At 66.8% G+C, this 57,671-nt stretch carries 51 protein-coding genes (2 of these 51 running past the window's edge); 32 read left to right on the top strand and 19 right to left on the bottom strand.

What is annotated here, in order from left to right; all coding sequences use genetic code 11:
- On the bottom strand, positions 1 to 168 hold the 5' portion of the coding sequence (locus EV650_RS04480; RefSeq protein ID WP_166678019.1) for an FHA domain-containing protein. It extends 609 nt beyond the left edge of the window; only the first 168 of its 777 coding nucleotides appear in the window; the start codon lies at positions 166 to 168; its stop codon lies off the left edge, out of view.
- A gap of 102 nt (positions 169 to 270) precedes the next feature.
- Here EV650_RS04480 and EV650_RS40265 point away from each other — a divergent pair, with 102 nt between their 5' ends.
- The 20 genes from EV650_RS40265 (at position 271) to EV650_RS04575 (ending at position 25,615) form a co-directional block, all read left to right on the top strand.
- A complete protein-coding gene (locus EV650_RS40265) occupies positions 271 to 1,251 on the top strand; it encodes an eCIS core domain-containing protein (RefSeq protein WP_166678020.1) in 981 nt (326 codons plus the stop codon).
- Between the two features lie 145 nt (positions 1,252 to 1,396).
- On the top strand, positions 1,397 to 2,101 hold the full coding sequence (locus EV650_RS04490; RefSeq protein ID WP_166678021.1) for an AfsR/SARP family transcriptional regulator: 705 nt from the start codon (positions 1,397 to 1,399) through the stop codon (positions 2,099 to 2,101).
- 105 nt (positions 2,102 to 2,206) lie between these two features.
- The gene (locus EV650_RS41305; protein ID WP_255511943.1) at positions 2,207 to 2,332 is read left to right on the top strand and encodes a hypothetical protein; all 126 of its coding nucleotides are present in this window, start codon (positions 2,207 to 2,209) and stop codon (positions 2,330 to 2,332) included.
- Positions 2,333 to 2,386: 54 nt separating this feature from the next.
- On the top strand, positions 2,387 to 3,952 hold the full coding sequence (locus EV650_RS04495; protein WP_134115613.1) for a phage tail sheath family protein: 1,566 nt from the start codon (positions 2,387 to 2,389) through the stop codon (positions 3,950 to 3,952).
- Between the two features lie 11 nt (positions 3,953 to 3,963).
- On the top strand, positions 3,964 to 4,479 hold the full coding sequence (locus EV650_RS04500) for a phage tail protein (protein WP_134115615.1): 516 nt from the start codon (positions 3,964 to 3,966) through the stop codon (positions 4,477 to 4,479).
- Complete coding sequence (locus EV650_RS04505) at positions 4,476 to 5,195, top strand: hypothetical protein (protein ID WP_134115617.1); 720 nt, start codon at positions 4,476 to 4,478, stop codon at positions 5,193 to 5,195. The genes EV650_RS04500 and EV650_RS04505 overlap by 4 nt, the downstream gene beginning before the upstream one ends.
- A gap of 856 nt (positions 5,196 to 6,051) precedes the next feature.
- On the top strand, positions 6,052 to 7,257 hold the full coding sequence (locus tag EV650_RS04510; RefSeq protein ID WP_134115619.1) for a Pvc16 family protein: 1,206 nt from the start codon (positions 6,052 to 6,054) through the stop codon (positions 7,255 to 7,257).
- A complete protein-coding gene (locus EV650_RS04515; RefSeq protein ID WP_134115621.1) occupies positions 7,257 to 9,137 on the top strand; it encodes an ATP-binding protein in 1,881 nt (626 codons plus the stop codon). Before EV650_RS04510 ends, EV650_RS04515 begins: the two co-directional genes overlap by 1 nt.
- Positions 9,134 to 9,319, top strand: a complete 186-nt coding sequence (locus EV650_RS04520; RefSeq protein WP_134115623.1) for a hypothetical protein — start codon at positions 9,134 to 9,136, stop codon at positions 9,317 to 9,319. The genes EV650_RS04515 and EV650_RS04520 overlap by 4 nt, the downstream gene beginning before the upstream one ends.
- Entirely contained in the window at positions 9,316 to 11,271 is a 1,956-nt protein-coding gene (locus EV650_RS04525) for an eCIS core domain-containing protein (RefSeq protein WP_134115625.1), read from the top strand. The genes EV650_RS04520 and EV650_RS04525 overlap by 4 nt, the downstream gene beginning before the upstream one ends.
- Before the next feature lie 45 nt (positions 11,272 to 11,316).
- Positions 11,317 to 11,973, top strand: a complete 657-nt coding sequence (locus tag EV650_RS04530) for a hypothetical protein (RefSeq protein ID WP_134115627.1) — start codon at positions 11,317 to 11,319, stop codon at positions 11,971 to 11,973.
- Position 11,974: 1 nt separating this feature from the next.
- Entirely contained in the window at positions 11,975 to 12,277 is a 303-nt protein-coding gene (locus EV650_RS04535) for a LysM peptidoglycan-binding domain-containing protein (protein WP_134115629.1), read from the top strand.
- Positions 12,278 to 12,282: 5 nt separating this feature from the next.
- Positions 12,283 to 13,392, top strand: coding sequence for a hypothetical protein (locus EV650_RS04540; RefSeq protein ID WP_134115631.1), 1,110 nt, complete (start codon positions 12,283 to 12,285; stop codon positions 13,390 to 13,392).
- Positions 13,389 to 13,892, top strand: coding sequence for a phage baseplate assembly protein V (locus EV650_RS04545; protein WP_202874397.1), 504 nt, complete (start codon positions 13,389 to 13,391; stop codon positions 13,890 to 13,892). Before EV650_RS04540 ends, EV650_RS04545 begins: the two co-directional genes overlap by 4 nt.
- Complete coding sequence (locus EV650_RS04550) at positions 13,892 to 14,209, top strand: hypothetical protein (protein WP_134115633.1); 318 nt, start codon at positions 13,892 to 13,894, stop codon at positions 14,207 to 14,209. The genes EV650_RS04545 and EV650_RS04550 overlap by 1 nt, the downstream gene beginning before the upstream one ends.
- A complete protein-coding gene (locus EV650_RS04555) occupies positions 14,206 to 14,565 on the top strand; it encodes a GPW/gp25 family protein (protein ID WP_134115635.1) in 360 nt (119 codons plus the stop codon). The genes EV650_RS04550 and EV650_RS04555 overlap by 4 nt, the downstream gene beginning before the upstream one ends.
- On the top strand, positions 14,562 to 16,877 hold the full coding sequence (locus EV650_RS04560; RefSeq protein ID WP_202874398.1) for a putative baseplate assembly protein: 2,316 nt from the start codon (positions 14,562 to 14,564) through the stop codon (positions 16,875 to 16,877). The genes EV650_RS04555 and EV650_RS04560 overlap by 4 nt, the downstream gene beginning before the upstream one ends.
- On the top strand, positions 16,874 to 19,489 hold the full coding sequence (locus EV650_RS04565) for a baseplate J/gp47 family protein (protein WP_134115637.1): 2,616 nt from the start codon (positions 16,874 to 16,876) through the stop codon (positions 19,487 to 19,489). The genes EV650_RS04560 and EV650_RS04565 overlap by 4 nt, the downstream gene beginning before the upstream one ends.
- Positions 19,489 to 21,585: a hypothetical protein gene (locus tag EV650_RS04570; protein WP_134115639.1), complete on the top strand. Its 2,097-nt coding sequence runs from the start codon at positions 19,489 to 19,491 to the stop codon at positions 21,583 to 21,585. The genes EV650_RS04565 and EV650_RS04570 overlap by 1 nt, the downstream gene beginning before the upstream one ends.
- A gap of 22 nt (positions 21,586 to 21,607) precedes the next feature.
- Positions 21,608 to 25,615, top strand: coding sequence for a DUF6519 domain-containing protein (locus tag EV650_RS04575; protein WP_134115641.1), 4,008 nt, complete (start codon positions 21,608 to 21,610; stop codon positions 25,613 to 25,615).
- 12 nt (positions 25,616 to 25,627) lie between these two features.
- Here the strand turns inward: EV650_RS04575 and EV650_RS04580 are convergent, their stop codons facing one another.
- Both EV650_RS04580 and EV650_RS04585 read right to left on the bottom strand, forming a co-directional pair.
- The gene (locus EV650_RS04580; RefSeq protein ID WP_134115643.1) at positions 25,628 to 26,800 is read right to left on the bottom strand and encodes an acyl-CoA dehydrogenase family protein; all 1,173 of its coding nucleotides are present in this window, start codon (positions 26,798 to 26,800) and stop codon (positions 25,628 to 25,630) included.
- Positions 26,801 to 26,838: 38 nt separating this feature from the next.
- Positions 26,839 to 27,774: an alpha/beta fold hydrolase gene (locus EV650_RS04585; RefSeq protein WP_134115645.1), complete on the bottom strand. Its 936-nt coding sequence runs from the start codon at positions 27,772 to 27,774 to the stop codon at positions 26,839 to 26,841.
- 364 nt (positions 27,775 to 28,138) lie between these two features.
- On the opposite strand from EV650_RS04585, the gene fusA reads away from it, so the two are divergent.
- The 4 genes from fusA to EV650_RS04605 all read left to right on the top strand — a co-directional run bounded on the left by fusA (position 28,139) and on the right by EV650_RS04605 (position 33,530).
- Positions 28,139 to 30,166 carry an elongation factor G gene (fusA, locus tag EV650_RS04590; protein ID WP_134115647.1) on the top strand — a complete coding sequence of 676 codons (2,028 nt, stop codon included), beginning with the start codon at positions 28,139 to 28,141 and terminating at the stop codon, positions 30,164 to 30,166.
- Positions 30,167 to 30,433: 267 nt separating this feature from the next.
- Positions 30,434 to 31,408, top strand: coding sequence for a glycoside hydrolase family 16 protein (locus EV650_RS04595; RefSeq protein WP_134115649.1), 975 nt, complete (start codon positions 30,434 to 30,436; stop codon positions 31,406 to 31,408).
- Positions 31,409 to 31,452: 44 nt separating this feature from the next.
- A complete protein-coding gene (locus tag EV650_RS04600) occupies positions 31,453 to 32,175 on the top strand; it encodes a GntR family transcriptional regulator (protein ID WP_134115651.1) in 723 nt (240 codons plus the stop codon).
- Between the two features lie 113 nt (positions 32,176 to 32,288).
- Positions 32,289 to 33,530: a serine/threonine-protein kinase gene (locus tag EV650_RS04605; protein ID WP_134115653.1), complete on the top strand. Its 1,242-nt coding sequence runs from the start codon at positions 32,289 to 32,291 to the stop codon at positions 33,528 to 33,530.
- Here EV650_RS04605 and EV650_RS04610 read toward each other — a convergent pair.
- The gene (locus tag EV650_RS04610; RefSeq protein WP_134115655.1) at positions 33,517 to 35,475 is read right to left on the bottom strand and encodes a VWA domain-containing protein; all 1,959 of its coding nucleotides are present in this window, start codon (positions 35,473 to 35,475) and stop codon (positions 33,517 to 33,519) included. The two genes, EV650_RS04605 and EV650_RS04610, sit on opposite strands and share 14 nt — an antisense overlap.
- A gap of 86 nt (positions 35,476 to 35,561) precedes the next feature.
- Here EV650_RS04610 and EV650_RS04615 point away from each other — a divergent pair, with 86 nt between their 5' ends.
- The gene (locus EV650_RS04615) at positions 35,562 to 36,101 is read left to right on the top strand and encodes a helix-turn-helix domain-containing protein (protein WP_134115657.1); all 540 of its coding nucleotides are present in this window, start codon (positions 35,562 to 35,564) and stop codon (positions 36,099 to 36,101) included.
- A 58-nt stretch (positions 36,102 to 36,159) separates the two neighbouring features.
- Here the strand turns inward: EV650_RS04615 and EV650_RS04620 are convergent, their stop codons facing one another.
- The 3 genes from EV650_RS04620 to EV650_RS40270 all read right to left on the bottom strand — a co-directional run bounded on the left by EV650_RS04620 (position 36,160) and on the right by EV650_RS40270 (position 38,138).
- Positions 36,160 to 36,759, bottom strand: coding sequence for a hypothetical protein (locus EV650_RS04620; RefSeq protein ID WP_134115659.1), 600 nt, complete (start codon positions 36,757 to 36,759; stop codon positions 36,160 to 36,162).
- Between the two features lie 59 nt (positions 36,760 to 36,818).
- A complete protein-coding gene (locus EV650_RS04625; protein ID WP_238174014.1) occupies positions 36,819 to 37,880 on the bottom strand; it encodes a YihY/virulence factor BrkB family protein in 1,062 nt (353 codons plus the stop codon).
- Between the two features lie 90 nt (positions 37,881 to 37,970).
- The gene (locus EV650_RS40270; RefSeq protein ID WP_166678023.1) at positions 37,971 to 38,138 is read right to left on the bottom strand and encodes a hypothetical protein; all 168 of its coding nucleotides are present in this window, start codon (positions 38,136 to 38,138) and stop codon (positions 37,971 to 37,973) included.
- Between the two features lie 471 nt (positions 38,139 to 38,609).
- Between EV650_RS40270 and EV650_RS40275 the strand changes: the two genes are divergently transcribed.
- Positions 38,610 to 38,786 carry a hypothetical protein gene (locus EV650_RS40275; RefSeq protein ID WP_166678024.1) on the top strand — a complete coding sequence of 59 codons (177 nt, stop codon included), beginning with the start codon at positions 38,610 to 38,612 and terminating at the stop codon, positions 38,784 to 38,786.
- Positions 38,787 to 39,039: 253 nt separating this feature from the next.
- Here the strand turns inward: EV650_RS40275 and EV650_RS04630 are convergent, their stop codons facing one another.
- On the bottom strand, positions 39,040 to 40,113 hold the full coding sequence (locus EV650_RS04630) for a DUF1444 domain-containing protein (RefSeq protein ID WP_166678025.1): 1,074 nt from the start codon (positions 40,111 to 40,113) through the stop codon (positions 39,040 to 39,042).
- 459 nt (positions 40,114 to 40,572) lie between these two features.
- On the opposite strand from EV650_RS04630, the gene EV650_RS04635 reads away from it, so the two are divergent.
- Positions 40,573 to 41,103, top strand: coding sequence for a hypothetical protein (locus EV650_RS04635; RefSeq protein ID WP_134115663.1), 531 nt, complete (start codon positions 40,573 to 40,575; stop codon positions 41,101 to 41,103).
- Positions 41,104 to 41,269: 166 nt separating this feature from the next.
- Here the strand turns inward: EV650_RS04635 and EV650_RS04640 are convergent, their stop codons facing one another.
- The 5 genes from EV650_RS04640 to EV650_RS40280 form a co-directional block, all read right to left on the bottom strand.
- Entirely contained in the window at positions 41,270 to 42,550 is a 1,281-nt protein-coding gene (locus tag EV650_RS04640) for an RNA-binding domain-containing protein (protein WP_166678026.1), read from the bottom strand.
- Positions 42,551 to 42,882: 332 nt separating this feature from the next.
- On the bottom strand, positions 42,883 to 43,989 hold the full coding sequence (locus EV650_RS04645) for a hypothetical protein (RefSeq protein WP_134115667.1): 1,107 nt from the start codon (positions 43,987 to 43,989) through the stop codon (positions 42,883 to 42,885).
- A 125-nt stretch (positions 43,990 to 44,114) separates the two neighbouring features.
- Positions 44,115 to 45,275, bottom strand: coding sequence for a hypothetical protein (locus EV650_RS04650; RefSeq protein WP_134115669.1), 1,161 nt, complete (start codon positions 45,273 to 45,275; stop codon positions 44,115 to 44,117).
- Positions 45,276 to 45,673: 398 nt separating this feature from the next.
- Positions 45,674 to 46,564 carry an abortive infection family protein gene (locus tag EV650_RS04655; RefSeq protein WP_500778883.1) on the bottom strand — a complete coding sequence of 297 codons (891 nt, stop codon included), beginning with the start codon at positions 46,562 to 46,564 and terminating at the stop codon, positions 45,674 to 45,676.
- A gap of 8 nt (positions 46,565 to 46,572) precedes the next feature.
- Positions 46,573 to 47,262, bottom strand: a complete 690-nt coding sequence (locus EV650_RS40280) for a hypothetical protein (protein WP_166678028.1) — start codon at positions 47,260 to 47,262, stop codon at positions 46,573 to 46,575.
- A gap of 476 nt (positions 47,263 to 47,738) precedes the next feature.
- Between EV650_RS40280 and EV650_RS04660 the strand changes: the two genes are divergently transcribed.
- The 3 genes from EV650_RS04660 to EV650_RS04670 are packed head-to-tail and all read left to right on the top strand — an operon-like array spanning position 47,739 to position 51,450.
- Positions 47,739 to 48,971 carry a dsDNA nuclease domain-containing protein gene (locus tag EV650_RS04660; RefSeq protein WP_166678029.1) on the top strand — a complete coding sequence of 411 codons (1,233 nt, stop codon included), beginning with the start codon at positions 47,739 to 47,741 and terminating at the stop codon, positions 48,969 to 48,971.
- A gap of 2 nt (positions 48,972 to 48,973) precedes the next feature.
- Complete coding sequence (locus EV650_RS04665) at positions 48,974 to 49,534, top strand: hypothetical protein (RefSeq protein ID WP_166678030.1); 561 nt, start codon at positions 48,974 to 48,976, stop codon at positions 49,532 to 49,534.
- Positions 49,535 to 49,587: 53 nt separating this feature from the next.
- Complete coding sequence (locus EV650_RS04670) at positions 49,588 to 51,450, top strand: coiled-coil domain-containing protein (protein WP_202874399.1); 1,863 nt, start codon at positions 49,588 to 49,590, stop codon at positions 51,448 to 51,450.
- 822 nt (positions 51,451 to 52,272) lie between these two features.
- On the opposite strand, the gene EV650_RS04675 is transcribed toward EV650_RS04670, so the two are convergent.
- From EV650_RS04675 to EV650_RS04700, 6 genes are read right to left on the bottom strand one after another with little or no spacing between them, the layout of a single operon-like run.
- Positions 52,273 to 53,409 carry a methyltransferase domain-containing protein gene (locus EV650_RS04675; RefSeq protein WP_166678031.1) on the bottom strand — a complete coding sequence of 379 codons (1,137 nt, stop codon included), beginning with the start codon at positions 53,407 to 53,409 and terminating at the stop codon, positions 52,273 to 52,275.
- Positions 53,410 to 53,413: 4 nt separating this feature from the next.
- Positions 53,414 to 54,361, bottom strand: a complete 948-nt coding sequence (gene tgmB, locus EV650_RS04680; protein ID WP_134115682.1) for an ATP-grasp ribosomal peptide maturase — start codon at positions 54,359 to 54,361, stop codon at positions 53,414 to 53,416.
- A 2-nt stretch (positions 54,362 to 54,363) separates the two neighbouring features.
- Positions 54,364 to 54,594, bottom strand: a complete 231-nt coding sequence (gene tgmA, locus EV650_RS04685; protein ID WP_134115684.1) for a putative ATP-grasp-modified RiPP — start codon at positions 54,592 to 54,594, stop codon at positions 54,364 to 54,366.
- A gap of 54 nt (positions 54,595 to 54,648) precedes the next feature.
- Positions 54,649 to 54,849, bottom strand: coding sequence for a hypothetical protein (locus tag EV650_RS04690; RefSeq protein ID WP_134115687.1), 201 nt, complete (start codon positions 54,847 to 54,849; stop codon positions 54,649 to 54,651).
- Between the two features lie 16 nt (positions 54,850 to 54,865).
- Positions 54,866 to 55,138, bottom strand: coding sequence for a hypothetical protein (locus tag EV650_RS04695; protein ID WP_202874400.1), 273 nt, complete (start codon positions 55,136 to 55,138; stop codon positions 54,866 to 54,868).
- Between the two features lie 44 nt (positions 55,139 to 55,182).
- A complete protein-coding gene (locus EV650_RS04700) occupies positions 55,183 to 55,542 on the bottom strand; it encodes a hypothetical protein (protein WP_134115689.1) in 360 nt (119 codons plus the stop codon).
- Between the two features lie 159 nt (positions 55,543 to 55,701).
- Between EV650_RS04700 and EV650_RS40910 the strand changes: the two genes are divergently transcribed.
- Positions 55,702 to 57,501 (top strand): YdcF family protein, encoded by a 1,800-nt coding sequence (locus tag EV650_RS40910; protein ID WP_238174015.1) that lies wholly within the window; start codon positions 55,702 to 55,704, stop codon positions 57,499 to 57,501.
- Between the two features lie 9 nt (positions 57,502 to 57,510).
- Positions 57,511 to 57,671, top strand: partial view of a WbqC family protein gene (locus EV650_RS04715; protein ID WP_134115691.1) — the 5' end (the start) only. It continues 544 nt past the right edge of the window; only the first 161 of its 705 coding nucleotides appear in the window; its start codon is at positions 57,511 to 57,513; its stop codon lies beyond the right edge, outside the window.

Raw genomic sequence — 57,671 nt, forward strand, 5'->3', positions numbered from 1 at the left:
GCGGCGCCAGACGGTCGCATGCGTGCGGCTGACCTGCAGATCGTCGAACCGCACGTCGCACGTAGGCAAGCGGCCGATGGTCAACCGGTTCCCGACCAGGTCGATCCGCCGCCCGTGATCCTGCCCTGCGCTCTCCACGACCAGATACGTCGCCGATGGCTGCGCCATAACGGACACCCCCCACCAGCAAAGCACCATCGGCGGTGGCAGTCGAGGGTTGTCGGTGGTTGGGCTGGGGCGGATGATCGGGGGATGGTGAGGGTGCATTCGATGGCGCGGGGGGAAGCTGGGGAGCGGGAGGCGGATGCCTTGGCGGGTGCTGCCTTGATGGGGCGCCCGGTGCGGGCCGGCTCGCGGGAGCTCGGTGAGTCGGAGGGGGTGCGGGCTCCGGCCAGTGTGAAGCGAGCGTTGGGCAGGCGCGGGGCAGAGCTTCCGAGTTCGGTGCGGGCGGGGATGGAGCAGCGGTTCGGGCATGATTTCGCGAACGTCCGGATCCACCAGGATGATGCGGCTGCCCGGGATGTCGAAGCGCCGGCCTTCACAGTAGGGAGCGACATCGTCTTCGGCCGCGGGGCTTATCCGCCGACGAGCCCGGCCGGGCGGCACATGCTCGCCCACGAACTGGCGCACGTGGTGCAGGGGACACCGGGAGTGGTACGGCGGTACCGCAGCCCGAAGGCGTTCAACTTCGGGGTCGAGGACGACGCCGTACTGAAGGAAGGCTCGTTCGACCCGAACGCCGACAAGGCGACCAAGCCGTGGATCGAGTCGGTCAAGGTCGCGTTCGCCTCGAAGGCCGTCGACGGCGACGGGTTCGAGTACTGGCGGGGCAGTGCGAGCGCGACGTACTTCAACAGCCCGGCGAAGGGCGCCGACTTCACCTTCCCGGTGGCCGGCGGCGTCATCGGGCGGACGACCGATCGCGGCAACTTCACGGTGTTCCGGATCGAAGGCGCGGGCTACAACAGCGGCGCGTACTCCGGGACACCTGGGGTCGACTTCGATCCGGCCCAGCGCGAGGGCCCGAACAACCGGTACACGAAGGTCGACGCGCGCGGCGATCGGCTCAGCAACATGAGCTTCGCGGTCTTCTACAACCAGGGCGAGTCTCTGCACGCCGGTCCGGTCGACGCCGGTTCGCACGGCTGCGTGCACGTCGACTGGAACAACCTGAACACGATCAAGCGCCTGAACTACCACAGCGTCATCGGCCTGACGAAAGTCGCCGTCACCTACCCCAAGGCTCCGTAAAGCATCGGCAAATCATTGGTACGGCCAATGCCGACGCCTTGGCGGGTGCGGTTTCGCCGTGTCACAGTGGATCCGGGCCTGGCTCGCCGCTCGTCGCGAATCCCGGTTGGTCCGGCCCGCCATGGCTGAGCCAGGGGGGTGCGCTATGGATGAACTGCGGCTGCGTCTGCTCGGATGTTTCGCGTGTGAACGCTCCGGGGTGCCGATCGACTTGCCGCTCGGTCTGCAACGACTGGCGGCCTTCCTCGCGCTTCGCGGGATCTCGCACCGATGCCTGGTGGCCGGTGCGTTGTGGCCGGAAGTGCCGGAGACGCAGGCGTTGGCCAGTTTGCGGACGAGTGTGTGGCGGATGAACCGGCTGGCGTCGGGCCTGCTGGAGATCGTCGGCGACGCCTTGCGGCTGGCACCCGGCACACATGCGGACACCGACGCCCAGGAGCGCGTCGTCGACGACGTCCTGAGCCGCCGGTACGTCGACGACTCGACACTGGCCGCGCTCTGCCGGCCCGAGTTGCTGGCGGGGTGGTACGACGACTGGGTGGTGTTCGAGCGCGAACGGCTCAGCCAGCTCCGTCTGCATGCCCTCGAGATCGCGGCCCGGCTGTTCGTCGATCGGGGACGCCTGGACGTCGCTCTTCGCCTGGCGCTCGAGGCCGTGCGGGCCGAGCCGTTGCGGGAGACCGCGAACGAGGTGCTGATCGCGGTCTACATCGCGGAGGGGAACACGTCGGACGCGATCCAGCGCTTCCACCTGTACCGCGACCTGCTCTGGCGTGAACTGGAACTCGAGCCGTCGCCCCGGTTGGGTGGGCTGCTGCCACGCAGGGGCGGTGTGTTGACACCGATGTGACGGTCGGTGGCGGATGAATGGCGTATGAGTGCCGATGACCTCCGCGCAGATGGATTGATCGTCATCCGGCTGTGGAGAGAAACCGGGGGTGAGGTCCGCATTCGCATGACGAGCTCCACCGACCTCCGGCCGGAGTCGGTGCGGACGCGCGTCGTGACGAGCCGGGACGAGGTGCTGCGGCTGGTCGAGGGTTGGCTCGACGAGGTGCTCGGACCGGTGACGCGGTCGTGACGGGGCCCGCGGTTGGCTGGAGACACTGGCCGACCGGCGGATGGGGAAGAGATCATGCCCTCGACACTGAGCGCACCCGGAATCTACATCGAGGAGTTGCGCGGAGGGCCCGGCCCGATTGTCGGGGTGAGTACGTCGTTCACGGCGTTCGTGGACTGGTACGCACGCGGACCGGTCGGCGTGGCCACGCGGGTGGACAGCTTCGAGGAATTCACCCGCCTCTTCGGCGGCCTGCATTCCCAGAGCTGCGCGTCGTACGGCGTGATGCAGTACTTCCTGAACGGTGGCGCGACCGCATGGATCGTGCGCATCGGGCTGGCCGATGACAAGAGCGCGACCGCCAAGCTGAAGGACGAGGACGACGCAGACACGCTGACCGTCAGCGCGGCCGCACCTGGTGGCTGGGGCAACGGCCTGCGGGTCGCTGTGACGAGCGGCGCCGCCGACGCGGTGAACCTGGTCGTCGGCGAGGTCGCGGCGGACGGCACCATCGCCGTACGCGAGATCCACCGCAACCTGCCGGCGGCTGCCGCGGACCTGATCGCGGCCGTCAACGACGCATCGGATCTGGTTCTCCTGACCGACATCGCCGCGACCCCCAAAGGTCCCGAGCCGGTCGCCGCCTCGGCCACGGGCGAGCCGTCGGATCCCACGACGTACGTCGGGCTGACCGGCGGCGTCGACGCGCCGGTGTTGAAGGCGGACGGTACGGCGAACGACGCGACGAAGCTGGCCGCGGCGCTCGAGGCAGGACTTGCGCCGCTGACCAGGATCGAACCGGCCGTGTTCAACCTGCTCTGCATCCCCGCCGCGGCGACCCTCGGCGACGGTTTGGACGAGCTCGTCGACAAGGCGTCGAAGTTCTGCGAGGACAACTTCGCGTTCCTGGTCGTCGATCCGCCGCCCGGCGCCGCGACCGACACCGGCGCCGAGATGGCCACCTGGGCCGCCGGCACCGATGCTCCGACCGGATCGAAGAACGCGGGTATCTACTGGCCACGGTTGCGGATGCCGGACCCGCTGGCGAACGGGGTCCCTCGCGACACCGGTCCGAGCGGCGCGGTCGCCGGCATCTTCGCCCGGACGGATGCGACCCGCGGCGTCTGGAAGGCTCCGGCCGGTATCGAGGCGACGTTGCGGGGCGCGGACCTGAGCTCGGTGGTCAACGACGCGGACAGCGCCCGGCTGAACCCGATCGGCGTCAACGTACTGCGAACCTTCCCGGTGGTCGGCAACGTGGTCTGGGGCGCCCGGACCTTGGTGGGCGCGGACCTGCTGGCGAGCGAGTGGAAGTACGTCCCGGTCCGGCGTACCGCGCTGTACATCGAGCAGAGTCTGCGGGCCGGGCTCAAGTGGGTCGTCTTCGAGCCGAACGACGAACCGCTGTGGTCGCAGATCCGGCTGAACGTCGGCGCGTTCCTGCAGGACCTGTTCCGCAAACAGGCCTTCCAGGGCGCGACCCCGCGCGACGCGTACTTCGTCCGGTGCGACCGGAACACCACCACGCAGGGCGACATCGACCGCGGCGTGGTGAATGTCCTGGTCGGGTTCGCTCCGCTCAAGCCCGCCGAGTTCGTCGTCATCCAGATCCAGCAGATGGCCGGCCAGGCCGCCGGTTGAGAGGTAGCACGATGGTTCAGTTCGCCGTGAACACACAGCGCTTCGATCCGTACAAGAACTTCAAGTTCCGGGTGAAGTGGGACGGGCGGTACGTCGCCGGGATCAGCAAGGTCGGTGCGCTGAAACGCACCACCGAAGTGGTCAAGCACCGCGAGGGCGGCGATCCGAGCACCACCCGGAAGTCTGCCGGCCGGAGCGAGTTCGAGGCGATCAGCCTGGAACGCGGGGTCACCCACGACGTCGAGTTCGAGAACTGGGCGGCGAAGGTGTGGAACTTCGGCGCCGGCCTCGGCGCGGAGTCGTCGCTGCGCGACTTCCGCAAGGACGTGATCATCGAGGTCTACAACGAGGCGGGTCAGAAAGTCCTTGCCTACAAGGTGTTCCGCTGCTGGGTGTCGGAGTACCAGGCGCTGCCCGACCTCGACGCCAACGCGAACGCGGTCGCGATCCAGACCATCAAGCTCGAGAACGAGGGCTGGGAGCGCGACCTCGAGGTGACCGAGCCGGAGGAGCCGGCACTGACATGACCGCACGTCAGGTAGGCCTGCTCGCACCCGCCGCGCTCGACGTCTGGGAGGCCGGCCTGTCGATGACGCCGGCTGCCCGGGCGTTGCTGCTGCTCGGCGCGGCCGGCCACCGTGACGCCGCCGACTGGGCTGTCGGCGAGCGCGACCGGGCCTTGATCCGGGACTGCGTTCCACTCGGTCGATCGCTGGACGCGGTCACCGACTGTCCGGTCTGCGGCGCACAGCTGGACGTCGAGCTGGATCCGGCGGCGTTGGTGACACCAACGACCGGCGACTCGCAGGTCTCGGTGGAGTACGACGGGTACCGGGTCGTCGCCCGGCTGCCCACGGGTGCCGATCTCGCGCAGTTGCCGGGGTCGTTGGCGGACGAAGAACTCCGCCGTACGCTGCTTGAACGATGCATCCTGTCCGCCGACCTTGCCGGGAACGCGGTTGCAGAGCTACCCGAGGCGGTCGAACTGGCCGTCGAATCCGCGCTGGAAGAGGCGGATCCTGGCGCCGATATCCGGCTGGCGTTGTCCTGCGCCGAGTGCGGTGCGGAGTGGTCGGAGTCACTCGATCCGGTCCGGTTCGCGTGGACGTCGGTCGAGACGGCGGCGCGTCGACTCGCGGTCGACGTACACGTGCTTGCTCAGGCTTATGGATGGAGTGAGGCCGAGATCCTTGGGTTGAGTCCGTTCCGGCGCCGGTTGTACCTGTCGGCGGTGCAGCCGTGACCGGCTATCTGAGCCGGCTGGTGCTGCGCTCGACCCGGTCCGACGCCGGACTGCGTCCGCGACCGTCGGCGATGTACGAGGCGCCCACCGCCGACCCCGCCGTACGCCGAACACCGGTCGAGCCGCCCGCGCTGGATACCCGCGCGGAGCAGGCGCTTTCCGAGGAGGTCGCCACCGAGCCCGCTGACGAGGTCTCGCGAGAGCCCCGGACACGACCCGGTCAGCCGGCTGCGACGGTTGGCGAACCAACGGAGACGAACGAGAGCGCAGCCGCGACGCAGCAGCCCACAGCCTCTTCGGCAGCTGGCCCGGCACCTCCCTTGGCAGCTCTGCGGCCAGCCGTGGAGAGCGGGATCCGTGGGCCCGTTGAGCGGGCCGACTCTGGAGTTGACGCAGCGGGCAGCACGGCTTCCAGGCGAACCGAGCCCGACACAACAAGCAGGACGGCAGCATTCGGGCAGCAGGCTTTCCCAGCCGCACAACACGTAGTGGCCGGCACGGCACAAGAGCTGCCGACGAATGAGTTGCGCCGCAGGGCGGGTCAGCTTGCCTTCGCGTCGGACACGGCGGCGACCACGGAGCACGGGGTCCGAGCGGGGGAGACCGCGAGATCGGCGAGTCAGGAGCGCGCACAGGCGAGTGTGGTGCCGACCGGTCCGGCTTGGGGGGAGCCCGTGGTGGTTGTGCCTCGGTTGGAGGTTCCGGTGGAGGTGGGGGAGCCGGAGGTGAACGTGACGATCGGACGGATCGAGATCGTGCGGCCGGCGGTCGCTGAGCCCGCCCCGAGGCCCGCGCCTCGGCGACGGACGACGTCCGCCCCTGATCTGGCGCAGTACTTGAAGTCGCGGAGCGGGCGGTGAGCAACTCGCTGGCCGTCGCCACCGTGACGGCCGCGCTGCAGGTCCTTCTGACCGACACGGTCGAGCACGCGGTCAGCGGCGCGACGGTCTGGACCGATCGTTCCGACGTACCTCGGCAGACAGCCGGCGTGAACATCTACCTGTACCGCACGTCGGACGATCCGGCCCGGCGCAACGACGATCTCCCGGCCCGCGGCGCCGACGGTGCGATCCGGACCCGGCCGTGCCTGGCCGGCCGACTGCACTATTTGCTGACCTTCCACGGCAAGGACGACGAGCTCGAACCGCAACGGTTGCTCGGGGCAACACTCGCCCGGTTGCACTCCCGTCCACTCGTCACCCGGGCGTTGATCGACCAGGTCGTCGCCGAGGCGACCGATCCGACGCCTCGCAACGAGTTCCTCGGGAAGACCGACCTGGCTGCCGCCGACGAGCTCGTCCGGCTGACGCCCGAGCCGCTGGACCTGGACGAGTTGTCGAAGCTGTGGTCCGTCTTCTTCCAGACGGCGTACCAGTTGTCGGCGACGTACGTCGCATCGCCGGTCCTGCTGGAGGAGCGGGACGACGTCGCGGTGCCGGCGCCGCCGGTCCTCGCGGAGCAGCTGACCGTTCGTGGAGTACTTCGGCCGACGATCACCGGGATCCGCAACTCTGCGGGTGCACGCGATCCGATCGTCGCCGACAGCGAGCTCGTCGTCGAGGGCAGCGGTCTGCGCGGCGAGCAGACCGCGATCCGGGTCGGCGCAGCCGAACTCACCCCGACCGCGGTCAGTCCCACCCAGCTGACGCTCGACCTGGGTGCCGACGCAGGCCTCCGCGCCGGGCTGCAACCGGTCCTGGTCGCCCATCGCTGGTTGGTGGGAGATCTGGCCGAACCACGCGGGGGCGAGACGAGCAATGTCGCCGGCGTGCTGCTGCAACCCCGGATCACAGCTTCGTTCGGCGGTGGGCAGCTGACGGTGACCAGCGACCTCGTCATCGGCGCCCATCAGACCGTGACTGTCCGACTGCTTTCGCCGAGCACGGGGCAGACCGTCCTGACCGTCGACGTACCCGACAGGTCCATCGACTCGGCGACCATCAGTGCTCCACTGACCCTGCCCAGCGGCCAGTACGCCGTCGTACTGCAGGTCGACGGCGCCGGGAGTCCCGTGTCGCCGGCGACCGGTCTCCCGATCACCGCGCCGGTGGTGACGATCTGATGGCCGCGTCGGTGAGCACCGAGGAACCAGCAGTCGACGAGCAGAGCTGGGTCGAGGCGAACCAGGCGTACCTGGTCGCGTCGCTGGCCGACCTTTCGGCAACCATGCGCTCCGAGCCTTCGGTCAGGCCGGCAGAGATGGAGCCACCGGCTGCTCTCGAGACACTCTGTGCGTCGTTCGGGTTGTCGGCGTTCGAACGTGCCGTGCTGCTGCTGTGCGCGGGCGTCGAGCTGGACGCCCGCTTCGCATCCTTGTGCGCGGAGGCCGCCGGTGACCCCAACCGGCGCTGGCCCACCTTCGGACTGGCGCTGGCTACGCTGCCCGGAGCACATTGGTCGGCGCTCACGCCGGACGGCGCGTTGCGGCGCTGGCGGCTGATCGAGGTCGCCGAGCACAGCCCGCTGACGACGGCGGAGTTGCGGATCGACGAGCGCGTCCTCCATCACCTGACCGGCCTCCGCGTGACTGACGCGAAGCTGACCGGAATTGTCAGCCCGGTCGAGACCGCTGCCCCGATCACTCCGGGCCAGCGACCGTCAGCCCACGAATTGGTGAACGCGTGGCGTTCGGCCGAGCAGCTCGTGGGGGTGCTGACCGGAGCAGACCGCAGTACCCGGATCGCCGTCGCGGCCCATGCGGCGCAGGACCTCGGACTGCGCCTGTCGTTGCTCGAAGCAACAACGATCCCCGCTGCGGTCGGTGCGCGGGACGAGCTGGCAAGGTTGCTGGAACGAGAGAGCGCTCTCGGTACGACGGCCTTCCTCGTCGAGGGGCACGACGACTGGTCCCTGGTGGACGCGCTGGTGGCGACCTCCGCGGCCCGCATCGCGGTCTCGGCCGATGAATCCGCCGTACTGCCACGCTGTCCGACGTTGTCGATCGAGGTACCCGCGCCGACCGCGACAGAGCAGCGTGAGCTGTGGCGTACGGCGGTCGGCCCGGATGCGCCGATCGAGGAACTGGTCGCGGCCTTCGACCTCAGTGCGACCGTGATCGGGACTGCAGCCACGGCTGCCGGCGGCGATAGCGATGCCCTGTGGTCGGCTTGCCGGGCGGTGGATCGCCCGCGACTCACTGCGCATGCCCGGCGCATCGAGTCGACCGCGCAGTGGGACGATCTGGTCCTCCCGGCACCACAACGTCGTACGCTCGAAATGCTTGTCGCGCACGCGCGCCATCGGGTCCAGGTCTACGACGACTGGGGACTTCGGATGGGCCGCAGCGCGGGCCTCGGCAGTACGGCGCTGTTCGGCGGACCGAGCGGCACGGGGAAGACGTTCGCCGCTGAGGTGATCGCGAACGAGATCGGTCTCGACCTGTACCGCGTCGACCTGAGCGCTGTGGTGAGCAAGTACATCGGGGAGACCGAGAAGAACCTGCGGCAGGTGTTCGACGCGGCCGACCACGGGGCGGCAGTGCTGCTGTTCGACGAGGCGGACGCGTTGTTCGGCAAGCGCACCGAAGTACGTGACAGCCACGACCGCTACGCCAACGTCGAGGTGTCCTATCTCCTCCAGCGACTCGAGGCGTACCGGGGCATCGCGATCCTGACCACCAACCTCTCCGATGCCGTCGACACTGCCTTCCTGCGCCGGATCCGGTACGTCGTGCAGTTCCCGTTCCCCGACGAGAAGCAGCGGGCCAGGCTGTGGCAGCGCGCCTTCCCGGCGGAGACTCCGACCGCTGACCTCCACATCGGTGAGGTTGCCAAGCTCGCCCTCTCCGGCGGTGGCATCCGCAACGTCGCCGTCAACGCCGCCGTACTGGCCGCGGACGCCGGCACGCCGGTACGGATGGAGCACATCCTGCAGGCCGCCCGCCTGGAGGCGGTCAAGTCGGGCCTACCCGTAGCGTCGATCCGCCCGGAGGCCGGCGCATGACGAACGAACCGAGCCGAGTGCAGTTGAACGACGTCAGCGTCAGCGGCGCGTCGACCGATCGGGCTGCGCTGCTCGCGACGATAGAACGGACCGTCGCCGAGACCGGCACCTCTGACAGACGAACGGTGGAGTCCGCCGTCGCCGCGGCCGTGAAGGCACACCTCCGCGCGGAGAAGTCATGACCAGCACCCACGCCGAGCCACAGCCTCTGCTCCAGCGTTGTGGTGGCAAGGTCTGCCCGCCGGGAACCTGCAACCACGACGACTCCGACGAACTACAACGCCACACCACCGGACCGCACGCGAGCCACCGCGGCGCCGCGCCTCCGGTCGTTCACGACGTACTGCGGTCACCGGGTCACGCCCTGGACGGCACAACCCGCGCCGACATGTCCGAGGCGTTCGGCCACCGGTTCGACGACGTACGCGTGCACACGGACGCGCTGGCCGCTCGATCCGCGCAAGCTGTCGAGGCGATGGCCTACACCGTCGGCAGGGACATCGTCTTCGACCGCGGCCGCTACTCACCGGGTACGTCGGCCGGCCGCGAACTGCTCGCTCATGAGCTGACGCACGTCGTCCAGCAACGGGGTATGTCGTGGCGCCCAGGCAGCCCGCTCAACGTCGGCGCGTCGGACACCGCCGCGGAGCATGAGGCTCGTAGCTACGGACGAACAACGTCCACGGTGAGCGCCGAACCAACGGTCGCGCGAGCGGATCCACGGGCAGTGCAACTGACCCGGCAGCTCCACTTCACTCCACGCACGGGCCTCAAGTTCCTGCCCGTGAACATCGTCGACAGCCAGGTCGGACCGACCTCTGCGCAAGGCGGTCTGCTGACTCCTGGCCTCACCCAGTTGCAGGTCATCATCGGCCAGAATCTGACGCTGCGGGCGCTGGCGGCCGAGGTACGTCCGCTGTGGTTGACGGCCACACCGTTCACACCGCCCGGCGCGGTCGCACCACTTCCGCTGGAACAGTTCACGCAGGACGAGCTCGCGCGGGGGCTCCTGGTGTTCAACCAGACCTACCTGCCGACTCCGGCGATGACCAACTGGCGAGCCGGCGTACGGTTCCCGCTGCCGGCCGAGGTCGACGCGGCCGGGATGGTCACTCTGCATCCGTCCCAGATCAAGGCCCTGGCCGGTGCCTTCGATCCGGTCTGGGAACCACTGCTCGACCAGCGCGCCGGCAACAGCACCGCGCCGCCGGCCGCCACTCTGACCGCCGATGTCACCGCGTTCCTCGCCCGCGAACCGACGGCGCTTGCCCAAGGCATCCACCTGGGTGCACGGGCGCTGACCGACGCGACGGTGGAGCTGCCCTTCATTCGCGAGACCTTCCGCCAGCTCGGCGCCGGAGGGTTCGACGTCGCGCTGGCGTTCATGGACAACCTCGTCAACCGGGAGATCGACGTACTGGCCGCGCAGCGGGACGGCGCCGCGGTCCTGGCCCTGATCCGCACCGCTTTCGGCGCGGCACCCGCCGTACGTACCCCGGAGCAGCAGGCGAGCCTGGACCGCGCGAACCTGATGATGGGTCTGGTCGCCGGCCGGGCTTCGGCGACGGGACCGGTCTCGACCAGGCCACGGCCGATGCGGACGATCACCATCGACACCGTCAAGCTCGATGGTTCGACCCACACTCCGGCCACGGACGTCGCGATCGCGAACGCGATCTTCGCCCAGTGCAACGTCCGGATCGAGCACGTCCACGACGAGACCGCGACGGCTCCGGAGACGACCGGCTGGATCGGCGCCAACCGTGACCTCGCCGCGGACCCGGTCTGCGCGGTCCCGTCGGCCGAGGTCAGCACGCTGGTTCCGGCCGCGACGGCGAGATTCGGACTGACCAGCCGGATCCGCGCGTTCTTCCCGCGGACCTTCAGTCTCGCAGCCGGTCGTGGGTTCTCCTGGCCGGCGTCCTGCGGCCCGGTCCCGTCGAAGCGCAACACGATCGTGGTGCAGAACGCCGGCACCGAACGCACCCTCGCGCACGAGATCGGCCACATCCTGCTGAACCCCGGTCCGCACCAGGCGGCCGCGACCCAGAACGTGATGGTGCCCACCGCGGTGTCGCCGCTGGCCGAACGGTTCACCGACGCCGACTGCGCGTCGATCTACACCGGGTTCTGAGACCTCGTGACGGGGCGGTGACGGGCCGGTCGGGAGGCTGGACACGTGACGGGATTCTCGGGTTCTCCGCAGGTGTTCAAGGGGGCACTGATCGGCCTCGACCCGTTGAAGCCGGTGGCCAGTGTGGTGGTGTTCCAGTACAACCCGGAGAAGGTCACGCGCCGGCTGCGACCGAAGACGAGCGGCGCGGACGGATCCGAAGGCGAGGCGTTGCGGCTGACCGGTCCACCCGAGGAGACGTTCGAGCTGGACATCGAGATCGACGCGGTCGATCAACTCGCCACCGGCGATCCGGTCGCCGAGAGTCTCGGCATCGCACCACAACTGGCATCGCTGGAGATGATGCTCTACCCGCCGTCCGCGCTGGTGATCGCGAACGAAGCCCTGATGCTGGCCGGGCTGATCGAAGTGATCGCACCGGAGGCGCCATTGGCCCTGCTGATCTGGGGGCCGAGCCGCGTGCTGCCGGTCCGGGTGACCGATCTGACCATCGCCGAAGAGGCGTACGACCCCGGCCTGAACCCGATCCAGGCCAAGGTCACGGTCGCAGTGCGAGTCCTGACGTACGACGACCTGGGACTGGCCAGCGTCGGTGGCGGGCTGTTCCTGGTGCACCAGATCGCCAAGGAGGTCATGGCGAGCATGGCCGGCGTGAGCTCGTTCACCGCGACCGCAACCGCCGGACTCGGTGGAAGGGCCTGACATGTTCACGCCGACGAGCCGGTACGCGGGCCTGCCGACCACGACCGTCACCGTCACGGGCCCGGACGGCGAACCACGCGAACTCACCTACGTACGCCGGCGGGTCATTCCACGACCACAGGACCACGCAGTACTCGCGCTGCACACCGTCGAGCCGGGGGAGCGGCTGGATCACCTGGCCGACCGGTACCTCGGCGATGCCACGCAGTACTGGCGGATCTGCGACGCGGCCGGCGTACTCCGGCCGGACGAGCTGGAGCATCCGGGTCAGCGGGCACCGATCGCGATGCCGCCGAGCGGGTGACTGCTGTGCTCGAAAGCGTTCTCGGTATTCGTCTGCTGCTGTGGGCCGGTGATCCCCTTCCGGTACCGCGGCCGCAACTGCTGCCGGCTCTGCGGACGGCCGAGGTCACCAACGACAGCGACTCGATGGACGGCTTCCAGCTGACGTTCGCGCTGACCAAGAACCGACTCGGCCGGTTCGACATCATCGACACGTTGGCGCCGGGGACCCGGGTGTGGATCGGTGCCGTGCTCGGCGTCGTACCGCAACCACTGATCGACGGAGTGGTCGAACGGCACGACCTGATGCCGAGTGGAACACCCGGCGAGTCGACCCTCACCGTCACGGGGACCACGATCACCTCGCTGCTCGGACTGGCCGAACGCAACCAGCCGCACCCGAACCAGCCGGACTCGGTCATCGTCATGGCGGTCCTGGCTCAGTACCCCGAGCTCGGTCTCGTCCCTGCCGTTGCGCCGACCACCGACATCCCGCTCGAACTCGACCGGACGCCGCAGCAGAACGAGACCGACCTGGCACTGATCGAACGCCTCGCCACGGCGAACAGCTTCGTGTTCTACACCGAGCCGATCACCTTCGGAGTGAACAAGGCGTACTGGGGACCGGTACTGCGGACCTCGCTCCCGCAACCCCGGCTGACCGTCGGCATGGGCCCGCATCAGAACGTGCGCAGCCTGTCCTTCGGCTTCGACTCACTGGCCGCGGTCGGCGCCGAGGGATCGTTCATCGACCCGATTTTCAAGTTGAAGATTCCGCTGCCCGCGATGCCGGCGCTGCGGATCCCGCCGCTGTCGGCCAGTCCGGCGGCGGCCCGGCGTACGACCCGGTTGCGGACCGCGGCCAATGCCGGTCCAGCGCTCGGCGCGCTCGCCTCGGCGGCGGCCGCGACCCAAGCGCCCGAGGCGGTCTCCGGCTCGGGGACGCTGGACACGTCGCGGTACGGCGCGATCCTCCGGGCCCGCGGTCTGGTCGGGCTCCGTGGTGCCGGCACCGACTACGACGGTTACTACTACGTCCGCCGCGTCACGCACACGATCTCGGTCGGTTCCTACACCCAGTCCTTCGCGCTGAGCCGTGAGGGTACGTCGTCGCTCACCCCGGTGGTCGTGCCGTGACCGGGAAGGAGTTCTGGGGCAAGTACCGCGGCGTCGTCAACGACGTGAGCGATCCGATGATGCAGATGCGGATCAAGGCCGATGTCCCCGACGTGTACGGCGACGGCTCGAGCGGCTGGGCGTTGCCGTGCGCACCGTTCGGCGGGGACCAGATCGGGTTCTTCGCGTTGCCCGATGTCGGCGCGGGCGTCTGGATCGAGTTCGAGCACGGCGACCCGGACTACCCGATCTGGACCGGCTGCTGGTGGGGTTCGAGCTCCGAGCTGCCGAGCAAGTGGCTGTCGCCGCCGTACCAGAAGACGATGATCGTCACCGGCGCCGGGCACAGCATCACGATCGACGACACGCCCGGCGCCGGCGGCATCACGCTGGAGACGGCCGACGGCGCCTCGGTGAAGCTGAGCGCGACCGGCCTCGAGATCGTCAACGGGAGCGGTGGCTCGATCAAGCTCACCGGCCCGAAGGTCTCGGTGAACGACGGTGCGCTGGAGGTCATCTGATGGCTGCCTTCGTCCTGTCCCAGAGCGACACCGTCCTGTGCATGCACGGCGGCCAGGCCCAGCCGACGACTCCGCTGCCGCGGGTCAAGGTCGCCGGTCAGGCCGCGATCGGGCAAGACTCCGTCTACACGATCTCCGGCTGCCCACTGCCACCACCCAGTACGCCGCCTTGTGTCACGGCCAACTGGGTGGTCGCCGCGATGCGGGTGACGTCGTCCGGCGTGCCGGTTCTGATCAGCACGGGTACGGCGGTGTGCGTACCGACCGGCACCGGTCTGCAAGTGGTGGTGTCCCAGACTCGGGTGCAAGCGACATGAGTGACGTGGCTTTCCCGCTCCGCATCGACAGCCGCGGCCGCGCTGCGCGGACCGAGCGCGACGACCACATCCGGCAGCTGGTCGAGCAGGTGCTGTTCACCGCGCCCGGCGAACGTGTGAACCGGCCGACCTTCGGCTGCGGCCTGTTGCAGCTGGTCTTCCAGCCCAACTCTGAGCCGCTGGCTGTCGCGATGCGGGTGACCGTGCAGGCCGCGTTGCACGAGTGGCTGGCCGATCTGATCAGTGTCGAGAAGGTCGATGTCCGTGCCGAGGCAGAGACGCTACGGGTCACCGTTGCCTACACGGTGCGTGCGACCAGCGAGGCACGGGTCGACGAGTTCCGGAGTACGCCGTGAGTACGCCGTACTCGTGTGCGGACGAGCTGCGCGCCGAAGCGGTCCGTGATGCCGACACGGTGAACGGCATCGACTATCTCGAGGTGATCGGCGGTCAGACCAAGCTCGAAGTACATTTCCTGCATCCGTTGCCCGGCCAGGTCGACGGCGTGCCGGCGGGCGGGACCCGCCTGAACCGCACGCAGCTGGTGATCTCGGGCGGTGATCGGGTCAGGGATATCGGGGTGGTGACCACGTCGACGAGCAGCGACGTCCTGACCGTCACGGTGTCGGGTCCGGGCGACTTCTCGACGTACCAGCTCCAGTTGATCGATCCGGTCACGGGCACGACGCCGGGCGGTTTCGACCCGCGGTTGAGTGCGATCGACTTCTCGTTCAAGGCCGGCTGCCCGACCCGGTTCGACTGTGCTGCCCGTTCCGGCGCCCCGTCGACCGTCGACACCTCGGTGGTGCGGGACTACCTGGCCAAGGACTACGACAGCTTCCGGCAGCTGATGCTGGACCGGCTCGCGGGCACCGTGCCCGACTGGACCGAGCGGAATCCGGCCGATCTTCAGGTCACGCTTCTCGAACTGCTCGCGTTCGTGGCGGACCGGTTGAGTTACGAGCAGGACGCGGTCGCAATGGAGGCCTATCTCGGCTCAGCACGCCGTCGGGTCTCGGTACGCCGCCACGCTCGCCTGCTCGGCTATCGCGTCCACGAAGGGTGCGCCGCCCGTGCCTTCGTGCACGTCGCCGTGAGCGAGCTGACGCCGATCGAGTCGGGCCGGCCGTTCCTCACCGCGGACAGCGAATTCGGGTTCGAGGCACTGCACGAACTGCAGGCGGATCCGGGCAACAACCGGCTCGATTTCTACACCTGGACAGACGATCAGTGCGTGTTGCCCGCCGGCTCGACCTCGGCGACCCTGACCTCGGGCGGCACACTCGGACCCGGAGACTTCCTGCTCCTCGAAGAGATCGCCGGGCCGCGCTCGGGACTCCCGGTCGACGCGGATCGGGCGCACCGTCACGTCGTCCGGCTGACGACAGTGACGCCGGTGGTCGATCCGCTGGACGGGACCCCGGTCGTCGAGGTGACCTGGGACGCCGAGGACGCGGTGCCGTTCCCGTTGCAGGTCAGCTCGATCGTCGACACCCGCGACGGACCGCGGCAGCGCGTCGCGTGCGCGGTTGCCCGCGGCAACGTCGTACTGGTCGAGCACGGTGTGCGGATGGCGCCGGTCGTGCTGTCCGACGAGCTCGACGTGGCCGGAAGGTGGTTGCCGGTGCTGCCGGGTGGACGGCCGACGTACGCGGCGCCGTACGACGTCAGCGCTCCGGCGACTCGTCAGCTCGCCTTGGATCCGCGGGTAGCCACACCGGTGGTCGCCGTCAGCGACGGCGATCGCGACTACGACCCGGTCGTCGATCTGCTGGGCTCGGAGGCGGACGCGGCCGAGTTCGTCGTCGAGCCTGAGGACGACGGCACCGCCAGGCTCCGCTTCGGCGACGGCGTCTACGGCCGGCGACCGGACCCGACCGCGCGGCACGAGGTCTCCTATCGGCAGGGACACGGCACGGTCGGAAACGTCGGGGCGGAATCGATCACCCAGTTGCGACCCGGCGACGAACGCGTGCTCACCGTCCGGAACCCGATGGCCGCGGCCGGCGGATCCGATCCCGAGCCGACCGAGAAGGTCCGGACGGACGCGCCGTACGCCTTCCGTATCCAGGACCGCGCGGTTACCGAGGCCGACTACGGAACTCTGACCACGCAACGCTTTCCGGGAGTGCAGCGCGCCGCCGGCCATCTGCGCTGGACCGGCAGCTGGTACACGGCATTCGTCACGGTCGATCGCGTCAGCGGCGCCGAGGTCGACGTGCCGTTCGAGCAGGACGTCAAGGACTTCCTCGACCGGTACCGGATGGCCGGCGTCGACGTCGAGGTGTCCGCGCCCAAGCCGGTGCCGCTCGACCTGGAGTTGCTGATCGGTGCCCGGCCCACCCGCTTCAACACCGACGTCGAGGCTGACGTGCTCGACGTGTTGTCGTCCGGCGTACTGCGCGACGGGCGGCGCGGGCTGTTCCATCCTGACAACTTCACCTTCGGCACGCCGGTCTATCTGAGCCCGATCTACGCCGCGGTGCTCGCCGTGCCTGGTGTCGCGACGGTACGAGCAACCAAGTTCCAGCGGTACGGCGAACCGGCCGGTGACGAGCTGACGAAGGGCGTTCTGACCGTGCGGGACCTCGAGATCGCGCAGCTGGCCAACGATCCGGACCGGCCGGAGCGGGGCCTGCTCACGGTGACGGTGGTGGGTGGGCGATGACGGACTCACCGGCGATCCAGCGACGCGTCGGCACCGCGGCCACCTTCTCCGCGGCGATGCTGAGTGGTCTTGGACGGCAGCCGGCGCTCGACCGGTTCACCGAGCGGCGGACCGACGATCCGTCGATCGCGCTGGTGGACGCCTGGTCCGCAGTACTCGACGTACTGACCTTCTACTCGGAGCGACTGGCCAACGAAGGGTATTTGCCGACAGCAACTGAATCGTCGTCGGTGAACGAGTTGGCGCATGCCGTCGGGTATCAGCCCGCGCGCGGGCGCGCCTCGGCGACCTTGCTGGCGTTCACCCTGGAGGAGGCGATCGGCGCGCCGCTGCTGGTGCCGATACCGGTCGGGACCAAGGTCTCCAGCATGCCGGGACCGGGACAGGTCCCACAGAACTACGAGACGGTGGAGCCGCTGGACGCGCGACCGGCGTGGAACGCGATCGCCGCCCGCACCAGGAGCGTCCAGCACATTGGGCCGGGCGCCCGGTCCGCGTACGTCGAGGGTCTTCGGGCCGACCTCTCGATCGGTGATGCCGTCCTGCTGGTTGGTTCGGAGCGCGAGAACTCGGACACGGCGGGGGAGTGGGCGTTCCGGATGCTGTCGGGGGTCGAACTGCTACCCGCGCTTGGCTCGACCCGACTGTCCTGGTCCGAACCGCTGGGGGCGACGACGCCGGATCCGACCGATGCAGGCTTGTTCGTACTGCGCCGGCGGGCGGGCGTCTTCGGTGCCAACGCGCCCGACTACCGACTGATCCAGAATGCAGCCGCACGGCCGACGGCGGTGCAGGTCACGGCGGTGCAGGCGGCGCGTCCGGTGACTTTGCCTCCGATCGGGAACGAGATCCTGGTGCCTCCGGGGCGGCCTCCGACTGTGCCGACGACTGGTGACTGGCCCGGCTGGACCGTCGTCGTACCCGGTGGCGCGGACAACGTCGTCGACCTCGACGGTCTCTACCCGACCGCGACGGTCGGCTCCTGGGCTGTGCTCAGCCTGGCCGGGGTACCCGAGCCGTACCGGGTCCAAGCCGTCAGTGAAACCTCGCGGACGGACTACGCGCTCACCTCCCGGGTCGACCGGCTCACCTTGCGCGGGCCATCGATCCGCACCCGGTTCAGCGACAACGTGCGCGAGACCAGTGTGTGGGTCGGCTCAGAGCTCCTCGCGCTCGCGGAGGTGCCGAATCCGCGGCCCGTGCAGGGCGATCGGATCGAGCTGGCACGGCCCATCCCGACAGTCGAGGCGGGGCGCACTGTCGTTGTCCGGGGCCCCCATCCGCTGATCCAGGTCGCCGACGGCGTACGCGGGCTGACGGTCACGCCCGACCAGGGGACGAGCCTGGTCCTGCACGCCGGCGAGCTGCTGGAGGTGGCGGCGCCCGCCGTCGACAATGCGGATGGCTCCATCACCTGGTCGACCACCCGCGGGACGGTGACCGCGCAGGCCTACCAGCTGGTGTCCGTCAGGCCCGCGAACGACGCCGAGATCTTCACGGAAGTCGCGACCACTGCGGGACCGACCGCCGACGCTTTGGTCTTCGCCGTTGGGCTCAGCGGTTGCTACGACCGTGAGTCGGTCCGGGTCTCGGCGAACATCGCGTCGGCGACTCATGGCGAGACACGGTCCCAGGTGCTCGGCAGCGGCAACGCAAGCACGCCGTACCAGACCTTCAAGTTGTCGCAGACGCCGCTGACGTACGTCGCCGCGCCCGGCGGAAGTATTGTGTCGACGCTCCAGGTCCGCGTCGACGGCCGGCTCTGGACCGAGGTCTCGCAGCTGTTCGGCACGGGTCCCGCGGACGAGGTCTACACGAGCCGGGCGGATGCCGATGGTGTCACGACGGTCGGCTTCGGCGACGGGCTGACCGGTGCGCGGCTACCGACCGGGACCAACAACGTCACCGCTACCTATCGCATCGGCACGGGCCTCGTCGGCCGGGTCGACGCCGGGCAGCTCACCCTGCCGATGAGCAGGCCGCTCGGGATGAAGGCCGTGATCAATCCATCGGCCACCGGTCTCGCAGCCGATCCTGAACCGGCCGACAGCGTCCGGGCGAATGCGCCCCGGGCTGCCTTGACCTTGGATCGCGTCGTGTCGCTGCAGGATGTCGAGGACTTCGCCGGGGCTGTCGCCGGTATCGGCAAGGCGCACGCGACCCGGCTGTGGGACGGACGTCGGCTGATCGTGCACCTCACTGTCACCGGCACTGCCGGGCAGGACATCGACGACCAGGCGCTGCAAGACCTGACGACCGCCCTCCTCGGCGCCGGCGACGAGCGGATGCCACTGGTCGTCGACCGTGCCGAGCGCCTGTTCGTCCCGGTCGCCGCGATCGTATTCGTTGCCGCAGGCTACGACCAGACGACTGTGCTCGCGGGCGTCCGGTCGGAGCTCGGTACGGCGCTCGCGATCGACGTCCGCGACCTGGCCCAGCCGCTCACGATCGGCGACATCCTGCTGGCTGCGCATCGCGTCCCTGGGGTGGAGGCGGTCAACGTGACCGATCCGGTCGCGGATGTGCCTGCCTTGCCGGCCAGGATGTCAGCGGGCCAGGCGCTCCCTGCGCAGATCGTCGCGCTGGCGGCCAACGGGTTGGCGGTGTCCTGATGAGCTATCGGGACGAGCTGATGGAGCTGCTGCCGCTACTGCACCGGCAGCGCGACGTCGACGGTGTGCTCGAGGCGTTCCTGCAGGTACTCGGCGAGCAGGCGGACGTGGTCGCCAAGGACCTCGGCCTGCTGTACGACGACTGGTTCATCGAGACCTGCGCCGACGCTCTGGTTCCGTACATCGGCGACCTGCTCGGCGTCCGCCTGCTGTATCCGCTCGGACCAGGTGCTGGCCGGATGCGCGCGTTGGTGGCCGACATCCTCGATCATCGACGGCGCAAGGGAACCATCTCGGGGCTCGAGCGGCTCGCGTACGACGTGACGGGTTGGCCGACGGCCGCGGTCGAGTACTTCAGCCGGCTCGGCACGACGCAGTACCTGGCGCATCAGCGGCCGGATCACCTGCAGGTCCCCGATCTGCGACGTACCTCTGACCTCGAGCTGATCGGTGGGCCGTTCGGTACGGCGGCGCACACCGCCGAGGTACGTCGGCCGCCGGCAGGCCGCTTCGGGATCGGCACGATCGGACTGCATGTCTGGCGGCTGGAGCCGCAGCGGGTGAGCCGGGCGACGGCGCGCCCTGTCGCGGATCCGGCGGACGGACGCTTCACGGTCGATCCGCGCGGTCTCGACGTACCGCTGTTCAACCCGGGCAGCACTGAGCCGTCGTTCGACAGTCGCACCGCCGAGCAGAACGTGCCCGCGCCGTTGCGGCGCCGAGCCCTGTACGACGAGCTGGAGGCGTTGCGGGCTGGATCGTCGGAGCCACCACGCTGGTTCGGTGACGATCCGGTGGTCGAGGTGTTCGCCGATCTGGGCAACGGGGTTGAGGTGATCCCGCGGAGTGAGCTGACGTCCGCCGATCTGACCGGTTCTCCCACGAGTTGGCCCCGCCCGGCCGGCTCGATCAAGGTCGCCGTGGATCCCGTGCTCGGACGTGTAGCGTTCCGTGCCGACCTGACTCCGGCGGTCGTCGAGGTCACCGCTTCCTTCGCCAGTCCTGGGCGCATCGGCGCAGGCACCTACGATCGCGAGGATCCGCGCACCGCGGATCTGCTGAGCCGGGCGACCTGGTTCCGCGTGGTGAGCAGTGCGCTCGCGCCGGTCGCAGGTGTCCGCCTGACGACGCTGACCGATGCCGTCGACGACTGGAACGCCGTACCTCCGGGCGCGGTCGGAGCCATTGTCGTGCTGGACAACCGGAGCTACGCGGGCGACCTGGCGATCGCGGTGCCCGAGGGGAGCGAGCTAGTGGTGGTCGCCGCCGAGTGGCCCGCCGCCGAGGCCGACGCGCCGCTCGTCCTGGACCCGTCGGATGCGATCCCAGCCGATCGTCGTCCACACCTCAAGGGGGCGTTGGCCACGCGTGGTGGTGCCGCGGCCGATGTCCCCGGTGAACTGACGCTGGACGGCTTCCTGATCGAGGGATCGGTGAAGGTCGCGCCGGGTGATCTCGGTCGCCTCGCGCTCCGGAGCTGCACGCTCGGCGATCTGAACGTCGAGGCGCCGACCTCGCCCGAGACCGACAACGGTCGACTCGTCATCGAGGTGGAACGCACGATCGCCGCCACTGTCTCGGTCCCCGCGCCAGGACCAGAGTTGCAACTGACCAAGTCGATCGTCGAAGAGATCGACGCTCCGGGGGCACCGGTCGTGCTCCTCGAGGTCACTGGTCTCGGTCCGGTGACCGCGCAACAGTTGGACTCGAGTGACTGCGTGCTCGACGGCTCGGTCACGGTGGGGCGTCGCCAGCACGGCTGCCTGCGCTTCAGCTACCTCGCCGGCGGTACGACGACTCCGCGGAGGTACCGCTGCCAGCCGGACCTGGCGCTGGCGGACGTCACCGATCCGGCGCAGGCGGCGATCGTTCGGGCGCGGCTGTCGCCGGTGTTCAGTTCGACAGCGCTGGGCGATCCGGCGTACGCACGACTGGACGGCCGGAGCGACGTCGCTCTGCTGACCGGCTCGTCGGCCGGCGCGGCGATGGGGGTGTACGCCGAGCTGGCGGAACCACAGCGCGAGGCCAACCTGGCCGCCGTGCTGGAGGAGTACCTGCGGATCGGCCTCGACGCCGGGGTGGTGCAGGAAAGTTGAGGGCTGCTGAGGAGATGCGAGCATGAACGGTGGGGACCTGACCCGATCGACGTTCCGGTCGTACCGGCACTACTCGGGCGTGCGCATGCAGCAGGGACGCGTCCAGCTCGATGCGGACTGGAACGAGCAGCTCGATGTAGCGGCGTACCGGGACGAGACACGGTCGGCCGATGTCATCGGCGCCTCGGGCGTGCCCAAGGTGGACGGCGGATTCGGCGTGGACGTCGTCGAGGACGACCTGCTGCTGACCACTGGGCGGGCGTGGGTCGGCGGCCTGTTGTGCGAGATCGACGGCGAGGTGACCCGGGTGACGGATCAGTCCTCGCCGACGTCGGTCGCGGTCGCCTCGCTGGTGCTGGACGGTGCCGAGCTTCAGGCTCACGACTGGATCGAGGCCCTCGACGCGGCGGGATCTGTCGGCAGCGCGCGGGTCGAGTCCGTCGACGTCGGGTCGCGGACGATCGCGTTGGAGACAGCGATCGGCGCGGCGACCGAGGTACGTCGGCGTACGTCGTACTGCACCCAACCGGATCTCCCCGAGCCCGAGCACACGTCCCTTCCGGTCAGCACCGGACCGCGAGTACTGGATCTTGCTGACGGCAACTATCTGGTCTATCTGGATGCCTGGCAGCGCGCTGTCACCTCGGTGGACGACCCGTCGCTGACAGAGTCGGCATTGGGCGTCGACACCACGACGCGGAGTCAGGTGGTGTGGCAGGTGCGGCTGCTCGACCTGGCCGGCGTACCGGGGGAGGCAGAGCTCGACGCGGCCCTCGCGGCTGCGGCCACGGCGACCGGCCGGATGGCCGCGCGCGCAGTGCCGCCACCTGACAGCATCGATCTCTGCCGGCCGACACCGGCCGGCGGATACATCGGCCTGGAGAACCAGCTCTACCGGATCCAGGTGTACGACGTGAACGCGGGCAAGCCGGTGATCGTGTGGAGCCGGGAGAACGGCTCGGTGGTCACGCGCTGGCTCGGCAACGTCAGGCCCGACGTGCTGGAGGTGGAGAGCATCGGCCGCGACGCGGTCCTCGGCTTCAGCCCGGGCGATCTCGTCGAGCTGTACGACGACACGCGTGTGCTGCAAGGGCTTCCCGGGACTTTGGTCCGGCTGAAGAATGCCCAAGGCAACCAGCTGACCTTGGAGACACCCGCGTCCATCGATGACTTCGGCAGCAATCCTCAAGTCCGCCGGTGGGACGGTTCGGTCACGGTGGACAGCGACGACTGGTTCCTGCTCGAGAAGGGGGTAGAGGTACGGTTCCCGGCCGGTGGGACCTTCGATCGGCACGACTACTGGCTGGTGCCGGCTCGGAGCTCGCAGGCAGGCATCGAATGGCCGGAGGACTCGTCAGGACGGCCGTTGGCGCAGCTGCCGTCCGGTGTCGCCCATCACCTGACCAAGATCGCCGTACTCCGTCGGGACGCCGGTGTGATCACCGTTGTCGACGACCGGCGCGACCGGTTCCCAGCGCTGACCGCGCTCGCCGCCGAGGACATTGCCCTGAGCAACACAGTCTGCGATCTTCCGGCCACCGCCACGGTGCAGGACGCGCTGGACATCCTGTGCCGGGCGAACGATCTGCGGCGGCACAACCGGCTCCTGCACGGGTACGGCATCGTGTCCGGTCTCGCCGTACATTGTGGTGACGAGACGGCGCCGGCGAACCAGCGCGTGCACGCCGCCGTACCGACAGCGGAGCGGCAGACAGCGTTCCGGGATGCGGCCGACGCGGACCTCCGGCGACATGTGACCGTACAGCCAGGTAGTGCGATCGATGCGGACGGCAACGATCTCGACCTGGCGGCGCCGACCGTGGTCGACGTACTGAGCGAGATCGGCGGGCTGGGCGACGTGCTCAACCCCGACGGTGACGGTGAGGTCTGCGTGGTACTGCGTGGCGAGAGCGTGGTGGTGACGAAGTACGAGCCGGAGCCGCCGCGCGACTTCCTGCAAGGGACGTTGCTGAAGGACATCTACGACGACTGCATCGCCTCGCCGTTCAACTGGATCAAGCGGCAGCTGACGCCGGGCGACGGCACCGACCCGATCGCGGATCAGAAGGCGTACCGGTTGCGAACGGCGCTGACCAACCTGGCGACGTACGTCGCGAACCCGAAGTCGGGCGGCAACGTGTTCGTGGCCGAGACCGAGGACGCGCTGCTGCGCGACTTCTACACCGGGCTGCGGAAACGGCTGCAGAGCGAGACCTTCTGCGCGCTGTTCGACGACGCGCGTCCCTACCCGGACTACCCGGCGACGCTGACCGGGATCCGGACCGTCTCCGGGGTCGGCTCGCATGCCCGGGCGCGCAGCCGTCCGGGTGGTACGGAGATCTGGACGGTCGGCGCCGGGCTGAACCCGTTGACGCCGTCGACCCTGGTCAACCGCTACGACCTCGACAGCGAGACGCTGATCGCCCGGATCGATCCGATCGCGGGGCGCGAACTGCCGCCGGGGGAGTCGGGTTCGTCGACAACGGCAGCCGTCACGGACGTGACGTTCTCGCCGGACGGGAAGCTGGTCGCCGTGGCGGTGCCGACCCGTGACGACAACGACACGATCTTCCGGGTCGGAGAGATCTCAGGTACGACGGTGAACTGGCGGCCGGCGGCAACGATCTGTGGCGTCCGGCTGGTCACGATGGCGACCACCGCGGTGGACCCGGGGTTCGTGTACGCCGTGGGACTGCGCCGACGGACGACGACGAAATCGGGATTCAACCTGAAGGAGTTCGAGGGCGCGGGCGTGTGGCGGATCCCGTTCGACAACGTCCCCGACAACCTCGCCGCGATCCAGGGGACCGAGCAGCTGAACCCGGTCGGGCCGCTCGCGATCGGTCTCGACGGAGCCGCCGTCGTCAGCTGCGGTACGCCGGGTTCGCCGGCCACGTCGTACAACCGTCTGCGCGTCATCAACATCTCCGCGAACGGGCCCACACTGGGGATCGAGATCGGGTTGCAGACCGACGGCACCGACGACCTCACAGTGCAGACTGTGAGGTCCTTGCTGCCGTTCAACCTGCAGTTGCGGACGTTGGTGTACACGGTCAGTGGACGGGGTACCAGCCGCGCGCTGGTCGGGTTCAACTGCGCCGACGGTTCGCCGTTGCATACGGCGGTGTCCCTGGAAGCGCTGAGCGGGACGATCTCGCTGGCGATGGTCGGCGGCCGGGTCGTGCTGGCCGGGAGTGACGACACGACCGCGATCGTGTACGACCCGAGCACGGGCGCGCTGGTCGACGGTCTGCGGATCCCGGTGCAGGTGACACCGACGTCGATGACGATCGAGCCCACGCCGCTCAAGCTCGGGCCGTTCATCCTCCCGCCGCGACGGCTCACGGTTCTCAACCTGGTGAGCAACTCGCTGACGGTCATCGACACCTCGATCATCGGCGGCACCACCTTCGATCTTGGGCCGCTCACGGCGTACCGCCGGAAGGCCGTCGAGGCGTTCGGCGACCTGGTCGGGGGCTTCACGCAGTACGTCAAGGACTGCGCCTTCGATCACTTCCTGGTCCGCCCACCGAAGGCTCCACCGACGAAGGACCTCGATCTGGCCGCGGTCTCGATCCGGGGCGGCTCGGTCTACCGCGTCTGCAACTTCGCTCGCCGGCGCTACGTCAAGTCGTTCCCGACCGTCGGCTATTGGATGTCGCTGGTCCCGCTGCTGCCGTTCCTGCGCGAGCAGTTGGTCAAGTTCGCCTGCACGGTCCTCACGGACCGGTTCGCGGCGTACAGCACGGAAGACCACGACAACTCCACGGACCGGGTCCCGGCGTCGACCCTGCTCGGCTTCCTGGAAACCGTCCAGGGCGAGGATCCCCTCGCCCTCTTCCGGCAGGGCAAAGACAGCGTCACCCGCAGCGCCCGTCTGGCCCGCTCCGGCGAGTGGACGGAAGCCCGGAACACCCTCCGTCGCTCCACCCCAGCCGAACCCGCTCCGTCCGAGGACATCACCCAACTCCGCACCCGCCTGGAAGCCCTGGAAACCCAACTCGCAAACCTGCAGGGCGAGACAAAGTAGGGCGTCCGACGGTCAGTTGAAGTGGGCGCCTGGTTTGCGGTAGCCGCGGAGTAGGTCGCGGGAGATGATCAGTCGCTGCATTTCGTCGGTGCCTTCGAAGATGCGCCAGAGCCGGACCTCGCGGAACCAGCGCTCGATCGGGAGTTCTTTCGTGTAGCCCATCCCGCCGTGGATCTGGAGCACTCGGTCGGCGACCCGGTTGACGGTGTTCGTGCCGTAGAGCTTGGCGATCGCGCTGTCGTGCTGGGGCGGACGACCCTGATCGACCGACCAGGCGGCGTACAGGACGAGCCAGCGAGCGGCCTCGAGTTCGACCTCGGAGTCGGCGATCATCCACTGGATCGCCTGGTTGTCGCCGATCGGGTTGCCGAACGTCTGCCGCGTCGTCGCCTGCTCGATCGCCAACTGGAGCAGGCGTTCGCAGGCACCGATCCCGCGTGCCGGGATGATGAACCGGCCCTTCATGATCCAGCGCATCGCCAGTTCGTACCCCTGGCCGATCTCGCCGAGGACGTGATCCTGCGGTACCCGTACGTCGTCGAAGTTGAGCGTTGCCGGGATCGCCTGGCCCATCGTGACGATCGGGTCAGAGGTCCAGCCGCGGTCGCGGTCGACCAGGAACGCGGTGAACCCGCCCTTCGAGCCCTTCTCGGCGTCGGTGACCGCGATGACGATCGCGAAGTCCGCCTCGTTTCCTCCGGTGATGAAGGTCTTCTCGCCACGGATCACCCACTCGTCCCCGTCTTGGCGAGCGGTGGTCCGGATCGCCCGTGTGTCGGAGCCGGCGCCCGGCTCGGTGATCGCGAAACATGACTTGCGGTCACCCGAGATCGTCGGCAGCAGGTACTCCTCGCGCTGATCCTCGTTGCTCTCGTACAGGATGTTGTCGGCCTCGCCACCGAACGAGAACGGCACGAAGGTCCGCCCGAGTTCGCTGGTGATGAGCGCCTGGTCGACCGCGGACAGGTCCATCCCGCCGTACTCCTCGGGCGTACTCAACCCCCAGAACCCGAACGACTTCGCCTTCAGCCGGAGCTCCCTGATCACGTCGGGCTCGACTCCGGGCAGCCCTTCCCGCTCCCGCCTGAGCACGTCGTTCTCCAGCGGCATCAGCTCCTTGCGCACGAACTCTCGCGTCGTCTCACGAATCGCGCGCTGTTCCTCGCTGAGCGAGAAGTCGACCATCGGTCCTCCATCAATCGGGTGCGCAACCACGGTAGGCGCTACGCACGACGTCCGGGAGGCGACAGTAGGTCGCCGCAGAATGAGCGGATGGCGCGGTTGACGATTCCGGGACGCTCCCAAGGCAGGAAGTGGCCGGCACCCTTGACCCAGAACGGGCCGACCGCTTCGGGGAGGGCGAGCGCGCACCGCTGTTCGACATGATCGCCGATGGTCACCTGGTCCTCGCCGATCAGCAGCAGGGTTTGTTGCCGAACCGGACGATCGAGCATCTCCGGTGCTGACAGTGGTCGAGTACCCATGACGACCTCGTAGTCCGCGAAGGATGCGCGCAGCCTGGCCGCGTCGCCGTACGGCTCGGTCAGGAATGCCAGGTCCTCGTCGCTGAAGGCGGCTGGCGGACACCACATGCGATGTCCGTAGAACTCAGCTATGTAACGCCGTCGCTGGTCGGGCGTGTCCAACTCGGCCACCAAAGCATCGGCGTCGTGTCCTTGGCGACGCTGGTAGTCGTAAACGGCGGGCTTCGGCCGGCTTGGTGGGATACCCGCTGCGGCGAATGCCTCAACCAGGTCGGGCATGGAGTCGTCTAGGATCACCAGCCGATCCACCCGGTCGGGATGACGATTTGTCAGGTCGATAGCGATCATCGCGCCCAGGTCGTGCCCGGCGACGACCGCGCGTTCCCAGCCAAGGCTGTCGAAGAGAGCAGTCAGGTCCGTGTTGAACGCGTTGAGGTCGTAGAAGTCATCCGGCGCGAAGTCGGAGTCGCCGTACCCGCGCAGGTCCGGCGCGACGACGTCGAACCCGGCCTCCGCCAGCGGGCCGATGTTGTGCGACCAGATGCGACTCGTGCAGGGGAACCCGTGGATGAGTAGTAGCGGTACGCCGCCATCCCCACAACGCCGTACCGCCAGCCGGTGCCCGGGACTGACCTCGATTCTCACCGGGGCAACTACTTCAGCAGGAAGAACCATGGACCCGTCCTACACCCCGGCCGGTTCGGTGCTGCGGTGAAATCCGGTGGTCCGACATCACCGATCCTCTTACGCTTGGATCGAAGTGAGCGCCGCCGCGAGATCGCGGCAGGCGCGTTGACGAGTGAGGGGAGCCCGGCCGTGCGTTACCGCGCCGCTGTGTGTGTTCCCCGGTCACGGTACGACGTGATCCTGGTGTCTTCGCGTGTCAGGTGCCGACTGCGCGGTCGGCTCCTGTCCGTGACGAACTGACCCAGCCTGTCCTGCCGGCGACTGCATTCTGAGCAGCCGCCGGGGGAGTGGCCGCGTCGTCCGCGAATTGCGCTGTCCCGATCCGGATCATCATCCGAAAGGCCATCGGCCCATGCGTACCAACCTTGACCACCTGCTGTCCCGGCTGCGCAACGTCGGAATTCTCGCCCACGTCGATGCGGGCAAGACCACTGTCACCGAACGGATCCTGTATCTCACCGGCACCATTCATAAGCGCGGTGAGGTCCACGACGGCACGACTGTCACCGACTTCGACTCGCAGGAGCGCGATCGCGGGATCACGATCTTCGCCGCGGCCGTGAGCTGCGACTGGGACGGGCACTCGATCAACCTGATCGACACCCCTGGCCACGTGGACTTCTCCGACGAGGTGGAGCGTTCGCTGCGGGTGCTTGACGGTGCCGTCGCACTGTTCGACGCCGTCGCGGGAGTCGAACCGCAGAGCGAGTCGGTCTGGCGCCAGGCCGATCGGCACGGGGTCCCGCGGATCGCGTTCGTCAACAAGATGGACCGGCCCGGTGCAGACCTCGATGCAGCGGTGGACTCGATCCGTCAGCGGTTGCACGTGACCCCGCTGGTGGTCCAGTTGCCGATCGGAGAGGAGGCCGAGTTCAGCGGAGTCATCGACCTGATCAAGATGCGCGCGTACGTCTGGAACGACGGGTTGGTGGAGTGTCCGGTGCCAGATGCCCTTCTGGAGCGGGCGGTACGCCGACGCCGGCTGCTCGAGGAGACCGTCGCCGAGCTCCACCCGATCGCGCTGGACGAGTTCTATGCGCGGTCAACGCTCTCGGCCGAGACACTGGCCGTTGTACTGCGGGACCTGTCCCTGTCTGGTACCGGCGTGGTGGTGCTGTGCGGGTCGGCGTACCGCAACCGTGGGATCGAGCCGCTGCTGGATGCCGTCATCGCCTACCTGCCTTCGCCGCAGGAGGTGCCGGCGGTGCAGGGCCTGTCGGACGGTGCGTTGCAGGAGCGGGTCGCCGACCCGGCGGCGCCGTTCGCGGCGCTCGTGTTCAAGGTCAGCTCGACCGCTACTGGTCGGCTGACGTACCTGCGGGTGTATTCGGGAACGATTCGGAAGGGAGAAACAGTCGTGGACGCGGGCGTGGGACGCACTGAGCGGATCAGCCGGATCCTGCGAGTCCAGGCCGATCAGCACGTGGAGGTCCACCAGGCGGTCGCCGGCGACATCGTCGCGGTCGTCGGGCCGAAGTCCGCCCGGAGCGGCGCCACCCTGTGCGCGCCGGCGGCTCCGTTGGTTCTCGAACCGGCGGCCGTGGCTGACCCGGTCGTCTCTGTGGCAGTCGAGGCCCGCAGGAGCACCGACACCGACCGGCTCGCATCGGCACTGACACGGCTGGTCGAGGAGGACCCGTCGCTGACGGTTCGGACCGATTCCGAGACCGGTCAGACGCTGTTGTCAGGCATGGGTGAGCTGCACCTCGAGGTCGCGGCGGAGAAGGTACGCCGTACTCACGGGCTCGAAGTTGTCGTGGGTCGACCGCAGGTGACCTATCGCGAGACAGTCGGGCGCGGGGTGTCCGGGCTGGTGTACCGGCACGTCAAGCAGGACGGCGGTGCCGGCCAGTTCGCCCAGATCACTCTCGATGTGGAGCCGCTGGACGAAGACTTCGCGTTCCGGTCGGTCGTCGTTGGTGGCCGGGTGCCGCAGGAGTATGTCCGCGCAGTCGAGGCAGGCTGCCGGGATGCTCTGGCCGAGGGGCCGCTCGGCGGGCACCCGGTGACCGGGGTGCGGGTCACGCTGACGGATGGAGCCACCCATCCGAAGGACTCCTCGGAGCTGGCGTTCCGTACGGCCGGCCGACTGGGACTGCGGGAAGCCCTCCGTGCCAGTGCGATGGTGCTCCTGGAACCGGTCGCTGAGGTCACGGCAACCGTGCCTGAGGATGCCATGGGCGGTGTGCTCGGCGACCTCGCCGCACGGCGTGGCCGGATTTCGGGTTCGACCGCGCGACAAGGCGCGATGGTGATCGTCGCCACCGTGCCACTGGCTGAATTGTTCGGCTATGCAACGCAGCTACGCAGCCGAACCCAGGGCCGCGGAACCTTCACCACCCGACCCACCGGCTACGTGCCCGCACCAACCGCGCGGTAGTGCCGCGCCCCACAGTCCCGCCCGCAGGCGGGACTGTGGGGCCTCGGTCCGTGCGCGAGTGGTAAATACCATCTGGACCGCAAATAAATCGCTTCCGCCAATTGTTGGTATTTACCAGTGAGCAGGCACCGATCTCACGCTGAATGTGTTTATGCTGAGTCCATTCGAAAAGTTTGTCGGAACTCTTGCGGTTCACTCCGGTGGCATTCATGCTCGACCCGGACGCGGGCTTCCGCCCATCCTTGCCGCGAAGGAGACCGAAGAGCCATGTCACGTCAGAGAACGACTATCTTCCTCGCCACCGCCGCGACGATCGCCTCGATGGTGAGCGGCGCCTCTGCTGCCGTCGGCTCGACCGATCGGGCCGACCGCGGGTCGGGCAAGTGCGGCGTACTGTTCGACGACTTCCAGTACGCGTCGGCCACCGACCCTGCGCTCGGCGACCACGGCTGGAACGCGCGGAGTGAAATGGGTGGCCCAGGCGTCCCCGGTACTGCCTGGCCGGCGAGCAACGTCTCCTTCGTCACGACCGGCGGCCAGAAGGTCGCTCAACTCAGGGCAGCGACGGACGGCACGGTCGCTGGTACGACCAACTCCGAGCTCCGCCGTACCACCATGAATCTGCGGAACGGCACCTATGCCACCCGCGTCCGGTACGCCGACACCCCGGCCACCGGAACGGACGGCGATCACATCAACGAGACCGCGTTCGCCATCGGCCCGACGAAGTTCGACTACGACCCGATCTACAGCGAGCTCGACTTCACCGAGTACCTGCCGAACGGAGGCTGGGGAGAGACAGGCCCGGTCAACTTCCAGACGAGCTGGCACACCTTCCGAGAGGACCCGTGGGACGCGCGAACCGCGGAGAGCCGCCAGGACAGGTCGCTGAACGGCTGGCACACCTATGTCACCCAGGTAGGCAACGGCCACGCGAGGTACTACATCGACGGCAAGCTCACGGCCGACCACACCGTCGACCAGGACGGCAACACCGTTCTGCCGCGTCAGGACATGAGCATGAACTGGAACCTGTGGTTCATCGATCTGGACGGGCACCAGGGGACGTCGACAAGTGACTACCGCGAGCAGGTCGATTGGGCCTACTACGCCAAGAACGACACCGTCTCGCCCGCACAGGCCGACGCCCGCGTGGAGAAGTACCGCAAGCACGACACCACCTACCAGGACTCCTTGAGCAACACCGGGAGCTGCGAGAACTACCAGCCGCCGGAACACTGAGCGCGTAACATACGGACCTTCCGGCATAACTGAGGTGGGTCCTCGTGGTAGGCAGCCTGCGAAAACGCGATCGGGCCCGCGAGTACCTGCTCGGGCTGGTCGAGTCGCGAGCGGTCGGTCAGGCGATACCCTCCGAGCGCCAGCTGTCTGCCGAACTCGAGATCTCCCGACCTACCCTCCGAGCAGTGGTCGACGACTTGGTTCGCGATGGCTGGCTGGTGCGCGAGCACGGCCGCGGCATGTTCGTCGGTAGCCCCAAGGTCGCTCAACAGATCAGCGGCACCCATGGAGCGACCTACCCGACAGCACCGGGAACCTGGACCAGCAGGGTGCTCAGCCACGCCACGATCCAAGCCGGCACGTTGATCGGCAGCAGACTCCGGGTCACACCGAACACCGCCGTACTGCGGATCGCCAGGCAACGCTTCGTCAACGGCGACCCGATCTGTCTGGAGACCATCCACGTGCTGCAGGAGCTCGTCCCCGAGTTCGACGTCCGGGTGATCGAGCAGAACTCGTTCTACGCGTTGCTCGAAGAACGCTACGGCGTGATCCCGACCGACGCCGAACAGACTCAGGGAGCAGCAGCGGCCGACGCCACCGAGTCCGCCCTGCTCGGCCTCGCATTAGAGGCTCCGATTCTGATCTTGGAGCGAACCACCCGCGACCAGCACGGCCGCAGGTTCGAGTTCACCCGCGCCGCCTACCGCGGCGACCGCTACCAAATCACGACCCACCTGAGTCTCTCCAAGTCGGCCGGCGAATAGTTGTCCTTGCCTTGCACTGATCCTCGGCTCGTCGCCACCGGTGCTGCTCGGCAGGCGCGCCAGTCCTGCTCTATCGTCGGGGTGCTTCCGGACCGGCGAGAGGAGGGGTCGTGATGGCTGACGTGTTTGCCGGGCGCTATGAGCTCATCGACCCGATCGGTGCAGGTGGCAACAGCATGGTCTGGCGCGCATGGGATCGTCGCCTGCGGCGGTTCTGCGCCGCGAAGGTGCTCCGGCAGCGTCATGCGGGGTCCCTGCTCCGATTCGTTCGCGAGCAAGGGCTGCGGCTGGATCACCCACACGTTCTGAGTCCTTACAGCTGGGTGGCCGAGGACGATCAAGCTCTGCTGGCGATGGATCTGGTCGGCGGTGGTTCGGCGGACAACCTGGTCGCTGACTTCGGTGCGCTCCCGGAGCGCTACGCGGCCGAACTGTTGGCGCAACTGCTGGGCGCTCTCGACCAGGTCCACGCGGCCGGCCTGCTCCATCGGGACGTGAAGCCGGCGAATCTGCTGCTCGAGACCACCGGTACCGGACCTCCTGTACTCCGGCTCAGCGACTTCGGCATTGCCCTGTGGCTGGGACAGCCGCGCCTCACTCAGGACGGAGCCGTGGTCGGTACGCCGGGGTATGTCGCGCCCGAGGCTCTTGCCGGCGAGCCCGCGTCGATCAGTCAGGACCTGTACGCCGCGGGCGTGACGGGCTGGCAATTCCTGACCGGGGAAGAACCTCCGCTCACCGGCCCACCGCGGAGCCGGCCTGCGGACGCGGCCGACGACAGCGTCGTCTGGCAGGTCGTTGAGAGCCTGATGCAGCCCGAGGCTGCCAACCGGGCTCGTTCCGCCGAGGATGCACTGGCTGCGCTCGCACCTCTTCTGGCGCAACCATTGGAACTCCCGGCGTTGACGCCCGACGGGGAGCCGATCGAGGTCTTCGATCACCTGCCGCCACTGCCCGCACCGTACGCAACCCTTGCCGACCCGCCCGAAGCACTCGGCCACGCGGTACACCGCGAGGCGGGTACGCCGCCCTCGCAGATCCACCCGTTGGTTTCGGGGAAGCGGCGCATCGTCGTACTGGCCGCACTCACCGTGGCGGTCCTCGCGACGGCGACTCTCGTCGCGCTACTGACTCTCGATGGGCGACCCGCGGGCCACGACTCGCCGCCGCCGAGTCAGCCGACTGTCCCGGAAACGATCAGCACCAGGCCTGTCACCCCAGCGCCCAACGCCGAAGCGAAGGTCGGGGGAACGTGCGGTTGGCAAGAGGCCGGCAATCTCGAGACAACCGCCGGCGGCACTCGGATCGTGTGCCGCCAGCAGGGTTCGTCGTACCGCTGGATCAAGGCCGGTTAGACCAGCCTTGACCCGGCCCGTTCGGATACCCCGGTGGCGTCTGGGGCATCGCCGACTTGCGACGGCGAAGAATCAGCACCGCGACGACGATCGCGACGATCAGCAGGAGCACAGCGCCGAGGATGATCCAGGGCAACGAGGAGGCTGTCTTGTCGGCCGCCGGCTTGGTGTCGCCGCCCGAGCCTTGGCCTGCCGTGGTGCCGGACCCGGACGGCGTGGACTGGCTGGCTGACGGAGTCTCGGTGCTAGGGGTCGGGCTGCTCGGAGTCTCCCCGGTCGAGGTGCCGTACGCGGGTCCAGCGACCTTGTCGCCGGCGACGGCCACGTCGATCGTCACCGGTACGCCGCCCGCCTCGTGGGCGAACGGGGCGCCCAGCTTGACGACGATGTAGTACCAGCCGTCGATGCTGGACTCCCGGATGACCGCATCGGACGCGTTGCGGTTCAGGTACGCCGTACGTGGGGTCGCGATCGCCTTTCCGCTGGACGGCAAGATGTTCGTGGTCCCGGTGTAGGCGGTCGTGTCGAACTTGATCTCTGAGCGGACCGGACTGAACAGGCCGGTGCGAATGTTGGTCGTCCCGGCATCCGGAACAGCGCCGAAGGTGACCCGGTAGGCGAGACCCTGCCCCCAGTCGAGCTTCATGCGGTAGTACAGCTCTTCGCCGTTGTAGATGGTTTCGCCGTAACGGCCGGCTCCGGTCAGGGTGGTCGCCTCGTTGAACGAGCCGCCGCCGCGCACCGGCCGGACGGTACCGGCCGGCTGCTGCGCGAAGTCGACGAGGCCGGTCTGCGCCGGTTCACCGAAGCTGCCGGTCACCGGCGGCTCGATCCGCAACTGCAGCTCCAGCGGCACGCGGTCGGTGCCGTCCTTCGCGTCTCGGGTAACCCTGAAGACATACTTGCCGGGGACGCTGCAGCCCTTGGGCTTCGACGACCCGGGAACCGTCCCGTTCCAGCTGAGCACCGTGGTCAGCGCACCGCCGTCCTGCTTGGCACGGGTATGCAGCTCGCGTTCGGACCGATAGCAATCTGCCCCGCCCGGGCCGGTGATCTTGATGTCCAGGACCTCGAGATCCCGAGGGTTGCCGCGCGGGAAGATTGCCGTCGCAGCGAAGTACGCCGTGTCGCCCGCCTTCAGATCGGCCGCGTAGAAGCGTTCCTCGACCGGGCTCAGGGTGTCCAGGTACTGGCCTGGGGTCATGGTCGGCGCCGTGAACGGATCCGCGGTACCGGTGATCGGCTGGCCGGTCGGTTCGTAGTGCCGCAGCGCGCGATCGGTCACCCGGCCCAGTACGCCGAGCAGCGCGTCGGCGTCGGCGGCGTCGTGATACGTCCCGCCGGTGCTCTGCGCGATGCAGGCGAGCTGGGCTCGTGCCTTCGCGTCGACCCGGAAGCCGATCGCGTGCACGTGCAGGTCGACCCCCTGTTGGTGGAGCTGCTTCGCCACGTCGCACGGTTGCGGCGGCGCACAGGTGTCTTCGCCGTCCGACACCAGAACGATCGAGCGCTGACCCTCCTTCGGAAGCTGAGCTGCCGCGGTCAGCAGTGACCGGCCGATCGGTGTGTAGCCGCTCGCCTTCGCCGCATTCACGGCCCGCTTGATCGCGGGTTTGTCGACCGCCTTCACCGGCTCGACGACTCTGACGTCGCGGCAGCCCGCGGCCTTCTCCGAGCCGCTCGACCCGGTCCCCGCGCCGTAGATCGCCAGCCCGACCGGGGCTTGGGCGGGCAGGCTGTCGATCATCGATCCGACGGCCCGTTTGGCGGCGTCCATCCGGGTGCCGCTGCCCCCGACATCCCGGGCGGTCATCGAGCCGGACGAGTCCAGCACGACCATCACCGGCGACAACTCGCCCTCGGCATGGGCCGGCGCGGCATTTCCGAACGCGAACACGGCGGTCAGAACGGGCAACGCGGCCACGGCGGCGAAGCGTCGTATCATGGCGTCTCCAGAGGGCATCGAAGGGCGGACATGCAGAAACCTAGCGTTTGCATCTGCAATTTGCAAATGGCAATCCGGAGCTCATGGTGACCGATTCGTACGCGCGCAACCTCAAGCTGCAGCTGGAGTGGTACGGCGAACCGCTGGGTGATCGCTTCCGGCGCCTGCTCGGCCGCCTCGAGCTCTCCCAGGCTCAGCTCGCCGGCATCCTCGGCCTGTCCGCGCCGATGCTGTCACAGCTGATGTCCGGTCAGCGCGCCAAGATCAGCAACCCGACTGTACTGACGCGCCTGCTCCAGCTCGAGGCGACGGTGAACGATCCCGCCTGGGACTCCCACTCACCGGCCGAGCAACTGCGCCGGCTCGACGAGATCCGTGGCGCTCAGCGATCGACCCTCACCGTCGACCAGGTCAAAGAGACGCCCGCAACGCCGGTGCCCGCGGGCGATCCGGTCGTAGCCATCCAGGCACTGCTCCGCGACGTCGCCTCCGCCGGCGACATCCAGGGAGCCTCCGAACTGCTCGAGGACCGCTACCCCGAACTGGCTGAGGCACTTCGAGTGCTGGGCGCAGGTCGAACCCAGGACGCCCGCGCCTACTACACCAAAATCACCGGCCACGGCTGACACGTGCCGACCGTCCGTGATCGCGTTCTACCTCCTGCTGGACGAGGTCGTGAAGTCTTCAGTCGCAGGTGTCGCAGATCCCATTGGCAGGTGTCTGCAGGTTGCAGCGGGGGCACTTGTTGATCGGGCGCTCGGCGATCGCGGCCCTGCGGGCTCGCGCGCGGGCAGCGCCGAGCTTCGGCGGGATCATCGGGCTGCCGCCATCGGCCGGTAAGCCGGTCGCATCGAAGTGACGGTAGCCGGCGAGGCGTTCGTGGGAGGCATGGACATCCGCGTCCGGGGGAGTGGTACCTGTTGCCGCGCCGACAATTGCGGCGTACCCGTCGAAGACGCTCTCGTCGGGGTTGACGCACAGCGCCGACAACATCGGCTCACCCCGTCGCAGGCTCTCCGCGGACACCTCGGCGAGGACGCCACCGATCCACTGCCGGGTCGGCTGCTTGGTGCGGATGCCGGTCAGCTCCTGTACGCCGGCGGCGATGGCCTTCTGCTGCACGACCGCCTGGTACTTCCCGGCTGCGACGAGCAGCATCTCCCGTGCGGCGCCGGCCCACTCGATCCGTGCGGCGGCGGCGCCGACATCGGACACATCGCGCCAGGCGCGTTCCGCGACGTCCGACAGTTCGTGGTCTGGTGCGGCGACATCGAAAGTGGACACCCGGAAGACCCTAACCGGCTCACCTCCAATCAACGAAACCGCGACCTCAGAAAAGGCACTCAGGCACCAGCAACCGGCGGCCTTGGTGACTGCTCACCGTGCCGATTCTCCGACGCCTGGGATCTTTCTGCGATGGGATCGACTGGTTCGTGGGATCCGAAGGTGACCTCGATTGTTTCGGCGGCCTTGTGGCGCTGGGATTGGGCGTACATTGCGTAGGCGCGATGGTCGGCTGGTGTCAGGTCGGTGGCCGAGTCGGTGAAGAGGGCCAGCAACGAGCGCGGGTACAGACGGTGCGCGATCACCGAGTTCAGTTCGGCGCCGATCACGGCGATCACCGATGCGGCGTAGATGAGCCCGATCAGCCCCAGGGTCAGCGCGAAGACGCCGTTCACCTCGCTCGTCTTGGCCAGCACATTGTTGACGTAGATACCGCCCAGACGCTCGAGCAGCTGCCAGCCGACAGCGGTGAGGAACGCCCCCGGGAGGATCTTCCGCAGGGCCGGCCGAGGCGTAGTGCCCGGGCGCAGGCACAGGGTCAGCATGGCAGTGAGCACCAGTACCGAGCCGATCCAAACGACCCACCCCAGGTGGGCGATGTCGCCGAACAGCGATGTCTGGCTGCCGGCCAAGACAGTCAGGGTGGCGAAGCCGAGCACCGTGAGACCGGCCAGCGAGAGCAGCGCTACGGACCGCAGACGCCCACGAAACGGATTAGGGCGTCGGTTGCGGGGGACTCCCCAGGTCACGTGGACCGCGTTCTGCCCCGCCTGTCCGAGCCCGATCACGCCGTACACCGCGGCGAGCGTGCCGATGATGACGGCCGGGGTGCTGCCTTGCAAGCCCTGCGGGGTCGACAGTTGGGTACCGACGATCGGGAACTCCTTGAGCGCCGACTGCAAGACGGCCTTCTGCAGATCCTCATTGCCCTGCAGAAGGAACCCGAGAACGGATGAGGAGATCAGCAACATCGGGAAGATCGCCGCGAAGGCGTAGTACGTGACGATCACCGCGAGATAGCTGCCCTGGTCGTCGAAGAACTTGTACACCACGGCGAGCGGGAACCCGAGCCGCCGACGCCGACGCTGCGCAGCGTCCAACCGCTGTCCCAAGGTGCCCACGCCCCAACGGTACGGCCCCACTCCGGATCTGCTCAGCAACGCCGTCGGCTGGTCTCGTCCGGCCCGGCGCGGACCAGTTGGTGCCGGACGCTAGGTGTCCTGGGCGATCATCAGCCAGCTGAGTTGGATGTCTGGGGATCTGGTCGGCGTGATGGTGACCGTGATTCGACCGTCGGCGCCGACCGCGATGCCGCCGTACTGCGCCGAGGTGCCCGTTGCGGTGAAGAGGCGCTGCTGGTCGACCACTGCGCCGTTCACGGAGACTTCCGCGGCGCGGTTCGCCCAGGGCCACGGGTCGTCAGTACCCGGCGTGGACCGAGTATGTTCCGGCCTGGAGACCGGTGAACGTGTAGACGAGCGGCTCATGGTTCTTCGCATAGCGCAAGGCGGTGTAGAGGTCCCGCTCGCGTCCCCGGCCGGTGCACTGGCACCTGTATAGCCCCACGTGCTCCCGGTGACAGGATCCGGGCCGAGCGGCTGGTCGGGTCCGGAATTGAGTAGCGGCTTGTCCGTCGTCGCGAGTTCGGTCAGCCAGGTCCAGTCCGCAGTGATCGCACCGCCGGTGTGAACGGCATAGCGCAGGCCGCGCGGGACCACCAGAACCGGGCGAGTGAATGTCCGACCGTCCCGCAGGGTGCCGGTCACGTGGGCAGGCCCTGCGTGGGCAACGCCTGACGGATCCCAGGTCACCGACAACTTCTGCGCTCGGGATCGCGGCCTGCACCGTCCATGGCCGGTACGGCGCGGCGAGACGGGCGCACCAGCCTGCAGGACGCCGCGGCACGGGCGCACATCGTCTCCGCGATCATGTTCATCAGCATGGCCGCCGCCATCAACGCCGCCAACCCAGTCGAGGACGTCGTACAGGAGATCCGCGACCAGGTACAGGTACTCCTGCCCGAATGACGCCACCTCGGTTGTGGCGAACGGTTCTTTCAGCGGGTCTGTGAAGCAGCTGAAAATGTCGATGCGACCCTGGGCGAGATCACCGGGTCACTGGAGCGCCGGAGATGCCACCGGGGCCGGACGAATCCGTACCACTGGGGGTCGTGGCACCAGGAGCCGATGATCAAAGGTCCTGGCCCATCGTGAAGGCCGCTTCGTGCTGCGTTCGCCACCCCACCGTCACCAAATTGAAGACCCGGACGGCCGGCGTTCGTCATTGCCCTCTTCCTCCGGACGTGAAGTGCGGCGTCCCGCTTGGTTCGGTGTCGAGGCGGCGTAAGGCTGCGGAGAAGCGGCCGCCGGCCCGGAGTTGCGCGGTGCCGGTGCTGTAATCGGTCACCTGTTGCCACTCGTTTTCCGTCACGTAGTAGACGTGCGGACTCAACGGTCCTGGCGAGTCGGCGAAGAAGCAATTGGCGAGTCTGGCGAGCATGCCGAATGCGCTGACCACCGTCGGATCTCGCACCACGTGAATGAGCAGCATGTCTCGGGCCGGCATGGCCACGAGGCAACCGAACGGAGGATTCTCGACTCGCAGTGATTCGCGTAGCACTGTGTCGAGAACCAGTGCTCGGGAGGCGGTGAACATGCCTCCGGTGAGCATGGCAACCTCGGCGCCGTTGGCGCCGGGCTGTTGCACGAGCTCCACCTTGTCCTCGAGGCGGCGCAGGTTCGCCAGGCCCATCCGGCTGAGTTCCGCCCAGGGCGCGCCAAGACTGTCGATGTCGAAATGCATCGCGACCGCAGTGCCGGCGTAGGTCGCCGGCACAGTGAGCAGACCCGGTAGGAACTCCGGCACTCGGTCTCTCCAGCCGGGCTCGATCGCGGACGCACTGACCAGGCGAAGGTACAGCTCGCTTTCCAGGTCTTCGGGGATCCTCGGTCGGCCGCCAGGAGGGAGCATTTGGTCGAAATGCGCGGCGACTGCGTCACGCCACCGCTGTCGTGGCAACTCGCCCACCGTGCGGGCAAGATTCACGAGTCCGGCGAATGGACCGTCGCTGGCCGGAGAGCCGTCGTCTCCGATCGATACCAGCACGGCTGTACCGTCGTACCGCATCGAGAACCCACGTTCGGCGACCGCAGCCTCGGCGAGACGGACCAATCGGTCGGCCTGGGTCAGAGTCAACGGCGTCAGCTCCGGGTGAGGCTGATCGCCGTCGGTGTTTTGACGTCTTCTGCCGCCGCGGACGCCCCGGCGGCCTTCACTGTCCTTGCCAGCACTCATCGAGCACCTCCTTTCCCAAGAACATATGGGTTTTCCCGCCTCCGGATCGGACGACTTCACAACCTGTGGATAACCGTTCGTGCAGGACCGAGGGCGAGGCGGCATCGACTTCAGGTTGCTGGCGGCAACTTTCCTTCATTCACTGTGAGTGCCACTCGCCGACACAAGGCGGAGCTGGTGCGATCGAGGGGCTTGGGCGAGAAGGTCAACGCCGGCAAGCTGCTCCACAAAAGCGACAGGCGGCACCGGAGTGCCGCCTGCATGAATTGAACATCTGTTTCAGCGTCCGAGGAGGAACACGCACCTTAACCACACGCCTGGAGCTCGGCGAAGAAGTCGTCGGACGGGGCTTTGTCGGGCTTTGCTGAGCGGCACGGGGCGAGCTGTTGCGGGCATTGGCGAATGGGTTGCAAGACATGCGAACGGCGCCGTCGCGGCGACACGCCTCAGATCACCGAGTGGACGGCGGACAGACGCTAGCCTTCCGAGGGGAATCGATCATGGCTCCGGAGGGACATCGTGGCGAAGAAGCAAGCCGACCCGTTGCCACAACACACGGTCGAAGAGATCCGCGCCGCGTGCGAGGCTCCTCTACCCGCGGGCGTGACGATGGTCCTGATGCACAAGACGGTGACCGGACTGCAGGTCCACGAGGGTGGCGTCTCAGTCCTCGAGCGCCCCGACCGTCCATGGCGTCAACTGGCCGCGGTGACGAGGGTGTCCCGCAGCGGGTTCATCCGTAGCCGCATCAGGCTCCGGTTCGCCGACGGGAGCAAGGCGACGGTGCGCCCGTACAAGCCGAAGTTTCGGTGTCTCCTCGAGACGGGCAAGCGCGACAGCCTGAACTTCTCCTCACCGAGCAGCGGCGATGCCCGCAGCAACGACTCGCCCTTGGATGGCCTCGCCGCCATCTTCGTGATCCTGGTGGCGATCGTGATGTTCCCGATCTCACTGGTCATGCTGGCTCGCGAGCTGTTCGGTATCTCCGCGCGGGCAAAGCAGGCAACACTACTGCTGCCGCAGCTACAGGCCGTCGCCCAGACCGACTGAACCGGCGGGCTCTTGCAGACGGCGTTGGACAGCCGACGTGGGGCCGACCCGATGGTTAAGCGTGTGGATAAGTCGCGTGTCCGAGGAGGAACACGCACCTTAACCACACGCATCCCGCTTGCCCCTCGGGATGTCGGAGCGAGAACTGAGTTGGATGACGCGGAACCTAGCTTGTAGGGGCGACGCCGTCGCGAGGCGAGGCCGGCGTGACGTGCCCTGAGCCGCGTGTTTCGCGGGAGCTAAGGTCGTCCGCATGGTTGGTGAACCAGCCTTGGAGGTGCGCTGCGCGTGGACCTGAAAATCCAGAGGTGCATCCGTCGGCAGCTACGAGCGGTATCGCGGACGGAGTGACGTTGAATTCCGCCGCTAGGTCGGCCAGCGCAGAGGTTGTCACATCGAGCAGGTCACGCGGCGACGTGACCACAGACAACGAAGCAGTAATATCCAACTCTTCGACAGAGCCCGGGTAGCGCGACAGGGGCACCTGCCGGTCCCGGCCGGTTGACGTCCGCTCGACGAGGTATTTAACGCACCCGCTCGGGCCGGTGAGCTGCAGCCTGATCGCGAGATCGCCTGATGCTCCCGCATTGGCCGCGTGTCGAGCCAAGACGTCGAGGATGCCCAAGGTCCAAGTAGCTACCAGGTCTAGGGCGAAGAATCCGCTGTTGCTCGGGAAGGCCTGGAGTTCCAAGCCACGTGACTGGTCGACCGTCGCGTTACCGGCGCCGAAGCCGGACCCATTCGCATGCAGTTCGATGTAGTGGTCGTTTGGGTCGGAGAAGATCACTCTTCGTCGGCCGATCGACACCTTGTCCAGATCGCGGGTGATCGCTCCCGTAATTGTCGTCTCCGTGGAGCTCAGCCAGGAAAAGTAAGAGGCACGGTCTGTTTGCAGATGACCGGCACGCGCTGGAACCAGCGCGATTGTGACGTAACCGCGATCTCTGTTTGTCACTCGCGGGAGTGCGTCATGCCAGATCTTGTCCAGCCTGGTGACCTGTTGGGACGCGCCGGCGAAGCGGTCGCGGTAGCGCGATGCCAACTCTGGTTCGGTCATCCACCTAGCCTGACGATCCTCACGGACTGGCCACGCGTAGTAGTCGTTTCGACGGATGCCGTGTGGTGCCTCATCGCTCGGTGGCACGAGCAATAGGTAAACGCCTTGGGTCGGGTTCTCCGGGTCAGGGATCTCGCCGACGACCACATCCGGGATGAGTGGTGCTATGCCGCGCACCAGGACGTCCACCATGCGTCGACGCTCGCCATCCGCCAGTGGAACTTCAGTCACCTCTTTGGCCGCGGACTGAGCATCTTCATCGATCCCGAGGATGATGAGGCCGCCAGCTGCGTTGGCCAGTGCTGCTACATCCTTGGTTAGCTCCTTCTTTTCGGCGTCGCTGGCGCCGTAGAGCGTGCGCTTGTAGTCGAGCGTCAGATCTTCTGTCACGTGCCGCGCCACTAGGCCGTTGACAAGTGCCCAGTCGATCGCTGGCAGGGGACAGCCGAGGATGAGTTCCAGCCGCGGGATCCGTACCCACGGAGGAACCTGGGTTGCCCATGTCTGCGTGCGAGCTGGGTTGTCACCGGGGTCGTTCAATGCGCCTTCTCTCACATGCAGAAGATCGCAGGCGACACGTCACCCGTCAACGAAGTTTGGCGTTGAGTCAATGATGACAATTCCCTATCTGTCAGACCGACCCACCGCCACCCAGGAACAACCAGCCTGGACACCACAACTAGTCTTGAAGTGTGCCGACGACCGACCGACGTCGAGTTGCGCTAGGACGGTGCACCGACGATTTCCGCGAGTGGCGGCAGACCCACCAAGCCGAGATCCTCGTCGAGCCACGCCGGCTCGGCAGAGTAGGCATCGGCCCATGCATTCTGCTCTTCGGTCGCTGCTGGGCCTAACGGGATGATCGCCGTTTCTCTCGCAACGTGCGGCGCAACAAGGCGACGCACACCGGTGCCGTTGGCAGCGTCGAATCGATTGTCGACCTGTGCTGCATTTGTCTCGCCCAACGCCACACCCTTGGACGAGGACAGGACCAAGCCGGCCAGGTGGTCGGCGCCCTTGAGCGCGTAACTGGTTGCATCGCTCAAGCGGGTGAGTCGATCTGGCCAGCTCATCGAAGGCCACTCGGTGAGCTGGAAGAACCCGTCCAGGGCATCGACGCGGAGCCAGACAGGTTCCTCACCCTTCGACTGACGTGCCTTCTCAACCAGCGTGCGCGCCAGTCGGAACCATCCGTCGGTGGTACGTAAGCCCCCATGAAACGTCGAGCCGGAGTCGCCGGCCCGGTCGCGCCGGATCGAGGCTTGGCCGACGGCGGAGGGGACGATCGCCGGTAGATCTCGAGCCGTATCGCCTGCGGCCCGCTCGATCTCAACCAGCCAAGCCTCGATGACTTCTACGTCCATGTCGGCCGTCATCTCGACGTCGATCAGAGTGCCGGTGGTGGCCTGAATGCCTTGGATCCTCAACCACAACTCATGTTCCAACCGCTCCCAGCGCCGGTCGGCCCTCGATCGCGACAGGCTTGTCGTCTCTACCAGGAACGTTCGGCTTGCGCGGATACGCAGATCGGCCCGCGTCGGCGCGTCCGCGATGTGAGGCTCGAATGTCACGGCCTCGCTCGTGGCTTGCCAGGCGCGGTCGACCTCCAGTTGCAGCAACATGTGGCGCCAGGTGGACGTGTCTACACCGCGCTTGAGATGCCGCAGAACATCCTCGAAGGTGGGTTCCGTTGCCACGGAGCCGAGCCGGAGAGCGAGCGAGAGAAAGGCCGGCAGCGCAGCGACATGTTGCCCGAGCATCAATAGCTCGCTCGGAAGCCAGCCGCATCTATCGATCTGCTTCCGCGGCCAGCCTCTTCCGAGATGCATTTCCAAAGTGTCGATGCACTGAACAACTGCTGCGGCTCCGGCGGTGCCGTATCGCTCTTCACTCCGTGCCCGGAGGTCTGCCCAGGTCGGCCATTCACTAGTCACCACCGGAGCATCCCATGCCTCTACCGGAATCGTGCATCGTCACGTGGCCACGGACTGACGTACGTCAGCCCGGACATGAATTCACTAGCAGTCTGGTGCATGGAAATTAGCCGTTTGAGCGGATCGCGTGGATACGGCACTTCCGCATTCGGCGGCGGGGCAGGCAGCTCCGCCGCCTTTCCTTCTCTCAATTGCCGGAACACCAGCGCATTTCGCGCTGTCCAGATGTCATATGGATGCGGGTTTGCGCCCAGGAACCAGAAATAGGAGCTTGAGCGCTCGGCCCGTGCAAGCACAGCTCGTATGTCAGGCTCGTCTTCAATGGTTATGTCGTCGTAGCCCTTCAGACACTTGAGAAAGTTCCGAACCTCGAGCGTGCCGATGGACAGCGCATACAGAAGTATCAGCTCGCTGCTGTAGTGGTCGAAGCGCGGCCAGCGGTGGCTGAAGTTGCGGCCGTAGGTCTCGGTCATCAGGTCCGCGACCGGGTGGGCATAGCCGCTCAGAAAGCTGTAGTGCGGCGCAAGCCGGCCAGCGTCAGCCTCGCCGATCAATTCGTTCTCTCGAAGGTTGGTGACGAGCGAGCTCCACGTCAGGTAGGTCTTCCAGAGTGCCTGATTCTCCTTCGCGAGTTCCCGAAGCTCGTCGACCTCGATCAGGCCGTCGTCCTCCTGCTGGGTCGGACTGCCGAGACCTGGGCTGTACTGCTGGAGGAGGAAGTAGTAGATGCTCACCTGCTTCCTCTTCCCGGCTTCATCAGGCTCGCTGAACAGTCCCTCCCGGACGACTCTCACCTCTCCCTTCTTGGTGCGTGACCACTCCTTGACCTCTGCCGTCCAGCCTTCCCCGGCCGCCCGCGCAGCCTGCCACTGCGTCCAGGTTTGTTCGTCGACGCCGCCTTGATACTGAACGAACGTTCGGCCGAGGAACACCAACCAGTCCACAAGAACCTGCTCCAGGCTCGTACGCACTAGCGCGAAGGCTGAGCTGTATCTGAACTGCTCGGCGAGAACTACAGCGCTCGAGAGATGTGAACCGAGCTGCCGGACACGCTCGGCTTTATCGCTTACGTCCAGGTAATGGGTGTCGGACCACTGCAACCGCGAGTGCATGCTGTCCAGAATCTGGCTCAGATCGTGCCAGGCCGCAGCGAGGTCGGAGTGGCTGTCATCGGCAGTCATCCCAAGATTCTGCACTCCGAGGAGCGGGGTACTGGAAATCGGGGATCACGGTTCGTCGTCGGAGCTGGCCACGCAGGCCGCTGGACAGGACTCCGCTGAGGGCGGCTGCCGCCGCGCTGGCGGTAAAGAGTGGCGGCGCGGCCAAGGATGCTGGCGAGACGCGGCAGCGCCTTCGCCCGCCACAGCTGCGACCACCATCCCGCATTGCTCCATTGTGACTTGGCAGTCTCAATCTCCGACTGCGGCCGCTGTCGATTCGCCGCGAAGGTGGCGTGCTAGCTCGCTCCACGCGCCCGATTTAGTCCCTGGTCTGCTGCCCGCGTTCTGTTCCACGAACCACAGCAGATCCGCGTTCGTCGATGGGTCGCCCGGCAGGGGACCGGGTGCTCGGGTAGCCATCACGCGCCCAGAAGCTTTGCAATCTCATCTGGAGCATCCGTGACGGGAAGATAGATCCGGAGGGCCAATCGGAGGTTCAAGGCGGTAGTGGTCGGGATCTCGTCCGGGCTGAACAGCAGGCCGCTGGCGACACCGAGTCGGTATGCCGCAGGCCAGTGCTCTAGGTCGTTGTCTGCGCTGGCGGCGTTGACGCCCTCGATGCGAACGTTGAACGTCTCCTGTGCCGTTCGCTGACCCACCGCGATTCCGATCGACCGTGAATGGCGCGGATCGCTCCGGGGCAGGTTGGCGCTCTGCAGTCGCGACGTGAGGTCGCCGGCAGAGAAGCTGATTGGGCCGGTGGGATCGCCGACGAGGTCGCGTATCAGGGTCTCGGGACGACCCTGGGCGAAGTATCCCAGGCGTCGAACGGCCCACCGAACCCAGAGGAGGGACCCGTCCATCGCCAGGTCCAGCATCTCTGCTTGTAGCTCCGGCTGCCGGGCTCGCCCGTGCCCGCCGCCGTAGTTGTTGCGGATGGCGCTCATCGAGACAGCCATCTTGCTTGCCTGAGTTGCGAGGTTGCCGAATGGACTGGGGTGGGCAAGCTCATGTCCCGGTTGGGCGGCGAGCAGGTCGTGCGCGCGCTTCACCGTCGGGTCGAAGTCGGCTCCGCCAGAGGGCGCTCCGTTGAGGTCCAGAACCACCTTGGCGACTGCCTCGATCAAGCACTTGAGGAAACCGATAGCTTGTCCGTCGTCCCGGGCGTCGATCGCCGCGCGAGCCGTTGCAGCTCCAGATCGATGGCCTCCGCGTGCGCAGCGCCGATATGTTCGGGCCGCGGAACGGCGAATCGGTCGTAGGCGTTTCTTGTCACCGGCCGAGTGTCTCAAGCCAAGCCGCCGACCCATGGCGGACGTCAGGACCAGGCCCAGAGCATCTCGGTGGTGCCGCCATAGCTGGCGCCGCCGGTCCAGTCGACGTTGGGGTTGATCGCACCCTCCTGGCCGACGAGGTTCTTGGGCTCGTCGAACGGGATGAGGCTCGCGAATCCACCGGTCCATGCGCCCCGCAAGTTCAGCTTGTCGCCCGCCTGCAGTTCCATGACCTTTCGGGGTTTGCAGGTCGCGTCCCGCACCCAGAGATAGAAGATGGCGGCCTTCGGATCAATCTTGATCCGCAACGTGACCTCCTGGCCGACGTCTCCGGCGGACAGTTCGCTGAACTGCAGTGTGTCGCCGGCGGAATAGTGGCGTTCCCGGTCCATCTGCTTGATACAAGCGAGGATCTGGGCGCTGGTCGGGATCTCGCCGAGCGGCCAGTACTTCGGGCGACTCGGAGGTGACGTCGTCCGCGGCCGCGTGGTCGTTGGCCGCGTCGTCGTCGTCGTCGTCGGTGTCGTGCTCGGCGACGACGGTCGAGTCGGCTTGCTGGTATGTGGGACCGCCGTCGACGCTCCGCCGGTCGGGGCCGTGGAAAGTGGTTGCGACGGTGGACTGCTAGACGGCGCCTGCCCGCTCTTGAAGTTGCGCACCCGCTCACCAAGCGAGATGACGCCTTCCGCATCGGCCAGGAAGCCGATTACTCCAAGTAGGATTGCGATCACCACACCGACTGCACCATACCGAGCCCAGCCGCTCTTCTGCCCTTCCGCCACCGACACAGCATTACGCATGAACTGCCGCTGTGGGAACTCCGTCGTTCGCTTAATGCGCTCCGCCGTAGTCCTGTGCAGCCCACGTAGTTGGAGCGTCTCTGTACGGCGGTGTTTCCCTTGCTGTCTGGACGAGTTCAGGGCCCACCTCTGAGCGTTGTGCGGATCTGAAGGCCGAGCTCGGATCTGTCTGCTGACCTTGCTCGATTCGCTGCCACGAAATGGCAGGGGAGTGATCCTCTCGCTCGCGGTGTCAGTGCATTGATCACTGTGTCGGCGCGAAGCCCTATTCCGCTGTGTCAGAGAGCCGCACCAACGCGCTTCAGGATGCGAGTTGGCAGGGTCGGTGGGCGACCCGCCGATGAGGTCGCGGAGAGTGACGAGCGGCTTTAGCATCAGAGTCTCCATCGTGCTGGCTGGTTGGGGGCCCTGTGGAAGTCGCAAGGACGGCGATCGACTCGCAGTTGACGGCTCTCGTCGGGGTGGCCACCGAGCCCAGCGGGCTAAGCACGTTCGCACGCTATCGGTGGCAGGCCAAACAGGCTGTCAGACTGTGGCTGACCTGCCTGTCCGAGCGTGATCCAGCCCTCTGCCTGGTCTGCGAACACGTCGAAGACGTGGTTGTCGTCAGCAAAGAACGATTCCGGTTCATTCAGTTGAAGACGAGAGACCGCGGCTCTTGGAGCGCGGCGGCGATGTGCGACCGCGGCTTGGACTCGCTGGTCCGGTCGTATTCCGCGGCCCGGACGCACGGCATCCACGAACGGTCGACGTTCGAGCTGTGGGTCGAGGGTCCGCTGTCCGACAATAAGGTCACCACCGGATTCGCAGCGGCCCCGGCGACGGCCGGGCCTGAGATCCGTCGCAAGATCGTGGCACACGGGTTGGGTCGCGGGCAGCTGGCGGACTTCTTGGCCAGGCTCGAGATCCACGCTGGACAGCCCTCGACGGCGCACATCGACGCGAAGGCGATCCGAGAGCTCGGAGCGCTCTGGCCACTCGCACAGGTCGAACTCGAGCAGATCTACGGACGCCTGCTGGATGCGGCAGAAGCGGCCCAGGCTGGTGAGCAGATGCCGGGGGCCATTCAGGGTCATTTGGCGGCAGCGGCGGACCACCTCGGGCACGACTTGCCACAGCCCGGCGAGCCAAGTGCGGGCCTGATCGAACCGATCCGCGAACAGATCCTGTCTCACCACATGTTGCTGTCGCTGACTCCGCCGCTGCGTCGGGAGTCCGACCACAGTCTCCTTCAGCGGATCAAGGCCGGTACGACGGCGTCCTTGCTGGAGCTCAAGCTGATTCGCGCCGGCGCTTCTCCGGAGACCATCGCTCAGGCGCAGAACCTGCGCACCACGATGGAACTGAGACGACAACTTCAGCTCGCCTCGGTGGACTCTGCCGTCGATCGGCTCGATCAGTTGGCCCAACGGATGTTGACTATGGCAGAGGCGACCAGCCGGCGCATCTCAATGGCCGCAGCGGCGTCGCCGGTTCTCGGAATGAGATCCGGCGAGGCAATCGTTGCGGAGCTGATGAGCCGTCCCAGTGACCTCGCTCAGTGCGACCGCGACGACCTCTTCGATCGTGATGCGGAACAACTCTTCGGATATCTGTGCCATCTCTCGGACGAGTGCCGCTTCGGATGGGGAGTCGCAGGATGACTGTGACGACTCGTGAAACCTGGCCCTCGCGGTCGCGATTCCAGTCCAGCCGAGAGTCTGAGGCACGGCTGTTACTCCTTGTCGACGCCTTCAGCCGGAAGTCCAAGGGCGAGCCTCGCTTCCTGGAAGGGCGGGTCAAGCTCGCGAAGCTGGACTTCCTTCTGCGCTATCCGGTCCACTTACGCAAGGTCTTAATCAAGCACGGAGTCGACGCCGACCGTCTGGAGGATCTCGAGGAGAACGACGCTCCTCTGGACAACAGGATGATGCGGTATCGCTACGGCCCCTGGGATCCGTCGTACTATGCGGTGCTCGGCTCGCTGATCGGCAGAGGGCTGGTCGAAGTCGAACCGTTGCCGGGATCGGGCGGTTTCGGCTATCGCACGACTGCCCTGGGGGCCGGACTCGCCGAACAGCTTCTCGCCGACGAGATCTTCCTCAAGATCGGTGACCGCGCCAAATTGCTACGTCGGTATCTGGACAAGTCGGGGCGGACGCTGATGGGCTACGTCTACGAGCTTCCCGAGGTGGCGGACGCGACGTGGCTGGACGACATCCGATGACGAGCCAAGAGCCTGCTGGGCCTACGTCGTCGCACCGCCTCGAGCTGGAGTCGGTGGAGCTGGTCGGCGGTGGGCGAAAAGTCCCGTTCCATCCCGGTCTCAACATCATCCAGGGCGACATCACCAGCGGGAAGACGACCCTCGTCCGGCTTATCAGTGCCCTGCTCGGGCCGATGCCGAGCAATCTGCCGCCGGAGGTGGAGCAGCTGACGGCGATCCGTGGTGAAGTGGTTCTCGGCAACACGGTCTGGAGCATTTATCGGCCTCGCACCACAACCAGCACCGCTCCTGTGGAGATTAGCGAAATCGTCCATGGGCGGGAGCCGTCCTCGACCCGTCTCCCGGTCACCGGCAACGGGCCGTCGTACGGCAAGTTCCTTCTTGAGCAGCTGGGCCTGCCGAGCGTCAGCGTTCCTCGCGCCCGCAGCGATCCGTCCGGAGCGTTGACGCCCGTGTCCATCAGGGACTGGCTCAACTACTGCATCATCACCGGCGATGAACTCGACACCCAGGTGTTCGGGCATCTGCGGCCGTGGCGGGAGGAAAAGCGGCGCTGGGTCTTCGAGCTGGTGTACGGGTATTACGACCCGGAGTTGGCTATATTGCGCGCCGAACTTCGGACCCTCGAACTCCAGATCCAGGAGCACCAGAAATCCGAGGCGATCAGCCAGCGGTTCCTCGCCCAGACTCCGTTCGCCAGTGCGGAGGCGCTGGACCGCGAACTGGCCGGCAGACGCCAGCAGCTCGCCGAGCTCGTGAATCGGCGCAGAAACCTCGCAGGAGGTATGGATCGATCCAGGCCGGAACTCGCCAGGATCCGTGCCGAGCTGCTCGCTGCGAGAACCCGGTTTGCAGCGCTGTCGGAGCAGTTGTCGGGGCTCGCCGCCCAGGCGAGCGACCTGGCTGATCTCGAGCAGCAGTTGCGGGCACAGTCAGCGCGATTGACGCGCGCCATCGTGGCCGACGAGCTGCTAGTTGATTTTGACTTCGTTGTCTGTCCACGCTGCGGCCAAGGAGTGAGTCCAGGGCGGGCCGAGGACGGGCACTGCTATCTGTGCTTCCAAGAGCCCCGGCCGGCGCCGTCCACCTCGGCGCTGCTCGCCGAGCAGGAACGCATCGCCAGCCAGATTGAGGAGACCACGGACGTCCTCCGCGAGCGTCTCGCGGCTCGAGGTCAGCTCGAGGCGGAGCGGTCGGCGCTCGACGCCGAGATCATTGAGCTGTCGCGCCGGCTCGACGAGGGCACGTCGATATTCATCTCCGACCGGTCGTCGCAGCTTCAGCAAGAGGCGGCGGAGCAGGCGACACTCGAGGCCGACATCCGGCGGCTAACTGAGTACAGTGAGCTGGTCCACCGCTACCAGGCGAGTCTGTCCGACCGTGAGGCACTCCGGCGGGAGGCGGATGCCGTGGAGGAGCGGATCCGGGCCTATGGGATCAAGCGTGTCGATGCCGAGGGCAACGTACGAGCGCTCGAGCAGCGCTGCTTGGAATATCTGCGAGAGCTGCGCATCCCGGACTTCTCTCCGGCCGAGCTCCAGGTCCACATCAACCGGAGTACCTACTTGCCCGAGGTATCTGGCCGAGCCTTCGAGACGCTGTCTAGTCAGGGCCTCAAAACCCTGGTCAACATCGCGCACGCGCTGGCACATCACACGGTCGCAATCGACAGGGGACTGCCACTGCCCGGGCTGCTGATCTTGGACGGCATTTCCTCAAACGCGGGCCAGAAAGGTTTCGATCTGGCGCGCATCCGCGACGTTTACGACCTCCTGGCCCGCACGGCGCAGTGGTACCTCGGCCGGCTGCAGATTGTGGCCGTCGACAACGAGGTCAACAACGCCGTCAGTCTGGAGCACCGGGAATCGCTCATTCTCGGTCTCAGGCAGAGTGACCGCCTGATCCGCGGACTGTAGTGGCGAGGAGCCCGGAGCCGCCGTGCTCCGTGGCGATCAGCTCAGGACTGGGGAATCCGCTCAGCTTGATGATGGTGTCGTTGGGGGATCAGGACGGGGCGCACTCCGTGCCCGTCCCGCACTCCGCCAGAGCCTCACCCCGGATCTCCTCACGGATCGACGTTGAGTTTCTGCGTCCGGTCCGGTTCGTGATGACACCGCTCACTGCGAACTGGACCGGTGCATTCGTGGGATCAGCTGGTGACGGTGCAGGACTATCCGCTGTACGGACTCTGAGCGGTTAGCAGCCGTCTCTGTGCGCGGCTCAAGGCCTCTCGGAGGGTTTCGTTCGCCTGCTGAAGTTCGGTGACTTGGCGCTGCAGACGATCCACTTCCGCGAGCAGTACGGTCACCTGTTCGGCTTCGATTGCCTCGGCCGAGCGCACCAGTTTTCGGCTTCGCCAGTTGCGAAGGCGGCACCGATCCGAGCAGAACCGTTGGTCGGATCTGGCCGCGATGTAGGTGTTGGCGCGAGGTCAGGTCTTGCCCGGGCAGGGGTGGTGGGTCGTCCATAGATGCTTAACGTGCGGCGCGCGAAGGTGACCAAATACGCGTTGCAATTTGCTGACACGCCTCGAGTGCAAGATGTGTGGCGGCATTCAGGTTCGTCGTTTGGTGCAATCACGCATCGGCGTAGTGACTGGCGGCGATGTCGCTGGTTGGAGGGCGGCGAACACAGGTGGCGAGACCTGGGTGACGCGTCTGAGGCGGAGGATCTCTGGTGCAGCAGCAGCGGCGGTCATGTGGTGGTGTTGAGCGCTGGGGCTGGTGATCTGCGGTTGGTCAGAGCTCAAGTGTCCAGTGGCCGTCGGGGCCGATGAGGGCGTTTCGGTCCTCGCGGAGTTCGACGGTCATGGTGTCGAGGGGGAAACGACCGGCGGCTGTCCACCTGGCTTGGACGCGTTGCAGGTCGTCCCATAGGCCTCGTGGGCCGCTTTGGTGGATGGTCTTGGTTTCGCTGTCGGCGCGTGCCCAGGATCCGTCGGCTGCTAGGAGCCACAGGAGTTGGCTGCCGTCGTCGCGGGTCGCGGAGCGGTTCTCGATGTCGGGGGTGTCGAGTTCGTACAGGCAACGCAACTGCCAGTCGTCCCACAGGTCGGGTATGGGTCCTGTTAGTTGGCGGGTCTCGTCGCCTGGTTGGTCGCGGGCGGCGTTGAAGACGTGATCTAGGCGGGCTGGGTAGTCGGTTTCGCGGCGGGTGCGCATGAAGGTGGCTGGGTCTGGTTGGACGTGGCCGCGGACTACTCCGTCTGGGTGTTTGTCGGCGTTGATCATGAGCGAGGTGCCGGTGATGGTGGTGACGATCTTGCCGCCGGCGCGGAGAGCGTCTAGCCATGCCGGAGGGATGGGGCGGACGGCGACGGTGGCCATGATGCGGTCGTAGTTGGTGTCCGGTAGCGAGCCGGTGGCGTCGGCGATCTCGAGACGTGGGGTTCGGCCGAAGTCGGCGAGGCGCTCGCGGGCGGCGTCGACGAGGTACGGGTCTAGGTCGATGCTGGTCACCTGCTTGTCGCCGAGGCGGTGTGCGAGGAGAGCTGCGGAGTAGCCGGAGCCGGTGCCGACGTCGAGCACCTGGTCGTGCTTGTGCGGGTCGAGCAGGTGGAGCATGCGCACGATCAACCCGGGCAGGGTCGAGGACGACGTCGGGAGGCCCGCTGGACGATCGGATAGGTCCGCGTAGTCCGCGTGGAGTGCGCCCACACGGGTCACCAGGGTCTCGTCGGCGTACACCTCTGCCCATTGTTGGTCCGGCTTCGGCGTTCGGAGTCCCCAGGCGAATGGGTAGCTGTCGGGGATCGGCTCCCACCACCTCGGCACCAGTTGGTGCCGAGGTGTGGAGCTGACCGAGTCGTGCCACTCCGGTGCCGCTGCTGTTACCTCGTCGGCGAGCTTGCGAGCGGCGTCGGTCCAGTCACTCACGGAGTCAATCGTCCTTTCCTTGGAGGGCATCGGCCATTGCCTCGATCATCGGTACGCCGGCCTTGACCGCGAGCCAGTGCCATTGGCCGTTCGGGTTCACTTCGAAGAACACCCATCGGCCGTCCGGGGTCACGGCGAAGTCGAGCGCACCGAAGTACAGGCCCAGTTCGTCCATGAGCAACCGGACGCCCTTCTCCACCTGAGCTGGAAGCTCGATCGGACCGTAGGTGAGGGACGGATAGTCCGTTCTCCAGTCCAGTCTTGCAGCCGCACTCCCGGCATGGATCGCGACCGGGAACATCCGCTGGCCGATCACGGTCAGGCGTACTTCGCATTGCTTGGGCACTCGTTCCTGGAACAGATGCGCAGTGCCGGTGACGCTCGCGTCGATCTCATCGGCGCGGAGCACCGTTGTCGGCAGGTAGCGATGACGTCGTTCCGCCGTGAGTACGCCACCGCTGAGGCCCTTGTAGATGACCTCGTCGGCGCCGATGAACTCCCGGGCATGATCGGGATCCGAGGTGATGACCGTCCGCGGTACGTCGAGACCGGCGCGGGCTGCCACAGCTAGTTGAACCGGTTTGTAGTTGGCGGCCGAGTCCTTGGCCGGATGATTGATCCATCGCACCGGAAGCGATCCCAGAACGCCGAGGACTCCGACGCGCGCCTCGGACACTGCGAAGGCCCGTGCCTCGTCCGGCCAGTCGCTCGGCACACTGAACTCGGCGGGCCGTCGCCACCACACGGCGCTGACCGCCTCGAGGTCGACCGACCGATGAGCAATCAGTTGCCCTTCCCAGCCTTGTGCCCCGAGCGTGGCGGCTATCTGGGACGACTGAGGGAAGTCGGATGTGTCGTAGCGGACGACCGGCGCATTCCGTCTGGTCAGTTCGTCGATGACGGCGTCTGCTGTGAGGTCGTCGTGGCCGGTCAGCACCAGGACGGTGCCCATGGTCAGTAGTTGTCGGTGGAGTTATCGGATCCCGGGCGCTGACCGTCGGGGATCGGCGTCTCGGTGTTCGTTTCCGGCAGAGCTGCGGCGATGGCGTGGTACGGGTTGCCGGTCGCGGATACGTTCAGCTGAAGGTTGGCGCTGTAGGTCATCGGCAGTTCCATCGGTGCCATGTCTGGCCCGGATGCCAGGTGACGGACACCGAACGGAACAGCGGTGATCTCGTTGCTCATGATGTATCTCCATTTCTGGTGGTGGTTTGGAACGGCCGGCCCAGGACGGACTCGCTATCTCGTCCCGCGCCGGCCGGCTTCTGGGGGTGCGGCGTCGGCGATCCGCTGACACCGCAGGTGTCGGCCCGGTAGGCCATGGATCCGAAGGTTGATGACGTGCGCGTACTGCGCTGCGAGTGCCGTCGGGGCAATGTGCTCCTCGATCAAGTACTCACCCAGCCACAGCTGCACGCGCCAGAGTTCCTGCTCAGTCATCGAACTGGACGGTGGGTCAGGCCGGCCGGTCGGCGTCGAGCCAACGTACGACGGTGGAGCCGTTGTGGCCGTGTACTGCGAGGAGGGCGTCGAGGCCGTAGTCCCAGACGACCGTGGTGGCCCACTTTCCGCGCCACCGCAGCGCCACGGTCCCGTCAGACCACTCGACTCCCTCGGCGACTTCGCCGGTGCCGCTGACCCCGCTGACATCAATTGCGCGGCGGAGTACGAACCGGCGTGGGTCCGCGATGCGGCTGGTCGAGTGGTCGAGCTGTGCTTCGACTTCCATTCGAGTTCCCTTCGAGGTCCTTGGACCCACCTGCTCGCCGTTGCCTACTCGACGTGACCGGCCATCAGGACCTGCACCCCGTCGGCCGTGAATGCTTGAAGTACTGCCAGCGGCGGATTTCCCAGACCGGCGAGGTGGTGTATCCCCGGAACGATCACCACATGTCCTCCCGGCCCGGAGAGTTTCTTGGCCATCCGCGCAAAGGCATCCGGAACGGTCTCCAGCTTCTCGACGAAAAGATCAACCTCGAGGCCAAAGCCTCTTCGCGTTGCGAAGCTCAGCAGATCCCGCCGAGCCCGTGCCATCTCGCCGGCGCTCATCATCACGTGTTCGCGGAAGTAGATGGCAACATAGGGCTTGTTCGAAGGCTCCATTTCCGTAGCTACTCCGCTAGCTATTGTCATTTGCATCTCCTGATGGATTCGCGTCCGACAGTCTTTCGTCGTCTGGACCAACCTTGGCTTGGGTGCGTCCGAGTAGTAACGGCCCTGTGCCGCCCTTCCGTCGCCCTTTGGCCGCCCTTACGCCTTCTGACCTGCGACAATGAGGCCTGAGTAGAGAGGTTGAGCAAGCTGCACGAGCAGTGGACAGGTCAGACGGCAAGGCTGCTGCGAACCGTGGCCTTGCGCCTCAGCGTGCGCGACTTTGCGGCGCTGCTGGGCGTGCCCGACAGAACTGTGTCCAAGTGGGAGCACGCCGGAGAGCTTCGGACCCCTCGCCCGTACATGCAGGCGATCTTGGATACCGCGCTCCACCGCGCAGATGCTGAGGCGCAGGCCAGGTTTGAGGGCGCTCTGGATCCGAGCACCGCGAATGGTGCTCCCGCTCCGAAGACCGCGATCGCGTCCGGCAGCGGAGTTGATGTTGATTCTTGGGCTGATGACGTTGATCGTGCGAGGCTTTACGCCGATCGACAGGATTTCCAGGCCGCATCCCGACTGATACAACGTTGGCTGGTTCGGGCAGAAGACGCCCGAATGGATGAGAGAACCGTTTACCTCAGAGGTCAAAGTCTTGTCGTCCTAGGTAATGCTCAACGCGATCAAGGTATCTTGCGTGGGCCGCAATCGGCTGATTCCATCTATCGGCAGGCGATGATTTGTTTCAAGTCGCTGCGCGCAGATCGGCGTCACGCTCAGGTTGAATTGCTGACCACTGTCCTCGCAGAGATGTCCGGTGGGTTAGAAGAGTCCGCTCGGCAATACCAGACCCTCGCCGAAGATGAACGGCTCGGTGCTCTTGATCGCGCTCGGGCGAGACTCTGGATCGGCACCGCATTGTCCAAGAAGTCACGGCTAACAGGCGATCGAACGGACGCAACGGTTGCCGCGATTGCCCGCGCAATCCAGGACTTTGAAGCTCTGGACGAACCAGACGAATGGAGCGTGTCCCATCAGAAATTGGCGCTCGCGTATCTTGCGGCCGGGGACCCTAATAAAGCTGCCGAGGCGATCGACATCGCGGCGACCGGAAATCACTTAGGGTCGCCGCTGCAGCAAGTTCGTTTGAACACAGCCCAGGCGCACATCCTGTGCTCCGATTCGGCGAGCCGTGAAAGTGGTTTTAAACTCCTCGACGAGACCTACTTGTTGGCTGAGCGATTCGGTCTCGCGCATCAGACGGCTAGCATCAAGCGAATCCGCGCTGACATCGAGTCTCAAGCGAAGCAGGAGAAGTCTCAGTCCAATGGAAGGAAGCCTGTTACCGTGACCGCCTCGCCCACCAACGAACAACTCGAAGACGCTCTACTGATCTGGCAATACCACCAGATGGGCCACGAGTTAAGACCGGTAGACGCAGCGATCGGACTCGGCAGTCACGATGTCGGTGTCGCCGACTATGCGGCTGAGCTATATCGAAGAGAATATTTCCCGGTGCTTGTATTCAGCGGCGGAAACAGTCCGACAACGAAAGCCAGATTCCCCCGCGGTGAGGCTGTTCACTACAAGGAGCATGCCGTATCGCTTGGCATGCCGGCCGACGCCATCTTGGTTGATGCGGACGCTGCGAACACTGGCCAGAATATCTCGCTGTCGAGAGACCTTCTCGCGCGCCATGAGATTCGCCCCGACAGGGTGATGCTTATCTCGAAACCGTATATGGAGCGGCGTGCATATGCGACATGTCGCAAACTCTGGCCAGAGGTGCAGATTGTTTGCGCATCGGAACCATTGAAGCTTGACGACTATATCTCGACCATTGGCGACGCCAAGTTGGTGCTCGACATGCTTGTTGGTGACTTGCAGCGCATCATCGAATACCCCAAGGAGGGTTTTGCTGTCGCGCAAGAGGTCCCGGCGGACGTGCTGGGCGCGTTTCAGCGCCTGATAGACGCGGGATTCACGTCGCGGCTTGTGGGCTAGGCGCGTTGGGTGAAAAGAATCTGCGCGATTCATCAGCCGAACTTCCTTCCGCGCCTGAGTACGCTCGCCAAGATTGCCTCGGCCGACGTGTGGGTGATCTTAGACGATGTGCAATTCTGTCGACGCGACTATCAACATCGTGCCAAATTGGCGCCATTGGGAAGTTGCGA

It is taken from the genome of Kribbella kalugense (genome assembly GCF_004365875.1).
GTDB classification, from domain to species: domain Bacteria; phylum Actinomycetota; class Actinomycetes; order Propionibacteriales; family Kribbellaceae; genus Kribbella; species Kribbella kalugense.

Coding starts and splice junctions, on each gene's coding strand:
- EV650_RS40265 (WP_166678020.1), top strand. CDS start 271: ATGGCGCGGGGGGAAGCTGGGGAGCGGGAGGCGGATGCCTTGGCGGGT.
- EV650_RS04490 (WP_166678021.1), top strand. CDS start 1,397: ATGGATGAACTGCGGCTGCGTCTGCTCGGATGTTTCGCGTGTGAACGC.
- EV650_RS41305 (WP_255511943.1), top strand. CDS start 2,207: ATGACGAGCTCCACCGACCTCCGGCCGGAGTCGGTGCGGACGCGCGTC.
- EV650_RS04495 (WP_134115613.1), top strand. CDS start 2,387: ATGCCCTCGACACTGAGCGCACCCGGAATCTACATCGAGGAGTTGCGC.
- EV650_RS04500 (WP_134115615.1), top strand. CDS start 3,964: ATGGTTCAGTTCGCCGTGAACACACAGCGCTTCGATCCGTACAAGAAC.
- EV650_RS04505 (WP_134115617.1), top strand. CDS start 4,476: ATGACCGCACGTCAGGTAGGCCTGCTCGCACCCGCCGCGCTCGACGTC.
- EV650_RS04515 (WP_134115621.1), top strand. CDS start 7,257: ATGGCCGCGTCGGTGAGCACCGAGGAACCAGCAGTCGACGAGCAGAGC.
- EV650_RS04520 (WP_134115623.1), top strand. CDS start 9,134: ATGACGAACGAACCGAGCCGAGTGCAGTTGAACGACGTCAGCGTCAGC.
- EV650_RS04525 (WP_134115625.1), top strand. CDS start 9,316: ATGACCAGCACCCACGCCGAGCCACAGCCTCTGCTCCAGCGTTGTGGT.
- EV650_RS04535 (WP_134115629.1), top strand. CDS start 11,975: ATGTTCACGCCGACGAGCCGGTACGCGGGCCTGCCGACCACGACCGTC.
- EV650_RS04550 (WP_134115633.1), top strand. CDS start 13,892: ATGGCTGCCTTCGTCCTGTCCCAGAGCGACACCGTCCTGTGCATGCAC.
- EV650_RS04555 (WP_134115635.1), top strand. CDS start 14,206: ATGAGTGACGTGGCTTTCCCGCTCCGCATCGACAGCCGCGGCCGCGCT.
- EV650_RS04565 (WP_134115637.1), top strand. CDS start 16,874: ATGACGGACTCACCGGCGATCCAGCGACGCGTCGGCACCGCGGCCACC.
- EV650_RS04570 (WP_134115639.1), top strand. CDS start 19,489: ATGAGCTATCGGGACGAGCTGATGGAGCTGCTGCCGCTACTGCACCGG.
- EV650_RS04575 (WP_134115641.1), top strand. CDS start 21,608: ATGAACGGTGGGGACCTGACCCGATCGACGTTCCGGTCGTACCGGCAC.
- EV650_RS04580 (WP_134115643.1), bottom strand. CDS start 26,800: ATGGTCGACTTCTCGCTCAGCGAGGAACAGCGCGCGATTCGTGAGACG.
- EV650_RS04585 (WP_134115645.1), bottom strand. CDS start 27,774: ATGGTTCTTCCTGCTGAAGTAGTTGCCCCGGTGAGAATCGAGGTCAGT.
- fusA (WP_134115647.1), top strand. CDS start 28,139: ATGCGTACCAACCTTGACCACCTGCTGTCCCGGCTGCGCAACGTCGGA.
- EV650_RS04595 (WP_134115649.1), top strand. CDS start 30,434: ATGTCACGTCAGAGAACGACTATCTTCCTCGCCACCGCCGCGACGATC.
- EV650_RS04605 (WP_134115653.1), top strand. CDS start 32,289: ATGGCTGACGTGTTTGCCGGGCGCTATGAGCTCATCGACCCGATCGGT.
- EV650_RS04610 (WP_134115655.1), bottom strand. CDS start 35,475: ATGATACGACGCTTCGCCGCCGTGGCCGCGTTGCCCGTTCTGACCGCC.
- EV650_RS40275 (WP_166678024.1), top strand. CDS start 38,610: ATGGCCGGTACGGCGCGGCGAGACGGGCGCACCAGCCTGCAGGACGCC.
- EV650_RS04645 (WP_134115667.1), bottom strand. CDS start 43,989: ATGCATCTCGGAAGAGGCTGGCCGCGGAAGCAGATCGATAGATGCGGC.
- EV650_RS04650 (WP_134115669.1), bottom strand. CDS start 45,275: ATGACTGCCGATGACAGCCACTCCGACCTCGCTGCGGCCTGGCACGAT.
- EV650_RS04655 (WP_500778883.1), bottom strand. CDS start 46,564: ATGGGTCGGCGGCTTGGCTTGAGACACTCGGCCGGTGACAAGAAACGC.
- tgmB (WP_134115682.1), bottom strand. CDS start 54,361: ATGGGCACCGTCCTGGTGCTGACCGGCCACGACGACCTCACAGCAGAC.
- tgmA (WP_134115684.1), bottom strand. CDS start 54,594: ATGAGCAACGAGATCACCGCTGTTCCGTTCGGTGTCCGTCACCTGGCA.
- EV650_RS04690 (WP_134115687.1), bottom strand. CDS start 54,849: ATGACTGAGCAGGAACTCTGGCGCGTGCAGCTGTGGCTGGGTGAGTAC.
- EV650_RS04695 (WP_202874400.1), bottom strand. CDS start 55,138: ATGGAAGTCGAAGCACAGCTCGACCACTCGACCAGCCGCATCGCGGAC.
- EV650_RS04700 (WP_134115689.1), bottom strand. CDS start 55,542: ATGACAATAGCTAGCGGAGTAGCTACGGAAATGGAGCCTTCGAACAAG.